This is a genomic window from Agrobacterium sp. SORGH_AS_0440 (assembly GCF_031453135.1).
GTDB lineage: Bacteria > Pseudomonadota > Alphaproteobacteria > Rhizobiales > Rhizobiaceae > Agrobacterium > Agrobacterium pusense.
In genome coordinates this window covers 2693948-2751233 of record NZ_JAVIYR010000002.1, presented here as the reverse complement: position 1 = coordinate 2751233, position 57286 = coordinate 2693948, and the positions used below count along the sequence as shown (strand labels likewise).

Annotated in this window: 52 protein-coding genes, 1 pseudogene and 1 riboswitch (2 of these 54 cut by a window edge); of the genes and pseudogenes, 29 read left to right on the top strand and 24 right to left on the bottom strand. The window is 58.0% G+C overall.

Annotated features, from left to right (window positions below; genetic code table 11):
• The 3 genes from addB to trxA form a co-directional block, all read left to right on the top strand.
• Positions 1-1860, top strand: partial view of a double-strand break repair protein AddB gene (gene addB, locus QE453_RS22595; RefSeq protein ID WP_309778094.1) — the 3' portion only. It extends 1326 nt beyond the left edge of the window; 1860 of the gene's 3186 nt are visible here — the last part of the coding sequence; its start codon lies beyond the left edge, outside the window; it ends in the stop codon at positions 1858-1860.
• Positions 1850-5407 carry a double-strand break repair helicase AddA gene (gene addA, locus QE453_RS22590; RefSeq protein ID WP_309778092.1) on the top strand — a complete coding sequence of 1186 codons (3558 nt, stop codon included), beginning with the start codon at positions 1850-1852 and terminating at the stop codon, positions 5405-5407. The genes addB and addA overlap by 11 nt, the downstream gene beginning before the upstream one ends.
• 77 nt (positions 5408-5484) lie before the next feature.
• Positions 5485-5805, top strand: a complete 321-nt coding sequence (gene trxA / locus QE453_RS22585) for a thioredoxin (protein ID WP_003516334.1) — start codon at positions 5485-5487, stop codon at positions 5803-5805.
• A 47-nt stretch (positions 5806-5852) separates the two neighbouring features.
• Here trxA and QE453_RS22580 read toward each other — a convergent pair whose 3' ends face one another.
• The 8 genes from QE453_RS22580 to QE453_RS22545 all read right to left on the bottom strand — a co-directional run bounded on the left by QE453_RS22580 (position 5853) and on the right by QE453_RS22545 (position 14109).
• Positions 5853-7232 carry a folylpolyglutamate synthase/dihydrofolate synthase family protein gene (locus tag QE453_RS22580; RefSeq protein ID WP_373887380.1) on the bottom strand — a complete coding sequence of 460 codons (1380 nt, stop codon included), beginning with the start codon at positions 7230-7232 and terminating at the stop codon, positions 5853-5855.
• Between the two features lie 86 nt (positions 7233-7318).
• On the bottom strand, positions 7319-8215 hold the full coding sequence (gene accD, locus QE453_RS22575; RefSeq protein ID WP_006700113.1) for an acetyl-CoA carboxylase, carboxyltransferase subunit beta: 897 nt from the start codon (positions 8213-8215) through the stop codon (positions 7319-7321).
• 27 nt (positions 8216-8242) lie between these two features.
• Positions 8243-9082 (bottom strand): tryptophan synthase subunit alpha, encoded by an 840-nt coding sequence (gene trpA / locus QE453_RS22570; RefSeq protein ID WP_184288751.1) that lies wholly within the window; start codon positions 9080-9082, stop codon positions 8243-8245.
• Positions 9083-9086: 4 nt separating this feature from the next.
• Entirely contained in the window at positions 9087-10307 is a 1221-nt protein-coding gene (trpB, locus tag QE453_RS22565) for a tryptophan synthase subunit beta (protein WP_035208049.1), read from the bottom strand.
• 1 nt (position 10308) lies between these two features.
• Positions 10309-10971: a phosphoribosylanthranilate isomerase gene (locus tag QE453_RS22560; protein WP_004444276.1), complete on the bottom strand. Its 663-nt coding sequence runs from the start codon at positions 10969-10971 to the stop codon at positions 10309-10311.
• 102 nt (positions 10972-11073) lie between these two features.
• Positions 11074-11841 carry a M48 family metallopeptidase gene (locus QE453_RS22555; protein ID WP_184288748.1) on the bottom strand — a complete coding sequence of 256 codons (768 nt, stop codon included), beginning with the start codon at positions 11839-11841 and terminating at the stop codon, positions 11074-11076.
• A 69-nt stretch (positions 11842-11910) separates the two neighbouring features.
• Positions 11911-13143 carry a polyhydroxyalkanoate depolymerase gene (locus QE453_RS22550; protein WP_309778089.1) on the bottom strand — a complete coding sequence of 411 codons (1233 nt, stop codon included), beginning with the start codon at positions 13141-13143 and terminating at the stop codon, positions 11911-11913.
• A 123-nt stretch (positions 13144-13266) separates the two neighbouring features.
• Positions 13267-14109: a fumarylacetoacetate hydrolase family protein gene (locus QE453_RS22545; protein ID WP_022555308.1), complete on the bottom strand. Its 843-nt coding sequence runs from the start codon at positions 14107-14109 to the stop codon at positions 13267-13269.
• Positions 14110-14237: 128 nt separating this feature from the next.
• Here QE453_RS22545 and QE453_RS22540 point away from each other — a divergent pair, with 128 nt between their 5' ends.
• Positions 14238-14840 carry a nitroreductase family protein gene (locus tag QE453_RS22540; RefSeq protein WP_309778085.1) on the top strand — a complete coding sequence of 201 codons (603 nt, stop codon included), beginning with the start codon at positions 14238-14240 and terminating at the stop codon, positions 14838-14840.
• A gap of 104 nt (positions 14841-14944) precedes the next feature.
• On the opposite strand, the gene gyrB is transcribed toward QE453_RS22540, so the two are convergent.
• From gyrB to QE453_RS22515, 5 genes are all read right to left on the bottom strand, one after another.
• On the bottom strand, positions 14945-17380 hold the full coding sequence (gyrB, locus tag QE453_RS22535) for a DNA topoisomerase (ATP-hydrolyzing) subunit B (RefSeq protein ID WP_004444267.1): 2436 nt from the start codon (positions 17378-17380) through the stop codon (positions 14945-14947).
• Positions 17381-17536: 156 nt separating this feature from the next.
• Positions 17537-17902 (bottom strand): helix-turn-helix domain-containing protein, encoded by a 366-nt coding sequence (locus tag QE453_RS22530; RefSeq protein ID WP_004444265.1) that lies wholly within the window; start codon positions 17900-17902, stop codon positions 17537-17539.
• Positions 17899-18468: a Smr/MutS family protein gene (locus QE453_RS22525; RefSeq protein ID WP_022555306.1), complete on the bottom strand. Its 570-nt coding sequence runs from the start codon at positions 18466-18468 to the stop codon at positions 17899-17901. The genes QE453_RS22530 and QE453_RS22525 overlap by 4 nt, the downstream gene beginning before the upstream one ends.
• Positions 18465-19577, bottom strand: a complete 1113-nt coding sequence (locus tag QE453_RS22520) for a murein transglycosylase A (protein ID WP_113381974.1) — start codon at positions 19575-19577, stop codon at positions 18465-18467. Before QE453_RS22520 ends, QE453_RS22525 begins: the two co-directional genes overlap by 4 nt.
• On the bottom strand, positions 19574-20272 hold the full coding sequence (locus tag QE453_RS22515) for a Tim44/TimA family putative adaptor protein (protein WP_004444258.1): 699 nt from the start codon (positions 20270-20272) through the stop codon (positions 19574-19576). The genes QE453_RS22520 and QE453_RS22515 overlap by 4 nt, the downstream gene beginning before the upstream one ends.
• Positions 20273-20412: 140 nt before the next feature.
• On the opposite strand from QE453_RS22515, the gene QE453_RS22510 reads away from it, so the two are divergent.
• Positions 20413-20949, top strand: a complete 537-nt coding sequence (locus QE453_RS22510; protein ID WP_113381975.1) for an FxsA family protein — start codon at positions 20413-20415, stop codon at positions 20947-20949.
• A 102-nt stretch (positions 20950-21051) separates the two neighbouring features.
• Positions 21052-21534, top strand: coding sequence for a protein-export chaperone SecB (gene secB / locus QE453_RS22505; RefSeq protein WP_022555303.1), 483 nt, complete (start codon positions 21052-21054; stop codon positions 21532-21534).
• A gap of 95 nt (positions 21535-21629) precedes the next feature.
• Here the strand turns inward: secB and dnaQ are convergent, their stop codons facing one another.
• The 5 genes from dnaQ to QE453_RS22480 are packed head-to-tail and all read right to left on the bottom strand — an operon-like array spanning position 21630 to position 25233.
• On the bottom strand, positions 21630-22328 hold the full coding sequence (gene dnaQ / locus QE453_RS22500; RefSeq protein WP_004444252.1) for a DNA polymerase III subunit epsilon: 699 nt from the start codon (positions 22326-22328) through the stop codon (positions 21630-21632).
• Complete coding sequence (gene coaE, locus QE453_RS22495) at positions 22321-22929, bottom strand: dephospho-CoA kinase (protein WP_044459679.1); 609 nt, start codon at positions 22927-22929, stop codon at positions 22321-22323. The genes dnaQ and coaE overlap by 8 nt, the downstream gene beginning before the upstream one ends.
• Positions 22929-23789 (bottom strand): shikimate dehydrogenase, encoded by an 861-nt coding sequence (locus tag QE453_RS22490; protein ID WP_309778081.1) that lies wholly within the window; start codon positions 23787-23789, stop codon positions 22929-22931. The genes coaE and QE453_RS22490 overlap by 1 nt, the downstream gene beginning before the upstream one ends.
• Positions 23782-24381, bottom strand: coding sequence for a Maf-like protein (locus tag QE453_RS22485; RefSeq protein ID WP_153776871.1), 600 nt, complete (start codon positions 24379-24381; stop codon positions 23782-23784). The genes QE453_RS22490 and QE453_RS22485 overlap by 8 nt, the downstream gene beginning before the upstream one ends.
• Before the next feature lie 30 nt (positions 24382-24411).
• The gene (locus tag QE453_RS22480; protein ID WP_077987159.1) at positions 24412-25233 is read right to left on the bottom strand and encodes a pyruvate, water dikinase regulatory protein; all 822 of its coding nucleotides are present in this window, start codon (positions 25231-25233) and stop codon (positions 24412-24414) included.
• A gap of 409 nt (positions 25234-25642) precedes the next feature.
• Between QE453_RS22480 and hemE the strand changes: the two genes are divergently transcribed.
• The 8 genes and pseudogenes from hemE to QE453_RS22440 all read left to right on the top strand — a co-directional run bounded on the left by hemE (position 25643) and on the right by QE453_RS22440 (position 34382).
• On the top strand, positions 25643-26677 hold the full coding sequence (hemE, locus tag QE453_RS22475) for a uroporphyrinogen decarboxylase (protein ID WP_044459682.1): 1035 nt from the start codon (positions 25643-25645) through the stop codon (positions 26675-26677).
• Positions 26674-27219 carry a protoporphyrinogen oxidase HemJ gene (hemJ, locus tag QE453_RS22470; RefSeq protein WP_004444238.1) on the top strand — a complete coding sequence of 182 codons (546 nt, stop codon included), beginning with the start codon at positions 26674-26676 and terminating at the stop codon, positions 27217-27219. Before hemE ends, hemJ begins: the two co-directional genes overlap by 4 nt.
• Before the next feature lie 185 nt (positions 27220-27404).
• Positions 27405-28670, top strand: coding sequence for a transcription termination factor Rho (gene rho, locus QE453_RS22465; protein ID WP_004444236.1), 1266 nt, complete (start codon positions 27405-27407; stop codon positions 28668-28670).
• A gap of 87 nt (positions 28671-28757) precedes the next feature.
• The gene (mnmE, locus tag QE453_RS22460) at positions 28758-30083 is read left to right on the top strand and encodes a tRNA uridine-5-carboxymethylaminomethyl(34) synthesis GTPase MnmE (RefSeq protein WP_244456088.1); all 1326 of its coding nucleotides are present in this window, start codon (positions 28758-28760) and stop codon (positions 30081-30083) included.
• Between the two features lie 56 nt (positions 30084-30139).
• A pseudogene (gene mnmG / locus QE453_RS22455) lies at positions 30140-32024 on the top strand (tRNA uridine-5-carboxymethylaminomethyl(34) synthesis enzyme MnmG).
• An 11-nt stretch (positions 32025-32035) separates the two neighbouring features.
• Complete coding sequence (gene rsmG, locus QE453_RS22450) at positions 32036-32653, top strand: 16S rRNA (guanine(527)-N(7))-methyltransferase RsmG (RefSeq protein ID WP_244456086.1); 618 nt, start codon at positions 32036-32038, stop codon at positions 32651-32653.
• A 19-nt stretch (positions 32654-32672) separates the two neighbouring features.
• A complete protein-coding gene (locus QE453_RS22445) occupies positions 32673-33467 on the top strand; it encodes a ParA family protein (RefSeq protein ID WP_006700257.1) in 795 nt (264 codons plus the stop codon).
• A gap of 30 nt (positions 33468-33497) precedes the next feature.
• Positions 33498-34382 (top strand): ParB/RepB/Spo0J family partition protein, encoded by an 885-nt coding sequence (locus QE453_RS22440; RefSeq protein WP_244456085.1) that lies wholly within the window; start codon positions 33498-33500, stop codon positions 34380-34382.
• Between the two features lie 59 nt (positions 34383-34441).
• Here QE453_RS22440 and QE453_RS22435 read toward each other — a convergent pair whose 3' ends face one another.
• Entirely contained in the window at positions 34442-34642 is a 201-nt protein-coding gene (locus QE453_RS22435) for a DUF1674 domain-containing protein (RefSeq protein ID WP_004444223.1), read from the bottom strand.
• Positions 34643-34773: 131 nt separating this feature from the next.
• Here QE453_RS22435 and htpX point away from each other — a divergent pair, with 131 nt between their 5' ends.
• The 4 genes from htpX (at position 34774) to purH (ending at position 40680) form a co-directional block, all read left to right on the top strand.
• Positions 34774-35739, top strand: coding sequence for a zinc metalloprotease HtpX (gene htpX / locus QE453_RS22430; protein ID WP_244456084.1), 966 nt, complete (start codon positions 34774-34776; stop codon positions 35737-35739).
• Complete coding sequence (locus QE453_RS22425) at positions 35736-37121, top strand: RsmB/NOP family class I SAM-dependent RNA methyltransferase (RefSeq protein ID WP_244456083.1); 1386 nt, start codon at positions 35736-35738, stop codon at positions 37119-37121. The genes htpX and QE453_RS22425 overlap by 4 nt, the downstream gene beginning before the upstream one ends.
• A gap of 125 nt (positions 37122-37246) precedes the next feature.
• Positions 37247-38914, top strand: coding sequence for a heparinase II/III family protein (locus QE453_RS22420; protein WP_309778191.1), 1668 nt, complete (start codon positions 37247-37249; stop codon positions 38912-38914).
• Positions 38915-39063: 149 nt separating this feature from the next.
• Entirely contained in the window at positions 39064-40680 is a 1617-nt protein-coding gene (gene purH / locus QE453_RS22415; RefSeq protein WP_006700260.1) for a bifunctional phosphoribosylaminoimidazolecarboxamide formyltransferase/IMP cyclohydrolase, read from the top strand.
• An 84-nt stretch (positions 40681-40764) separates the two neighbouring features.
• On the opposite strand, the gene QE453_RS22410 is transcribed toward purH, so the two are convergent.
• Both QE453_RS22410 and QE453_RS22405 read right to left on the bottom strand, forming a co-directional pair.
• Positions 40765-42297, bottom strand: coding sequence for an altronate dehydratase family protein (locus QE453_RS22410; RefSeq protein WP_309778069.1), 1533 nt, complete (start codon positions 42295-42297; stop codon positions 40765-40767).
• A 42-nt stretch (positions 42298-42339) separates the two neighbouring features.
• Positions 42340-43032, bottom strand: a complete 693-nt coding sequence (locus tag QE453_RS22405; protein WP_004444212.1) for a FadR/GntR family transcriptional regulator — start codon at positions 43030-43032, stop codon at positions 42340-42342.
• Positions 43033-43287: 255 nt separating this feature from the next.
• Between QE453_RS22405 and QE453_RS22400 the strand changes: the two genes are divergently transcribed.
• The 9 genes from QE453_RS22400 (at position 43288) to QE453_RS22360 (ending at position 52606) form a co-directional block, all read left to right on the top strand.
• On the top strand, positions 43288-44853 hold the full coding sequence (locus tag QE453_RS22400; protein ID WP_309778067.1) for an ATP-binding cassette domain-containing protein: 1566 nt from the start codon (positions 43288-43290) through the stop codon (positions 44851-44853).
• An 8-nt stretch (positions 44854-44861) separates the two neighbouring features.
• Entirely contained in the window at positions 44862-45884 is a 1023-nt protein-coding gene (locus QE453_RS22395; RefSeq protein ID WP_004444206.1) for an ABC transporter permease, read from the top strand.
• 75 nt (positions 45885-45959) lie between these two features.
• Positions 45960-46901 (top strand): ABC transporter substrate-binding protein, encoded by a 942-nt coding sequence (locus QE453_RS22390; protein WP_004444202.1) that lies wholly within the window; start codon positions 45960-45962, stop codon positions 46899-46901.
• A 66-nt stretch (positions 46902-46967) separates the two neighbouring features.
• Positions 46968-47981, top strand: coding sequence for an aldo/keto reductase (locus tag QE453_RS22385; protein ID WP_006700264.1), 1014 nt, complete (start codon positions 46968-46970; stop codon positions 47979-47981).
• A gap of 4 nt (positions 47982-47985) precedes the next feature.
• Complete coding sequence (locus QE453_RS22380; RefSeq protein WP_309778066.1) at positions 47986-48807, top strand: amidohydrolase; 822 nt, start codon at positions 47986-47988, stop codon at positions 48805-48807.
• 3 nt (positions 48808-48810) lie between these two features.
• Entirely contained in the window at positions 48811-49821 is a 1011-nt protein-coding gene (locus tag QE453_RS22375; RefSeq protein WP_072495207.1) for a zinc-binding alcohol dehydrogenase family protein, read from the top strand.
• On the top strand, positions 49818-50951 hold the full coding sequence (locus tag QE453_RS22370) for a mannitol dehydrogenase family protein (protein WP_309778064.1): 1134 nt from the start codon (positions 49818-49820) through the stop codon (positions 50949-50951). Before QE453_RS22375 ends, QE453_RS22370 begins: the two co-directional genes overlap by 4 nt.
• Before the next feature lie 11 nt (positions 50952-50962).
• Positions 50963-51292 carry an L-rhamnose mutarotase gene (locus tag QE453_RS22365; RefSeq protein WP_006700267.1) on the top strand — a complete coding sequence of 110 codons (330 nt, stop codon included), beginning with the start codon at positions 50963-50965 and terminating at the stop codon, positions 51290-51292.
• Between the two features lie 36 nt (positions 51293-51328).
• Entirely contained in the window at positions 51329-52606 is a 1278-nt protein-coding gene (locus QE453_RS22360; protein WP_309778062.1) for an L-fuconate dehydratase, read from the top strand.
• Here the strand turns inward: QE453_RS22360 and cobD are convergent.
• On the bottom strand, positions 52588-53634 hold the full coding sequence (gene cobD / locus QE453_RS22355) for a threonine-phosphate decarboxylase CobD (protein ID WP_309778059.1): 1047 nt from the start codon (positions 53632-53634) through the stop codon (positions 52588-52590). The two genes, QE453_RS22360 and cobD, sit on opposite strands and share 19 nt — an antisense overlap.
• On the opposite strand from cobD, the gene cbiB reads away from it, so the two are divergent.
• Positions 53633-54598 carry an adenosylcobinamide-phosphate synthase CbiB gene (gene cbiB / locus QE453_RS22350; RefSeq protein WP_072495204.1) on the top strand — a complete coding sequence of 322 codons (966 nt, stop codon included), beginning with the start codon at positions 53633-53635 and terminating at the stop codon, positions 54596-54598. The genes cobD and cbiB overlap by 2 nt on opposite strands.
• On the opposite strand, the gene QE453_RS22345 is transcribed toward cbiB, so the two are convergent.
• Both QE453_RS22345 and cobO read right to left on the bottom strand, forming a co-directional pair.
• Positions 54585-56042, bottom strand: a complete 1458-nt coding sequence (locus QE453_RS22345; protein ID WP_309778057.1) for a cobyric acid synthase — start codon at positions 56040-56042, stop codon at positions 54585-54587. The two genes, cbiB and QE453_RS22345, sit on opposite strands and share 14 nt — an antisense overlap.
• Position 56043: 1 nt before the next feature.
• Positions 56044-56661, bottom strand: a complete 618-nt coding sequence (cobO, locus tag QE453_RS22340) for a cob(I)yrinic acid a,c-diamide adenosyltransferase (protein WP_004444179.1) — start codon at positions 56659-56661, stop codon at positions 56044-56046.
• Positions 56662-56793: 132 nt separating this feature from the next.
• Positions 56794-57011: riboswitch (cobalamin riboswitch) on the top strand.
• Positions 57012-57128: 117 nt separating this feature from the next.
• Here cobO and QE453_RS22335 point away from each other — a divergent pair.
• A protein-coding gene (locus QE453_RS22335) for a DUF1636 family protein (protein ID WP_309778055.1) crosses the window boundary here: on the top strand, positions 57129-57286 show its 5' portion. 268 nt of this gene lie beyond the right edge of the window; the window shows 158 of its 426 coding nt (coding positions 1-158); its start codon is at positions 57129-57131; its stop codon lies off the right edge, out of view.

Genomic DNA, 57286 nt, shown 5'->3' with positions numbered 1-57286 from the left:
AGACCCGGAGACCCGGTGCCGATCATTTCCCTTCTGAAACACCCGCTCGCCCGTTTCGGGCTCTCGAGCGAAGCTTTCACCAGAGCTTCGAAGGCGCTTGAGCTGATTGCGCTGCGAGGCGGCCGCGTCGAAACTGAAGTGGGCAATCTGGAAACGGTTCTTGACACCCAACTCCTTGCGCAACGCGAGGACAGACATCCGCCCGCCTGGCGGCTGGCCCTGCCTGACGGAAGCGTTGACGCCGCGCGCGATCTGGCGCGACGGATTGCAATGGCCACAGAGCCGCTGCGCTCCGCCTTCGTCCGCCGCGACCGATCTGGCCGGGCCTTTACCGACAGGTTGCCTCTTTCCGACTGGGCAGAACGGACCGGCCGCGTGATGGAAGCCATCTGTGGGGATGAAAATACAGATCTTGCCGCTCTCTGGTCCGGCGAGGCCGGAGACAAGCTTTCCAGCCTCTTTGCCGAACTGATGGAAAGCGGAGATATTCTCGACGCGGACGGTCCGCAATGGATCGATATATTCGCGGCGCTTGTGGCAGGGGAATCAATCAAGCCAAGATCGATGCGCCATCCGCGCATCTTCATCTTCGGCGCGCTGGAAGCGCGGCTGCAAAGTGTCGATACGGTCATCATCGGCGGTCTCAATGAAGGCCTCTGGCCGGGCCAAACGGCGAATAATCCGTTTCTTTCCCGCACCATGAAGACTGCGATCGGGCTGGAGCCGCCGGAACGGCGTATCGGCCAGCTCGCGCATGACTTTGAGATGGCCAACGGCACGCGACACATTTTCTACACCCGGGCGCTCAGGCAGGGCTCCACGCCTGCCGTCGCCTCACGCTGGCTGCAAAGGCTGCTGGCCCTGGGCGGCGAGGATTTTGCCAAAGTCCTTAAAAAACGTGGTGAGACATATCGTCATTGGGCGGGTCTGATGGACGAGAGCATCGAGCAGGAGGCGGCAAAGCGCCCTTCCCCGAAACCGCCAGCTGAATTGCAGCCGACGCGTTACTCCTTCAGCGAAGTGGGCCGCCTGCGCCGCGACCCCTATTCGATCTATGCGCGGCGCATCCTGAAGCTGGACCCGCTCGACCCGTTCAACCGCGATCCGAACGCCGCCGATCGCGGCACGCTCTATCACGCGATCATCGAGCGCTATTCCCGTGAGGGACATGTTCCCGGCACACCGGCCTCGCTTTCGGCCATGCAGCGCATTCTCGACGAATTTTTCGATGCGGAAAACCTGCCTCCCCATGTGGATGTGATCTGGCGGCCGCGTTTTGCAGCGGTAGCGCGCGCCTTCATCGACTGGGAAAAAGAACGTCATCCATCCATTCGCCACAGCTTCTACGAGGCTCGCGCCGGACAGGAAATCGTCGAGGCGGGTATAAGGCTGACGGGGATCGCCGACCGCATCGATATCAAGACCAACGGTCAGGCGGATATTATCGACTACAAGACGGGGCTCGCGCCTTCCGTCAACCAGGCGCGGGCGCTGCTTGATCCACAGCTTGCGCTGGAGGCGGCAGCATTGATGCGCGGCGCCTTTCGCGAAGCCGGTTCACCCACGCCGGAAAACCTCATCTATGTTCGCCTGCGGCCGGGCGAGCGTTTTTTCGCCGATCAGGTTAATAACGAACATTCCAGCCGAAGCGGGAAAAGACCGCCAAAATCGGCAATTGAGCTCGCGACGGAATCGATAGAACAGCTCACCAAATTCGTTCATTCGCTACGCAACGGGAAAAACGGCTTCGCCTCGCGCCTGGTGCCGGAAGAACAGCAATCCTATGGCGGGGAATATGATCATCTCGCCCGCGTTTCGGAATGGTCGACGGCAGAACCGGGAGACGGCGATGACGATTGATCCCTTCGATGCCGGCCCTGCCGCCGACACACCTGAAAGCTGGATCGACTGGACCAGCGCCCGGCAGCGGCTTGCTTCCGATCCCGCCAGTTCCGCCTGGGTGTCGGCCAATGCCGGTTCCGGCAAGACCCACGTACTGACCCAGCGCGTCATCCGCCTGCTTCTGGCCGGCTGCCGGCCTTCGGCGATCCTCTGCCTCACCTATACCAAGGCTGCAGCGTCGGAAATGTCGAGCCGCGTCTTCGACCGTCTGGCGGAATGGGCTACTTTGCCGGATTCCGATCTCAAGGACCGCATCGCCGCCATCGAAGGCAAGGCGCCGGATCGCATCAAGCTCGCCGAGGCGCGCAGGCTCTTCGCCAAGGCGCTGGAAACACCGGGCGGTTTGAAAATCCAGACAATCCACGCCTTCTGCGAGGCATTGCTGCACCAGTTTCCGCTGGAAGCCAATGTCGCCGGCCATTTCTCCGTTCTCGACGACCGCGCCGCAACCACGCTGCTGGCTGAGGCCCGCCGTTCGCTCCTGACCGCGGTTTCGACGGAAAGCGATGCGGACCTGGCGCAGGCGCTGGCCTATGTTCTCGATCTCGCAGATGAAAGCGGGTTGGAAGCGCTGCTCTCCGCCATCATCGCCAATCGCAGTGCCCTGCGGGCCTTCCTTCTGGATGCCAAACAGTCAGGCGGCATCGATGCCCGGTTGCGGCAGGCGATGCAGATTGCAGATGGAGAGACCGAAGAAACTGCCGCAGCCGCCTTCTGGCCCCTGCCCGCCCTCTCCGGCCTCGCGCTCGATACGTACCTCACCCTTGCCGACGAGGTGGGTGGATCACGCGTCATCGATGTCGCCTATGCACTCAGGGAAGCAAAACGACAACCAGACCCCGTGCGGCGGATGGCATTCATCGAAGCCGCCCTGCTGACGGCCAAGGGCGAAAAGAAATCCGATGCCTATGTCATCAACAAGGGCATGCAGAAATCCGCCCCCGAACTTCTCGACGCGCTGACGCTGGCGCGGGACCATGTCGTTGCCTGCCGCAACCGTTATCGTCTGGTGCGGATGCTGGCGGCGACCAAATGCGCCCTTGTTCTGGCGGAAAGGCTGATCGGTGATTTCGAAGACCTGAAGAAACAGCGAAGCCAGCTCGATTTCGAAGACCTGATCGAGCGCGCGGCCAACCTCCTCAACCGCGATACGGCGGGTGCGTGGGTGCATTACAAGCTGGATCAGGGCATCGACCATATTCTGGTCGATGAGGCGCAGGACACGAGCCCGGTGCAATGGTCGATCATCCAGTCGCTTGCGGCGGATTTCTTCACCGGCGAGAGCGCCCGCATGGGGCGGCGTACGCTGTTTGCCGTGGGCGATGAAAAACAGTCGATCTATTCATTCCAGGGCGCGCGGCCGGAACGGTTTTCGCAGGAGCGCGAAGAGACCAAGAGACGGGTCGATTCGGTCGAACAGGCCTTTCACCGCATTCGCCTGCCGCTATCCTTCCGATCCACGGAGGATGTGCTGGCGGCTGTCGACCAGGTGTTTTCGGACCCGAATAACGCAAGCGGCCTCAGTGCCGATAACGAGCCGGTGGAGCACCGGTCCAACCGCGCTGGCCATCCCGGCACCGTGGAAGTGTGGGATATGGTGGCACCGGAAACCACCGAGGACGAAGAGGATTGGACAGCCCCCTTCGATGCGCTGCGGGAAAGCGCGCCGGCCACCATAATTGCCCGCCGGATCGCCGCGCGCATCGCCGATATGATCGGACGCGAGACCATCATCGAAAAAGGCGTGGAGCGCGCCATCGAACCGGGCGACATTCTGGTGCTTGTCAGAAAACGTCATGCCTTCGTCAATGCACTGACCCGGGAGCTGAAACGGCGCAAGAACATACCCGTTGCCGGCGCTGACCGCCTTCGTTTGACCGACCACATTGCCGTGCAGGACCTTCTGGCGCTCGGTCATTTCGTTGTCCTGCCCGAAGACGACCTTTCCCTTGCCGCACTTTTGAAAAGTCCACTCTTCAACCTGACGGAAGACGACGTTTTCGACATTGCCGCCATGCGATCGGAAACGGAGAGCGTCTGGAAACGGCTGCAAATCCTTGCGCAGGAAGATAATAGCCATCTTTCCAGCGTTACCGCCAAGCTGGAAGGTTTTATCGCGCTTTCTAAAACGGCCACCGTACATGATTTCTTCGCAGCGGTGCTTACACTGCATGACGGACGCAAAAAATTTCTCGGCAGGCTTGGCAACGAGGCAAGCGACGTTCTGGATGAATTCCTGTCCTTCGCGCTGGATCACGAAAGGACCGGCCTGCCCGGCCTGCAGGCCTTTCTCTCCGTCCTGGAAACTGACTCACCGGAGGTGAAGCGGGAGCAGGACAAGGATCGCGGCGAAGTTCGCATCATGACCGTGCACGCCTCCAAGGGGTTGGAAGCACCCGTCGTTTTTGTCGTCGATGGCGGTTCGAAGGCCTTCAATCACAGCCATGTGCCTAAACTGCGTTTTGTCGAAGCAGGTGAAGACGCCTTCCCGGTCTGGTTGCCCGGCAGCGGATTTTCAAACCACCTTATCCGATCGGACGAAGAGCGGCTGAAGACCGCCGCCGAAGATGAATATCGGCGGCTGCTTTATGTGGCCATGACGCGCGCCGCCGATCACCTCGTCGTCTGCGGTTATCGCGGCCAGAAGGAAAATCCCGAATGCTGGCATGCCATCGTCAAAAAGGCGCTTGCCAACAACGAAGACCATTGCAAGCCCCAGCTTTTCACGGCGGATGGTGAGGAATGGCAGGGGCTTGTCTGGCGCAAATCCGAACCGCGCTCGACACCTGCCCCACTAAGGCCACCGGAAACGCCGCAGCAGGAAGACTATGCCCTTCCGGCGGGACTTCTTACCCCTTTGCCGGCCCTGCCCTCTCTACCGAGACCGCTCAGCCCTTCCGGCGCGGGCACCATCATCGATGACGGTGCGGATGATCTCGCCGTGCGCTCACCACTGTTCGGGGGGAAAGCCGAGGTCTCTTCATTGGCGCTGCAGCGCGGACGGTTGGTGCATCGCATGCTTCAGGCGCTGCCCGATTTTCCGGCGGTCGAACGGGAAGAGGCGGCGCGCCGTTATGCTGAACGCGCGGCGCGGTTCTGGCCTGTTACCGAGCGCGAGCAATTGGTACGGGCCGTTTTGCGTGTCATGTCCGAACCCGCGGTTCAGCCGGCCTTCTCTGCCAACAGTCGCGCGGAAGTGTCGATCATGGGCACGATGGCCCTCGGCCGGCAGCAATATGCCGTCTCCGGCCGCATCGACCGGCTGGCGGTCGAGGGAGATCGCGTCATCCTGATCGATTACAAGACCAACCGAGTGCCGCCCCGCGAAGCGCGTGAAATACCCTTCTCCCATACGGCGCAGCTTGCCATTTATCGGGAAATTCTGGCACCGCTTTATCCCGGCAAGGAATTTGTCTGTGCGCTGATTTATACGGAAAATGCTGCCTTTATAACGGTTGGCGACGATGCGATGAGAGAGGCCCTTGCCGCAATAAAGACAAAGTGAGATACCGGGGCATTGAAATTTCGACGCGCCCGCATCACATCGATAGTGGAAAAGATTTACTGAAAGGAGAGCCAGATATGGCTACCGTAAAAGTCGATGCCGCCAACTTCCAGTCCGAAGTCCTTGAATCCTCCGAACCCGTCGTGGTGGATTTCTGGGCCGAATGGTGCGGCCCGTGCAAGATGATCGCGCCGAGCCTTGAGGAAATTTCCTCCGAGCTGGCCGGCAAGGTCAAGGTCGCAAAGCTGAATATCGACGAAAACCCGGAACTGGCCGCTCAGTTCGGCGTTCGCTCCATCCCGACGCTCGCCATTTTCAAAAGCGGTGAAGTGGCTGACATCAAGGTTGGCGCTGCTCCCAAGACAGCGCTTTCGGCCTGGATTTCCGGCGCCGCATAAGCATTATCAATGGAATGAAAGAAGCCCGGCAGCGATGCCGGGCTTTTTTATTGCGGCACTGTGCCGTTCAGGGCAAGTGCATTGCCCGCAAGGTAAAGCGAACCGCCGATCAGGATGCGCGGTGCCGGTCCTTCAGGGTCGAAGCGGCGCGACAACTCTTCCAGAGCATGTGTCAGAGACGATGTTGGCGCTGCAACGAGGCCAGCATCGAAGGCGGCATGGGCGAGTACCACAGGGTCGATCGCTGCATCCGTGCCGCCGATCGGCACGGTAAAGACATATTCGGCGATATCGGCAAAGGCCTTGAAATAGCCCACCGGATCCTTGGTGTTGATGAGGCCAGCGATGATGAAGAGCGGCCGCGGCGTCTTTTCCTCAAAACCCGCCATTGCCTCTGCAATCACTTCACCCGCACCGGGGTTATGGCCACCGTCGATCCAGATTTCCGCATCTTTCGGCGCCATTTCAGCGATTTTTCCAGTCAGGATGCGCTGAAGACGACCGGGCCATTCCACTGTGGTCATGGCCTTTTCGATCATCCGCTCCGTCACCTCAAAACCGGCAGCCTTGACGGCGCGGATCGCGGCGGCGGCATTGGCAAGCTGGTGACGGCCCGGGAGCCGTGGCAGCGGCGCATCCGTCAGTCCGAACTCGTCCTGATAGACCATGCGGCCGAATTCTTCATGGGCGGAAAAATCCTGGCCATAGACGGACGCCGGGCAACCGAGACGCTCCGCCGTGGCGACAAGTGTTTCGAGCGCCGCATCATATTCCTGATGGCCAATGACGACGGGTGAGCCCTTTTTCATGATTCCCGCCTTTTCGGCGGCAATCAGTTCCACGCGATCGCCGAGATAAGCCTGGTGATCAAGCGAAATCGGCATGATGACGGAAACCGCCGGGTTATTGATGACATTGGTCGCATCGAAACGGCCGCCCAAGCCAACCTCAACGATCGCGGCATCGGCGGGCTGTTCCGCAAAAAGCACGAACATAGCCGCAGTCAGGATTTCGAAAACCGTGATTGTCTGACCTGCGTTGGCAGTTTCAATGCGGCGCAGCGCGTCCGCAAATATCTCGTCTTTGACGTAACGGCCTTTATCGCCCGCCACGCCTATACGGTATCGTTCGTGCCAATTTACCAGATGCGGTGAGGTGTGAACGTGGACGGAGAGTCCTGCAGCCTCGAGGAGGGCACGGCAAAAGGCAGTAACCGAACCCTTGCCATTGGTGCCGGCTACATGGATCACCGGTGGCATTCTGTTTTGTGGATTGCCGAGTTTTTCGAGAAGACGGGAAATTCTGTCGAGTGAAAGATCAAAGCCCTTGGGGTGGAGCTGCATCAGCTCTTCAATGATCTTTTCTGCCTCACCGATCGCGGGCTTCGTCATGTCTTCCGTTCGCCTTTCAGGCGTTTTGCTTGTCATTTGTCCGCCGCCCCAAAAATGAAATCAGGCAACGTATAACATCATCCCGGAGGCAATTTATGCCTCCGGGCGACATATTTTTTTTCTCAGGCCGAAACGGCCAGGGGGACGACGGCGTTTGCGTTGTCAGCGGGCGCCTTGGTCATGATTTTGAGCAGATTAGCCAGCGTGTCCGGGATTTCGCGACGATCAATGACCATATCCACCATGCCGTGCTCCAGCAGGTATTCCGAGGTCTGGAAGCCTTCCGGCAGCTTTTCGCGAATGGTCTGCTCGATGACGCGCTTGCCGGCGAAGCAGATTTCAGCGCCCGGTTCGGCAATATGCACGTCGCCGAGCATGGCGTAGGAGGCCGTGACACCGCCCGTGGTCGGGTTGGTCAGAACCACGATGTAAGGCATGCCAGCTTCCTTCAGCATGTTTACCGCAACCGTGGTGCGGGGCAGCTGCATCAGAGAAAGAATGCCTTCCTGCATGCGGGCGCCACCGGAGGCCGGGAACATGACAAGCGGGCAGCGCTCGGAAATGGCGCGCTCAAAGGCCTTGACGATGGCTTCACCGGCGGCGATTCCGAGCGAACCGCCCATGAACTGGAATTCATGCACGACGGCCACGATCTTCAGGCCCTTCAGCAGGCCAACGCCGGCGAGGATCGTATCTTCCTGCTCGGTCTTCGCGCGGCTATCACGCAGGCGATCGGTGTATTTCTTGGAATCGCGGAACTTCAGTGGGTCCTGCGCCACCTTCGGCTGCGGCAGAGCCTCATAAACGCCGCCATCGAAAAGATCCGCAAGACGCGCCTTGGCCGGCATCTTCATATGATAGCCGGACGCCGGAATGACCCACTTGTTGTCTTCCAGATCCTTGTGGAAGACCATTTCGCCCGTTTCCGGGCACTTGATCCACAGGTTTTCCGGAACCTCCGGGCGGCGGCCGAGCATGGAATTGATCCGCGGCCGAACGTAATTGGTGATCCAGTTCAACTGTCTACTCCTGACTGGGCCGCGCGCTTATTCTGCAGCGGCGAGGCGCGATGCACGTACGCCCGTTGAAAGTCCTTTTACCAGCGTCGTAACCGCCGGCACGGTATCTGCGGTCGCCTGCCCGTCCTTGGTCAGGCTGCCGGCAATCTGGTTGACAATGGCGGAACCCACCACCACACCATCCGCCACGGCACCGATTGCCTTGGCATGATCAGCCGTCTTGACACCGAAACCGACACAGACCGGCAGTTCCGTATGCGCCTTGATACGACCGACAGCGCCCGATATCAACGACGGATCGGGAAGCGCTGAACCGGTGATACCGTTCATCGAGACGTAATACACGAAACCTGAGGTATTTTTAAGGACGGTTGGCAGGCGTTTGCCATCGGTGGTCGGCGTTGCAAGACGGATGAAGTTGACGCCGCGCGCAAGCGCCGGAATGCAGAGCTCATCGTCCATTTCCGGCGGCAGGTCGACGACGATCAGGCCATCGATACCGGCCGCCAGCGCATCGTCCAGAAATGTTTCGACGCCATAGATATAGATCGGGTTATAATAACCCATCAGCACGATCGGCGTTGTATCATCTTCCTTGCGGAACTCCCGAGCAAGATCGAGCGTGGTTTTCAGCGTCTGTCCGCCCTTCAGCGCGCGCTGGCCAGCGAGCTGAATGGCCGGGCCGTCCGCCATGGGGTCGGAAAACGGCATACCGAGTTCGATAACGTCGGCACCGGCTTCCGGCAGCGCCTTCATGATGCCAAGCGAGGTCTGGAAATCCGGGTCGCCGCCCATGAAATAGGTAATCAGGGCCGGGCGATTTTCCGCGCGCAGATCGGCGAAGCGCTTGTCCATACGTGCAGTCATGATCTTATACATCCATTCCAAGGAACTTGCTGACGGTGTGGACATCCTTGTCGCCGCGGCCGGAGAGATTCATCAGGATGATCTCGTCCTTGCCCATTTTCGGCGCACGCTTGATGACCTCGGCCAATGCATGGCTCGGCTCCAGAGCCGGAATGATGCCTTCAAGGCGGGTCAGCATCTGGAAGGCATCCAGCGCCTCATGGTCCATGATCGGCACATATTCGACGCGGCCGATGTCGTTCAGCCAGGAATGTTCAGGGCCGATACCGGGATAATCGAGGCCTGCGGAGATAGAATGGCCTTCCTTGATCTGACCATCCGCATCCTGCAGCAGATAGGTGCGGTTGCCATGCAGCACGCCCGGCGACCCGGCAGTGATAGAAGCGCAATGCTCTTCGCCCGAAAGGCCCTTTCCACCCGCCTCGACGCCAACGATGCGGACGCTCTTGTCATCAAGGAAAGGATGGAAGATGCCGATGGCGTTAGAGCCGCCGCCAACTGCCGCAATGACCATATCCGGCAGACGGCCTTCCGCTTCCAGCATCTGCGCCTTGGCTTCCTCGCCTATAACGGCCTGGAAATCGCGGACCATTTCCGGATAGGGGTGCGGGCCCGCGGCAGTACCAATCAGGTAATAAGTGTCGTCGACATTGGTGACCCAGTCACGCAGTGCCTCGTTCATGGCATCCTTCAGCGTGCCGTGGCCGGCCGTGACCGGCTTTACCTCGGCGCCGAGAAGCTTCATACGGAACACGTTCGGGGCCTGACGCGCGACGTCCGTCGCGCCCATGTAAACGACGCAGGGCAGACCGAAACGTGCCGCCACCGTGGCCGAAGCAACGCCGTGCTGGCCGGCACCGGTCTCCGCGATGATGCGGGTCTTGCCCATGCGCTTGGCAAGCAGGATCTGGCCGAGGCAATTGTTGATCTTGTGTGAACCCGTGTGGTTCAGTTCTTCGCGCTTGAAGTAAATCTTCGCGCCGCCAAGTTCCGCCGTCAGCCGCTCCGCAAAATAAAGCGGGCTCGGACGACCGGTATAGTGCGCGCCGAGATGCTTGAGTTCCGCCTGGAACGCGGGATCGGTTTTGGCCTTGTCCCATTCCGCCTGCAAATCCAGAATGAGTGGCATCAGCGTTTCAGCAACGAAGCGACCTCCGTAAATGCCGAAACGTCCGTCCTCATCAGGACCAGCGCGAAAAGAATTGGGTGTTGGCGCGTCGTTCACTTCAAGCTCCCTTTGGGCCTTTCGACCAATCATTCACCACATCGAAAAAAGCGTCGATCATGGACAGATCCTTGACGCCCGGCGCGCTTTCGACGCCAGATGACAAATCTAGTCCGCTCGCCCGGGTTTCTGCCAGAGCCTCGGCGACATTGTCCTTGTTCAGTCCCCCGGAAAGCATGTAATCGATGCTTCCGTCAAGGGAGCGCAGGATGGTCCAGTCGAAGGAAACACCGTTGCCGCCCGGAAGCTCCGAACCAGCGGGCGCCTTGGCATCCAGCAGAAAACGATCGGCTATCCCGTTATAAGGACCAATTTTAGCAAGATCAGCGGCATCGCGAATGGAAATCGCCTTCATGACCGGCAGGCCGTAAAGCGCCTTGATGGTCAACAGCCGCTCCGGGCTTTCACTGCCGTGCAGCTGCAGAATGTCAGGTTTTACGAGATCGACGATTTCATCGAGATAATCATTATCGGCATTGACGGTGACGGCGACCACCTTGGCTGCGCCACGGGCGGCTTCGGCAAGCTTACCGGCTAAATCGGGCTCGATGTTGCGTGGACTTTTTTCAAAGAAAATAAAACCGACATGCGACGCGCCGCGCCTGATGGCGCGCTCCAGCGCTTCCGGTGTCTTCAATCCGCAAATCTTGATATCCGGTTTCATATCCGCGACCTGACACGAAATGCGACGAGAGTCGAGCCAAATCGCATCCGTTATTGATGGAATGTTTCACGTGAATCCAGATGGCGATTGACGCCCTAAGTTTCAATCGAAATCGATGGCGTGGAGTTTGGAGCCATTACGTTTCAGCCAGTCCTTGGCTTCATCGGTGTGCGGGCAGAGTTTTTCGCACAAAGCCCAGAATTTCGGTCCGTGGTTCATTTCCCTCAAATGCGCGACCTCGTGGGCGGCGAGATAATCGATGACCTTTTCCGGAGCCATGACTATGCGCCAGGAAAAGCTCAGATTACCATCATGGGAACAGGAACCCCAGCGGCTGCGTGTATCCTTCATGCTGATCGATCGCACCGGCCGGCCGGCCGCTCTGGCATGAACGGCCACAAGCCGCTCGAGGTCGGCCTTCGCCTCCTTTTTCAGGAAGGCCGCTATCCGCCGTCTCAGATGCTCGGGCGCGCCGCTGACTTTGAGAACGGGCGCGCCATCGGCGTCTTTCACGACGTGCGTCAGGCCGCGCAGGCTGCCCGTATGGTCAATACGGTGGGCTATGCCCCTGATATCGATGGTCGTGCCGGAACGCAGACCGTCATCAGGACTGAACTTCGGAAGTTTGCCTTCCAGCCAGCCCTGATGTCTCTCGAGAAAATCATCCACCTGGCGATGATGCAGACCCATCGGGATCGTCAGCTTCAGCGCCCGGCCGCCCGGCTCGATGCGCAAGGTAATGCGCGTCGCCCGCGGGTTCTCCCTGACCGTGATCGGCACCTGCCGGCCTGCCACCGAGACGGTGCGCTGGCTCGGCACGACCTTCTTTGGCGCCGGGGACTTCAGGGATTTTCTGAGGAGCGAAAACATGAAGCCTTCATAACCGATTCGTCCATCCCTTGGCCACGCAAATGCGCGGCGTCACCTACCGTTCTGCCGTTAGGTCGTCTTGTGTTTGGCAATGAAATCCAGCATACGCGGCACGATTTCCTTGCGGAAGCGCGAACCGTTGAAGACACCGTAATGCCCTACATCCGGCTGCATGTAGTGCGCGCGTTTATCTTCAGGGATGTTGCGGCAGAGATCGTGCGCTGCCCTTGTCTGGCCGACGCCGGAAATATCGTCATTCTCCCCTTCGACAGTGAATAATGCGACCTTGCGGATGGCCGCGGGATCGACCGCCCAGCCCCGATGCAGCATGTTTCCCTTCGGAAGCGCATGGTCGATGAAGACGGTTTCCACCGTCTGCAGATAAAATTCCGCCGTCAGGTCCATGACGGCCAGATATTCATCGTAAAATTCGCGGTGTTTTTCGGCGGAGTCGCCGTCATTCTTGACCAGGTTGAGGTAAAAATCCTTGTGCGCCGTCATGTGCCTGTCGAGGTTCATGGACATGAAACCCGACAGCTGCAGGAAGCCCGGATAGACGTTTCGGCCGAAGGCTGGCTGCGGCCACGGCACCTGCATGACGACATTGTCGCGGAACCATTCGATCGGCTTGGCCTTGGCGAGACCGTTGACGGCGGTGGGGTTGATGCGCGTATCGATCGGCCCGCCCATCAGCGTCATGGAAGCGGGTGCAAACGCGTCACCATCCGCCTCCATCAGGGAAACGGCAGCCAAAACAGGCACGGACGGCTGGCAGACAGCAACCACATGTGCGCCCGGCCCGATCTCGCGCAGCATCTCGATGATATAGCTGATATAATCGTCGAGATCGAAAGTTCCTTCGCTCACCGGCACCGTACGGGCATCGGCCCAATCGGTGATATAGATATCCGCAGATGGCAGCAGGGCCTCCACTGTCCCCCGCAACAGGGTGGCGTAGTGACCGGACATCGGAGCCACCAGCAGTATCTTCGGATCGGACTGACGGGGCGCATCGAACTTTCTTTCGAAATGAAGAAGATTGCAAAACGGACGAGACCAGACGACCTCTTGAGCAACATTTATGCTCTGGCCATCGACAATCGTGTTGCCGAGACCGAATTCCGGCTTCGCATAACGGCGCGTCAGCCGTTCGAAAACCTCGAAACTGGCATCGAGGCTTCTGCCGAAGGCCGTACTGGACAGCGGATTAAGAGGATTGTTGCAGGCCTGGCGCATCATATCGGCACCGGCACGCAGCGGCGCCATGGCCGCATGGTTCATTTCATAGAGATGGTAGAACACTGATGACGCCTCCCTCGCGATCACGCTCTTTTTTTCAACCATAGCAGCTTTTCGCAGGTGCACAAAATTTAAGGCGCCGGCGGTTTCCCGCCAGCGCCTCACTTTCCGTTGAACGCCGTATAATCAGATGTCGGCGACGAAGGTCTGCTTCTGGGAACCGAGACCCTCGATACCGAGTTCCACGACATCGCCAGCCTTCAGGTAACGCGGCGGCTTCAGGCCCATGCCGACGCCGGGAGGCGTGCCGGTGGAAATGACATCGCCGGGGTGCAGCGACATGAACTGGCTGAGATAGGAGACAACGTGGGCCACGCCGTAAACCATCGTCTTGCTGGAACCGTCCTGCATGGTCTGGCCGTTGACCTTCAGCCACATTCCGAGGTTCTGCGGATCGGTGATTTCGTCCTTCGTCACCAGCCACGGGCCGATGGGGCCGAAAGTGTCGCAGGACTTGCCCTTGGTCCACTGACCGGCGCGCTCCGTCTGGAAGGCGCGCTCGGAAACATCGTGCGAAACGCAATAACCGGCGACATAATCGAGAGCATCCGCTTCGGAGACATATTTGGCGGTCTTGCCGATGACGACGCCAAGCTCGACTTCCCAGTCGGTCTTTTCCGAACCGCGCGGGATGACGACATTGTCATTCGGACCAACGATGGCCGAGGTGGCCTTCATGAAAATGACCGGTTCCGGCGGTACGGTGGCACCCGTTTCAGCGGCATGGTCGGAGAAGTTAAGGCCGATGCAGATGAATTTGCCCGTTCCCGCAACGCAGGCGCCGATGCGCTCTTCGTTCAGCACCGGAAGTGTGCCGACATCGATCGCGGCGATCTTCTTGAGGCCCTCGGGAGAAATGGCTTCGCCGCCGATATCTTTGACATGGGCGGACAGATCGCGGACTTTTCCTTCCGCGTCGAGGATTGCAGGTTTTTCCTGGCCGGGCTGGCCGACACGCATCAATTTCATGGAACTCTCTCCCGGTTGTCAGACAAGGTGATGCATATATGAACGATGCATTCATAGTTGTCACCCCTTGACTGCGCCGAGTTTCGAAAAATACCTTTTCCTTCCCGTCAATCAAAAGGACATGGCCCGTGACGAACAGCAATAACCGGCAATCAGAATACCCCGTTGATCCCCTCTTCCTCGATCGCTGGTCTCCGCGCGCCTTCGATGGTCGCGCCATGCCGGCGCAGCATCTGATGACCATTCTGGATGCGGCGCACTGGGCGCCCTCCGCCTCCAATCATCAGCCGTGGCGGTTTGTCTATGCACACAAGGATAGTAAAGACTGGCCGCTCTTCGTGGAACTGCTGATGGAGGGAAACCAGCGCTGGGCAAAAAACGCCTCAGTACTGCTTTTCGTCATTTCCCGGGACCACAATATCTCGCATGACGGCGAGAAGAAACCGTCAGCAACCCATTCCTTCGATGCCGGCGCCGCCTGGTTTTCACTTGCCATGCAGGCGCACCTGCTCGGTTACCACGCGCACGGCATGGCCGGCATATTCAAGGACAAGATCGTCGAAAAACTGAATATACCGGAAGGCTACAAGGTGGAGGCAGGGGTCGCCATCGGCACGCTCACCGACAAGTCCGTTCTTCCTGATGATCTGGCGGAACGGGAGGTGCCAAGCAAACGCCTGCCCCTTTCCGATGTTGCCTTTGAAGGTCGCTTCACCGGCAAGGCTGACTGATCTCCATTATCCGCACAAAATCAAAAGGCCCGGCGGAGATTACCGCCGGGCCTTTTGTTAAAGTTTCGTTTCACGTGAATCGTTACGCGAAACATTCCCAAAATTTAAATATCCAGGTTAGCGACGCTGAGTGCATTTTCCTGGATGAAGTCGCGGCGTGGTTCGACTTCGTCACCCATGAGGCGGGCAAACAGGCCGTCAGCATCAGTCGCGTCACTTACTCTTACCTGCAGCAGCGAGCGAACGTTGGCATCGAGTGTGGTTTCCCAAAGCTGCTCGGCATTCATTTCGCCAAGACCCTTGTAGCGCTGCATGGAGAGACCCTTGCGTCCGGCAGCGAAAATCGCATCCAGAAGCGCGCGCGGGCCGGCCAGCTCCATCGTGCCATCCTTGCGTTGCAGAACCGGCGGCGTGGCGTAGATATCACGCGTGCGGGCTGCAAGCTGATCAATATGCCGGGCATCGGCCGAACCAAGCAGGCCCATATCCAGCGTCGAGACTTCCTTGACGCCGCGCACCATGCGTTCGAAGCGCAAACCGCCGTCTTGCAGCACAGTGCCGGACCAGCCGCGTTCGGTCTCTTCAGCAATCATGTCGAGACGCCGGGCCACTTCGGCAACAGTTTCCTCCGCACGCGCTGCGTCGGCGGAAAGCTCGGGGTTGAGTGCGCCGGCAATGGCCGCCTGCTCCACGATGGAGCGGCTGTAACGGGAATGCAGCCCGTCGATCAGCGAGCGCATGCGCAGCGCATCCAGAATGACTTCGCGAAGATCGGCGCCAACACGCACTTCGCCAGAGCCGAGCGTCAAAGATGCTTCCTCGATACCCATGGAAATCAGGTACTCTTCCAGAGCTTTCTCGTCCTTCAGGTACTGAACGGATTTACCGCGCGTCACCTTATAAAGCGGCGGCTGGGCGATATAGAGATGGCCGCGTTCGATCAGTTCCGGCATCTGGCGGAAGAAGAAGGTCAATAGCAGTGTACGGATGTGGGCGCCATCGACGTCAGCATCCGTCATGATGATGATCTTATGGTAACGCAGCTTATCGGCGTTGAACTCGTCCTTGCCGATGGAGGTGCCGAGCGCCGTAATCAGCGTGCCGATTTCCTGGCTGGACAACATCTTGTCGAAACGGGCGCGTTCGACATTGAGGATCTTGCCGCGTAGCGGCAGGATCGCCTGGGTTTCGCGCGAGCGGCCCTGCTTGGCCGAACCGCCGGCGGAGTCACCCTCGACGAGGAACAGTTCTGATTTTGCCGGATCGCGCTCGGAGCAGTCGGCGAGCTTGCCGGGCAGAGAGGCAATATCGAGCGCTCCTTTGCGGCGTGTCAATTCGCGCGCCTTGCGGGCGGCTTCTCGGGCGACAGCGGCTTCAACCACCTTGCCAACGAGGATTCTCGCGTCGGATGGATGTTCTTCGAGCCAAGTGGAGAGTGCTTCGTTGACGAGGCTTTCGACAACCGGACGCACTTCAGACGACACAAGCTTGTCTTTCGTCTGCGAGGAAAACTTGGGGTCTGGCACCTTGACGGAAAGGATGGCCGTCAGACCTTCACGGCAGTCCTCGCCCTGAAGGCTTACCTTTTCCTTTTTCAGGATGCCGGAGGTTTCGGCATAGGAGGTGACCTGGCGGGTCAGAGCCGCGCGGAAACCTGCCATATGGGTGCCACCATCGCGCTGCGGAATGTTGTTGGTGAAGCAAAGCACGTTCTCGTGGTAGCTATCGTTCCACCAGAGTGCGACCTCGACCGTAATGCCATCCTTTTCACCCTTGATGGCGACCGGCTTATCAACCAGCGGCTTCTTGGCGCGGTCGAGATAACGGACGAAGGCCTCGAGGCCACCATCATACAGCAGTTCTTCCTGCTTGACGTCGGAATGGCGCTTGTCGGTAAGCAGGATGCGCACGCCGGAGTTAAGGAATGCGAGTTCGCGCAGGCGATGCTCCAGCGTTCCATAATCATAGTCGGTCATGGTGAAGGTTTCAGGGCTTGCCAGGAAGGTGACTTCCGTGCCCGAACGGCCTTCATATTCGCCGATAACGGAAAGCGGCGCGTCGGCGACACCATGGGTAAAGCCAATCTCGTGCACCTTGCCATTGCGGCGAATGCGGAGCTTCAGCCAGACGGAGAGCGCGTTGACCACCGAAACGCCGACACCGTGCAGACCGCCCGACACCTTGTAAGAATTCTGGTCGAACTTCCCGCCCGCATGCAGCTGGGTCATGATGACCTCGGCGGCAGAAACGCCCTCGGAGGAATGGATGTCAGTCGGAATGCCGCGTCCGTTATCGGTCACCGTCACGGAGCCGTCGGCATTCAGGGTCACCGTCACCAGGTCGGCGTGGCCCGCAAGCGCCTCATCGATGGCGTTGTCGACGACTTCGTAGACCATGTGATGCAGGCCGGAACCGTCATCGGTATCGCCGATATACATGCCGGGCCGTTTGCGCACGGCATCAAGGCCCTTGAGGACCTTGATCGAATCGGCTCCATATTCCGCGTTCGCGCCGACTTCGCTTGACGATGTTTCGGTCATAAGTACTCTTTCCAAAGTTTTCCTGGCCAGGTTTCCAGTGAGAGGGCCTGAAGCCAGCGAATCACTCAAATCCGACATGCGACTATAGAAATTCTATACCCAATCCCAAAGGCCGCATGCTTCAGGATGCTGCATAAAGCAGGGGATAGAGGGGTTTCAATCGCAAGAACGGCTTTTTTGCAGCACGGCTGACAGTTCCTCTACCACACTCGGCGGCAGCTTGCGAATATCCCGTGCCAGCCGGTTGGCGAAAGCCGTATATTGCGGCGGCAGGCCGACTGTGTCGATCACCACCTTCGGGTCGGATGAGCCGGCAAGGAAGAACAGTTCCTCGGCCTCGTCCCAGATGATGTTGAAATATCCGGCAATGCGCTGGAGGAGATCGAAGCTCGGCTTGCCGCGCTTGCCATGCTCAAGCGCTGAAAGGTATGCCGGCGAGACGCCGATGGCGGCGGCCATTTGCTTCTGCGTCACACCCTTGCGCTCACGAAGCTGCCGCACGGCCAGCGCAAAGGGCGTCATGACTTTTCGCCTCGCCGGCGCGAAAGCCGCACATAAAGCGCGCCATCGCCGCCGTGATTGGCCGACGCATCCTCATAGGAGGAAATCAGGTGGCGATATTCGGGTTTGGAAAACCACATGGGCACCGCCCTTTTCAAAGCCCCGTCACTGCCAATCGATCGACCTTTGCCGGTAATGACCAGCACATGTCTTAGACCCCGCTCATGTGCGCGCAACAGAAAATCGAGCAGTACGGCGTGGGCCTCACTCTGGAACATGCCGTGCAGATCGATCCGTCCTTCCAATGGCAGGCGGCCGCGGGTCAGCTTACGCTTGACCGGTTTTTCCATCGGCTGGTGGATTTTCGGCTTTTTATCCGGAGCTGGAGGGGGCGGCTCAGCCGGCTCCGCAAGCATGCGCGGAAAGGTGCTTTTACCGGTCAGAGAAACATCTGGTTCCCCCGCAGGGTCCTCCACGTCATCGAAAGCCAGCAAGTCTTCGAGCCTGCCGGAGATCGGCCGTGTGGTTTTTGCGACCTTTCCCCACAGAACGCGTTCTTCCTTGCCGAGCTTGCGACTGTTCTTCATCGCCGATACCTCTGCGCAGCAACCCGCGGTACCAGTATATAAAAATCTGCCTCATTGCGCACCGTGCCGGCAAGTTCTCCGGCTTCGAAACCCGAACCGGTAAAGATATCGCCGCGGGCGGGGCCAATGATGGCCGACCCGGTATCGAGCGCCAGCATCAGCCGCGCAAAAGGCTTTCCATCATCGAGATGGGTAAGCGACGGCGAATGGATGAAGAAGGGAAGCCCGAACGTGTGGATGAGCCTGTCCACAGCAAGCGAGCGCCCAGCGACGAGCGGTACTTTTGCGGCGGCGACCGGTCCCATATCCTCGTCGGCAACATCCGCCTCCCGGAAAAAAATGTAGGAGCGGTTATGCCATAGTACTCCATCCACCTGATCGGGATGGTCAGCGAGCCACTTGCGGATCGTCTGCATCGACACGGTTTTCGGATCGAGTTCTCCGCGATCGAGAAGCAGACGTCCGATCGGTGAAAAAGCATGGCCTGCCTTGGCCGCATAGGTAATGCGCTTTATCGCACCATCGGGAAAAACCAGACGTGCCGCGCCCTGCACATGGGCAAAAAACAGATCGACCTTCGATTTCGCCCAGGCGATCTCAAGCCCCCTGCCCTCCAGATAGCCTTCATCGATCGCGCGGCGATCGGGGAAACAGGAAATCCCGTCTTCATCCTGCCTGCCGAAAGCATAGGATGTATCGAAGCCGACGGGCCGATTGGTATCGTCGATATCCACCAATTCGGGTGGTCGGCGGTAAATGGGATAACGCCAGATGTCGTCAGGTTCAGACGAGACTTCCAGTTCAGGCTCGTAGAAGGCGGTCACAAAACCGCTTTTTCCCTGCGACGGAAAAATCCTGAAAGGAACACAGTTGGTTTCAAAGAACCGGCGTGCCTGTTCGGGACTGTCTGTCTCGCATTTCTCAGCGACCTCCAGCAGCGAAACCAGTTCCGCCGCCGTGACGCCGAGTGCGCCGGTGCGATAGGGTTTTGCGCTCCGAAGATGCGACAGAATTGCGGTCATCGCCGGAAAAAGGCTAGCGGGATCGTCTTGCCGCCACCCGGGCAGGTCGCTGAAAGAAACTTCTTCGATCGAAAAGGGCGCGGTCATTGCTCGGATTCGGTGGCGATCAGCTTCCAGTTCGGATCGCGTGAGCGGATATCGCGCGAGAAGGTCCAGATGTCATCCACCTCCGCAACCGCATCCGGATCACCATCGACCAGCTTGCCATCCTTGTCATAGGTCGCCGAGATGAGCTGGCTGACGATCCGGAGCGTTATCTGCACCTCGGAATCGCGAATACCCGCCTGGGTGATATCGGCTTTCTCTATGCCAACAAAAGTCGATTTCACGACCTCGCCGCGGCCTTCCCTTTCGGAAATCGCTGCGTCGAAACCTTCAAACACCTCTTTGGATAGCAGGTTCTTGAGCGTCTTGCGGTCGCCATCGGCAAAACCCATCACGATCATCTCGTAGGCCATGCGGGCGCCGTTCAGGAATTCCTTCGGGCGGAAGGACGGATCCTTCGTCATCACCTCACGCAGGGAGGCATTGAGTGCGCTGTCTGCAGGCGCCAGTGCATCCACCTCGGCGAAGCGGTTTTCATCTTCCGCCTCGGCGCGCTTCGGCAGTGTCACGACCTTGTTATCATCCGTGACGGGACCCTTCGCGACATCGCGCGGGCTATAAGGATCAAAAGGCGGCTTTTCATTGCCCGTGCGACGGCCAAGGACGCTGCGCAGCTGAAAGAAGATCAGCACCGCTGCAACGAGAAAAAACAATGTGATAAAGTCGCTGAAGCCCATCTTTTACCAAAACCGCCATTTAAATTCGAAAACCACACCATCATATAGTCTGCATCTTACCATCATTCAAATATGCAGATTCAATCATCGGTGTCCCGGGAACCGGCAATCTGCCAGAGATGCACACGCAAGGCTAGAAGATGCGTTTTTCCTTTCTCCCCATCATCGTGCTGATGATGCCCATCCTTGAAATTGCCGGTTTCATTATTGTCGGCAAGGCAATAGGCCTGTGGCTGACACTGGCTCTCGTCCTGTTCACGTCTTTCCTGGGATTGCTCATATTGCGCCTGGGCGGTCTCGGCATGGTGAGAAATCTTCAGGATGCGGGCCGCACGGGCGCACAGCCTGCGGACGAACTCGTCAATGGCGCGATGCGCGTCGTGGCGGGCATCCTGTTGTTCATTCCGGGTTTCATCACCGACATTCTCGGCCTCCTGCTTCTGTCGCCGGCCATTCGCCGGTTTTTCTGGAAAGCCTTCGGACCGCGCGTCGTCGTGACTGGTTCATTCAGACAGCCCGGCGCCCGGCCGGGCGATTATTCCGGTTTCAGCAATGGCCCGGGATCTCATGGCAATTCGAAGGTGGTGGATCTGGATGAAGAGGAGTTTCACCGCGACGGGCCGAAAGACTCTCCCTGGTCGAACAGGCCCGATGATCGCGACCTGCCCAAGCCCTGACGCCGCGTCGAACGCATGTCGACGACCCGATTACGAAGGGTTGTAAGCCCGGAGTCGAAATGATAGACCGCCTTCCACGAATTCACGCCGCGAGGAACCGTAATGACCGCTGAAAATGGCGCACAGGGCGCAGCTAGCCCTTCTCTCAACATTCTTGCCCAGTACATCAAGGACCTTTCCTTTGAAAATCCGGGTGCTCCTCGTTCGCTGCAGGCCCGTGAGAATGCGCCGTCGATCAACATCAATGTCAACGTCAATGCTAATCCGATTTCCGGTTCGGATTTTGATGTCGTGCTGACACTGAATGCCGAAGCCAAGGATGGCGATAAGGTTCTGTTTGCGGCCGAGCTGGTCTATGGCGGTGTCTTCCGCATCGCCGGCTTCCCGCAGGAACACATGCTGCCGGTGCTCTTCATCGAGTGCCCGCGCCTGCTCTTCCCCTTCGCCCGCCAGATCATTGCCGACGTTACCCGCAACGGCGGTTTCCCGCCGCTCATGATCGATCCGATCGATTTTGCGCAGATGTTTGCGCAGCGCGTTGCCGAGGAACAGGCAAAAGCTCAGGTTCAGGCTGTCCCGAACTAAGCAGCGGCCATCTTCCATTACAGACAAACAAAACCCGGGTTCTTGGCCCGGGTTTTTCTTTACGCAGATTTGCGATTTAAGTATCTGAGCAGGCTTCAGTTCTGGTACCGGTTCCAGATCGCCTTGTCCCCCATGCCGAGAACGAGTTTGCCGTGGGCGGCGACCGTCTCCGCATCCAGCCGCGACGGCAGGGGGCGGGGCCGTCGCAGGGGCTCCAGCGGAATGTCTTCCTCAATGACAATGGTTTCCTGCCTGGCGGCAGAGCCGAAGCCGAGCGCGGTCTGGCGGCCGCCGATCATTTCGATATAGACTTCGGCCAGAAGCTCGGAGTCAAGAAGCGCGCCATGCTTGGTGCGATGGGAATTGTCTATTCCATAACGGCGGCAAAGCGCGTCCAGCGAATTCGGTCCCATCGGGTGCTTGCGGCGGGCAAGCGACAGCGTATCCGTCACCAGATCAGCGGCGACCGGTTCGATCCCGAGACGGGCGAATTCCGCGTTGATGAACCCCATATCGAATGTTGCATTGTGCGCCACCCAGCGCGCACCTTCGAAGAAATCCCGAATCTGGTCGACAACTTCAGCGAATTTGGGCTTATCCTGCAGGAACTCGTCGGTAATGCCGTGAACGGCAAGCGCATCGGGATGAACCTTGCGATCTTCGGGATTGATATAAAGATGCAGGGTGCGGCCAGTCGGGAAGTGGTTGATCAGTTCCACGCCGCCGATTTCGATGATCCGGTCCAGCTTCGACTCCAGACCTGTGGTTTCCGTATCGAAAATGATCTCACGCATGCATCTCTCCACGGCGCGACTCAACGGTCAGCTTCTGCAAAATGTCTCTTACCTGATCCCGGGCCGCTTCGACACCATTTCCGGAATCGATGATAAAATCGGCACGTCTACGCTTCTCCGCATCGGGCATCTGCCGGGCAAGGATCATTTCCAATTTTTCTTCGGTCATTCCTGGTCGTGACAGGACTCTCTCGCGCTGGATCTCTGGTGCACAACTCACCACCACGACTTTGTCGACACGGCTTTCCGCACCCGTTTCGAACAGCAGCGGAATATCCAGAAGCGCAAATTTCCGGCTGTTTTTCCTTGCTTCGGACAGAAAGGTTTCCTGTTTTTTCCGAACCAGTGGATGGACGATTTCTTCAAGCCTTCTGAAATTAGCCGGATTCTTTCTCAAGATGTCACCGAGTTTTTCCCGGTCCACGACACCGGAAACCGTAGTGCCCGGAAAAGCTGCCTCGATCTGGCCTACGGCCTCCGCCCGATAAAGACCGTGAACGACCTCGTCCGAATCCAGAACCGGAACGCCTTCTTCGGCAAACAATTTCGCGGTTGTCGTTTTTCCCATTCCAATCGAGCCGGTGAGACCGATGACAATCATCAATGTTTCTCCATGTCCGCGATGATCAGAGCACGCAGGGTCTCATCCACCTCCGGCATTTTGCCGAACCATCGCCTGAACCCTGGTTTTGCCTGATGAAGCAACATGCCGAGACCATCGACGGTCGTGATACCCTGCTCTTCCGCCATCTGAAGGATCGGTGTTCGTAATGGCACGTAGACGATATCGGTCACCACCGCCTTGGCAGCGAGCTGCGAAAAATCGAGATGCGGTGCCTCAGCGCCATCCATACCGAGCGATGTCGTATTCACGAACAGCCCGGCGCCCTGCATGACCTCCTGCAGCGCTGCCTGGGGATGGGAAAAGACGCGTGGGCCAAAACGATCAGCGAGTTCGCGAGCACGTTCGAGGGTCCTATTCAGGACGTGAATTTCCGCGATGCCCCGGTCGCGCAGCGACTGAATGACGGCACGGCTTGCGCCGCCGGCACCAAAAACGACCGCCCGGTCCGTTTTGTCCCAACCGGGATGCCGCTCATCCAGGTTAGACACGAACCCGTAACCATCGGTATTGGTGGCATGGAGTTTACCCTCCTCCATCCAGATGGTGTTGGCGGCACCCAGTTCTTCCGCCAGAGCATCAGGACGATCCGCCAACCGGTAAGCGGCCTCTTTGTGAGGGATGGTGACGTTGCCGCCCACGGCCGTACCGGGCTTACCTTCCTTCACGGTTGCAATGAAATTCGCAAAATCGTCCGATGCGACCTCGACTGCCTCGTAGTTACCGGTGATACCGAATTTCTTGAGCCAGTAAGAATGAATGATCGGCGACCGGGAATGCTTGATCGGGTAACCAACAACGAAAGCTTTTATGGTTAATGTTTCACGTGAATCAGCCATCGATGACATCCAGGTCGCGCAGTTTCGATAAAAGCGGCAGAAGCGGCAGGCCGAGGATCGTGAAATAATCGCCTTCAATCGAAGTGAATAGCTGGATTCCCTCTCCCTCGAGCTGATAGGCACCCACGCTGCTTAGAGCTTTTTCACCCACTCTCTGGAGGTGACGGGAGACAAATTCGGGGCTCAATGTTCGCACGGCAAGTTCAGCACTGGAAACCACCTTCCATATCACCTCCCCGCCGCGAACGAGGACAGCCGCGCTGTTCAAGCGGTGAACCTTACCGGACAATGACAGCAGATGTGCTTCTGCCTCGGCCATGGTCTTCGGCTTGTGATAGACCCGCGCACCGAGTGCCATGGTCTGATCGCAGCCCAGAACCAGTGCGTCCGGATGAAGCGAACCGACGGCAAGAGCCTTGGCAGTCGCGAGTTGTTGTGCGACTTCCTCCGGGCTGGCGCCCGTACGTTCCAGCCGCTCATCGAGCGCGCGCTCATCAATATCCGCTGGTATCGCCGAAAATGTCAGCCCCGCATTGCGCATCAGCATCTGGCGGGATGCGCTGGACGAGGCGAGGATCAACTCTTGTTTCATCGGCTGTCTGCTCCTGATGGTGCGATCGGATTATCGCGTCCTCGGGCGAAGGGCAAGGATGGCAGCAGCCGTTTCCTCAATGGAACGGCGTGTGACGTCAATCAGAGGCCAATTGTTGCGGGCGCAGAGCGCACGCGCATATTTCAGCTCTTCCATGATCGTGGCGCGATCCGTGTAACGGCGGCTGTCAAATCCGCCGGTTGCGCCCAGTTCGCGGTTCTCGCGAACCTGCGATATGCGATCCGACGTCGCCACGAGACCGACAATCAGAGGCCGGGTGGCGGCATAGAGACTTTCGGGCAAAGGCACGTTGGGCACAACCGGAATGTTTGCGGCCTTTATACCCCTGTTGGCGAGATAGATGCTGGTCGGAGTTTTCGACGTGCGGCTGATGCCAATGATAACGACATCCGCCTCGTCATAGGTCTCCGGCATCTGTCCGTCATCGTGATCCATTGCAAAATTGAGCGCTTCGATCCGCGCGAAATAATCCGCATTGAGGGCGTGTTGCGCACCGACCCGCCGTCTTGATGGCGCGCCTAGATAAGTCTGAAAGATGCCGATAATGGGTTCAAGCACGTTGACACAGGGCACGCCGATCGCGTGACAGCGCAAATCCAGGAATTCTGCCAGTTGCTGATCGACGATGGTGTAGAGGACAATGCCCGGTTCCTTGTCGATGAGGTCAATGACCTGCGCAAGCTGCTTCTGGTTGCGGATCATCGGATAGACGTGTTCCACCGGCATGGATGCGTGAAACTGTGCCGAGACCGCGCGGCCGGCAGACATGAGAGTCTCACCTGTTGAGTCCGAAATCAGGTGCAGATGGAAGAAGCTTTTTTTGTTCTCCACGCTGTTTTTCTCCCGCTGTTGATAACCCGGGACAAATGTCCGAACGAGCCTGCGGGTCGAACCGCGCCGTGAATAAAGTGGTGTTTTTCCACAATCCGCAAGTGGCTTTCACCATGCCCCGGGCAGCCTGTGAATTGCTGGAAGAGTTGACACTTGTCCAACCCGATTCACAGCCTGTCCACAGGTCAAGAACTTTCCAATAAGAATATAATCCATTGAAAATTCGAGATAAATTACGATTTTTTCAGGTTTTTCAAGATCGCTGCCGAAATTTATCCTACCACCGTGCTGAAAAGATGCGGCTGCGGCATTTCGACTGGAATGATTTTAATCCTTGCTACCCACAGACTCTAAGAAATAGAAAATCTTTTAAATCTCTTTGATTTTATTTTTTTAGAAGTTGGGTGTGATGAGCGAACGCAAGGTTATGACTGTTTTGAACGGGAAGACGGTCACGCCGCCGCCCATATGGCTGATGCGTCAGGCTGGACGCTATCTTCCGGAGTACCGGGAAACGCGGAAGAGCGCCGGAAGTTTCCTGGATCTCTGTTATAATCCCGAGTTGGCAACCGAGGTGACGCTTCAGCCTATTCGCAGGTTCGGGCTGGATGCAGCGATTCTTTTTTCCGACATTCTGGTGATACCCGACGCGCTTCACCGCAATGTGTCCTTCACCGAAGGCAGGGGCCCCGCCATGGACCCGATCGATGTCAGCGGTATTGAAGAACTCGATGCGTCTGATGTCATGGCGCATCTTTCGCCTGTCTTCGAAACGGTGTCGCGCCTACGCAGTTCATTGCCGGATGAAACGACGCTTCTTGGCTTTTGTGGCGCACCGTGGACGGTCGCGACCTATATGATTGCCGGTCACGGAACGCCCGACCAGGCGCCGGCGCGGCTATTCGGTTATCGGGAGCCCGCCGCGATGGAAAAGCTTTTGGCTTTTCTCGCTGAGGTTTCCGCGGATTATCTCGTGGCGCAGATCGATGCGGGGGCCGATGCCGTGCAGATCTTCGATTCCTGGGCGGGCGTGCTCGGCGAAAAGGAGTTCGAGAATTACGCAGTAAAACCGGTTGCCCGTATTATTGCTTCGGTGCGCGCGCGGCGTCCCTCCGCCAAAATAATCGCTTTCGCGAAGGGGGCGGGTTATCTTCTCAAGGACTATCGTCGTAAGACCGGTGCCGACGCGATCGGGCTGGATTGGTCCGTGCCGCTCAGCTTCGCCACGGATTTGCAGAAGGAAGGGCCCGTGCAGGGCAATCTCGACCCAATGCTGATGGTGGCGGGCGGGAGGGCTCTGCAGGATGGTATCGACGCCGTGCTGCAGGCCCTTGGGCAGGGTCCGTTGATCTTCAATCTCGGTCACGGCATCACGCCGCAGGCTGATCCGGACAATGTCACCCGGCTGGTCGAGCGGGTGCGTGCGGGTGGGACCGTGCCATGAATGACGAAAAACAGACTTCTGCGCGATCAGGAAACAGGGCCGCCCTGCGGGCTGGCGTCGGGCTGGGCGTGTTCCTCGCAGTCGTCGCCCTGTTCTTTTACGTGGATCCTGCCGATCTCTATCTCTGGATCAAGGCGTTTCACATTATTGCTGTGATCTCATGGATGGCGGCGATCTTTTATCTGCCAAGGCTCTTCATCTATCATACCGATGCGCCGGCAGGTTCGCAGCAATCCGAAACTTTCAAGGTGATGGAGCAGCGGCTGATCAAGGTCATCATGAACCCGGCGATGATGATAAGCTGGGCGCTCGGACTTTATCTCGCCTGGTCGGCCTACGGTTTTTCTGGTGGCTGGCTGCACGCAAAAATCGCTATGGTCGTGCTTTTGACTGCGACCCATGTTTATTTCACGCGTAGTGCGAAACGGTTCGCGCGAGATGAAAATACCAGGCCTGCCCGTCACTGGCGGTTGATGAATGAGGTTCCAACGTTGCTGATGATCCTCATCGTCATACTTGTGGTTGTGAAACCCTTCGGTTAGAGCGGTGTAACGATAAATTTCGCGGAATTCGTGCTTTCCTCTTGCAGCAGCGATGTTCAATCGCTATTTTCGGGCCACTCATCTTCGTGGCATGTGAATTATTCAGTCATCTGCGGTCTTCCCACAGCATCTGATTCGCGAACACGCCCTCCCCCGACATTACATTATAAAACGGTCTTCTCTTCATGGCTGAAATGAAGCTTCAGGAACTTAAGAGCAAATCGCCTACCGACTTGCTGACTTTTGCCGAATCCCTGGAAGTTGAAAATGCGAGCACCATGCGCAAGCAGGAGCTCATGTTCGCAATCCTCAAGGTTCTCGCGAGCCAGGACATCGAAATCATCGGCGAAGGCGTCGTTGAAGTCCTGCAGGACGGTTTCGGGTTCCTGCGATCCGCAAACGCAAACTATCTGCCGGGTCCGGACGATATTTACATCTCTCCCTCGCAGATCCGTCGGTTTTCGCTGAAGACCGGCGATACGGTTGAAGGACCGATCCGCGGTCCCAAGGAAGGTGAGCGCTACTTCGCCCTTCTGAAGGTCAACACGATCAATTTCGACGATCCCGAAAAGATCCGCCACAAGGTCCATTTCGATAATCTGACGCCGCTCTATCCGAACGAGCGGTTCAAGATGGAGCTTGATGTTCCGACATCCAAGGATCTGTCGTCGCGGGTTATCGATCTCGTCGCACCGCTCGGCAAGGGCCAGCGTGGCTTGATCGTTGCACCGCCACGGACCGGTAAAACGGTTCTGCTGCAGAACATTGCCCATTCGATCACGGCAAATCACCCGGAATGTTACCTCATCGTTCTTTTGATCGACGAGCGTCCGGAAGAAGTCACCGACATGCAGCGTTCGGTCAAGGGAGAGGTGGTATCCTCCACCTTCGATGAACCAGCGGTACGCCACGTACAGGTCGCTGAAATGGTCATCGAAAAGGCGAAGCGCCTCGTTGAACATGGCCGCGACGTCGTCATTCTGCTTGATTCCATAACCCGTCTTGGTCGCGCCTATAACACCGTCGTTCCCTCTTCCGGCAAGGTTCTGACCGGTGGTGTGGACGCCAACGCCCTGCAGCGGCCGAAGCGCTTCTTTGGCGCCGCCCGTAATATCGAAGAAGGCGGCTCGCTGACGATCATTGCGACCGCGCTGATCGACACCGGCAGCCGTATGGATGAAGTCATCTTCGAAGAGTTCAAGGGTACGGGTAACTCGGAAATCGTGCTTGACCGGAAGGTAGCAGACAAGCGTATCTTCCCGGCGCTGGATATTCTGAAATCTGGTACCCGTAAGGAAGACCTTCTGGTGCCGCGCCAGGATTTGCAGAAGATTTTTGTCCTTCGCCGTATTCTCGCGCCGATGGGAACGATGGACGCCATCGAGTTCCTCATCGATAAGCTGAAGCAGACTAAAAACAATTCGGATTTCTTCGAATCGATGAACACCTGAACCGGAAATTAGCCGGATTCATCTGAGGTCGTTAAAGCCGCATTCGTTTATTCGAATGCGGCTTGACTGTTTTGATCGAGGTGCGCCATGCCTTCCCCTGATACGATATATGCACTTTCGAGCGGTGCCCTCCCGGCGGGGGTGGCCGTCGTGAGGATCAGCGGACCCATGTCTTTCGCCATGCTGACAGAATTGACCGGACGAGAGCTTCCGGCACCACGAAAAGCCAGGCTGAGTTTGATTCGGAATCGAAACAATGAGACCATCGACCAGGCGCTCGTAATGTCTTTCCCGGCACCACATTCCTTCACAGGTGAGGACTGCGTTGAAATCCAATGCCATGGAAGCCGCGCAGTCATTGCCTCGATTTTTGCTGAGTTCGAGCGGTTCCCGGATGTGCGTCCTGCGGAGGCCGGGGAGTTTTCGCGCAGGGCCTTCGAGAATGGCAAGATGGACCTGCTTGAAATCGAAGGTTTGGCTGACCTGCTCCAGGCTGAAACAGAGATGCAGCGTCGCTTGGCTGTCGAACAGAGTACAGGCAATCTCTCGGCTCTTTATGATGGCTGGGCTCAGCGCCTGACCCGTGCGCGTGCGTTGATCGAGGCGGAGCTCGACTTCGCCGACGAGGAGGACGTCCCAGATTCCGTATCTGGACAGGTATGGGAGGCGATGAGACAGCTGAGAGCGGAAATTGCCTCCCATCTAGAGGCCGGCGGAAACGGCGAGATTATTCGGGATGGTTTCAAGGTGGCGCTCATCGGAGAACCCAATGCCGGGAAATCCACCCTGCTGAATTCGTTAGCTGGCCGGGATATCGCCATCGTCACCGACATTGCCGGTACGACCAGGGACGTATTGAGCGTGGACATTAACCTTGAGGGCTATCTGGTACGAGTATTCGATACGGCGGGCCTGAGGGAAACGTATGATGTGGTGGAACAGGAGGGTGTGCGGCGCGCTGTTTTGACAGCGGAGACTGCGGATCTCATTCTGGTGCTGCAGGATAACGATTCGTTTCCGAAACAAACCATCGCATCACTGTCTGCAAAGACGCATCTGCGCGTCAGGACCAAGGCGGCGTTGTCGTCGTCGACGCCTAGAGCTGAGTTCGATCTGTCGATCTCGGCGAAAGAAGGGATTGGTCTCGATGAATTGCGGTTCTTGATAAAGCGGGAGATTGAATCGCGATTGCAAGGGGTCCATACTTTGATGCCCGCCCGGGCGCGCCATAAAAAACGACTTGAAGAGACGCTTAACTATGTTAGTTGTGCGCTCGATTCTGAAGCCATGGACCTTGCTATAAGGTCGGAATATTTGCGGCTCGCAGCGACATCGCTTGGTCGTATTACAGGACGCGTCGATGTTGAAGATTTGCTGGGCGTCATCTTTTCAGAATTCTGCATAGGAAAATGATTCACGTGAAACATGGGCCGCGGACGCGCGGCTAGATCAGAACAGGGCGCAGATAGATGCACCAGTCATTTGATGTCGTTATTATAGGTGGTGGACATGCCGGCAGTGAAGCGGCCGCGGCTGCGGCTCGCCATGGTGCAAAAACCGCGCTCGTGACCCATAAACGCGACACCATCGGTGTCATGTCCTGCAATCCAGCAATCGGCGGGCTTGGAAAGGGTCATCTCGTTCGCGAGATCGACGCCCTGGATGGTTTGATGGGGCGGGTAGCTGACGCTGCCGGTATTCAGTTTCGCATGCTCAATCGCAAAAAGGGTCCGGCAGTGCGCGGTCCCCGCACCCAGGCGGATCGCCGTCTTTACCGCGAAGCGATGCAGGGTGAAATTGCAAATATCGAGAATCTTACCATTATTGAGGGCGACGCTTTTGATATTGAGATGACGAATGAGCGAGTGGCTGCTGTCGTCATGGCGAATGGTAGCCGGATTCCCTGCGGTGCCGTGGTACTGACAAGTGGTACTTTCTTGCGTGGCCTTATTCATATCGGCTCCGAAAAGGTACCGGCAGGCCGTGTGGGTGAAGAACCGTCAATCGGCCTTTCCAATACTCTGTCGCGGCTTGGCCTTCGCATGGGCAGACTTAAGACCGGCACGCCTGCCCGTCTGGACGGGCGAACAATTGACTGGAGCGGTGTTGATCGACAAGGCGCAGACGAAGATCCTGTGCCTTTCTCCTTCATGACCGACAATATCGTGAATCCGCAAATCGAATGTGGAGTTACCAGAACCACATCAGCCGGACACAGGGTCATTCAAGAGAATATCCATCTTTCAGCAATGTATTCGGGTCAGATCGAAGGCGTCGGTCCGCGTTATTGTCCGTCGATTGAAGACAAGATCACCCGGTTTGGCGAGCGTGATGGTCATCAGATATTTCTGGAGCCCGAGGGACTGGATGATCATACAATCTACCCTAACGGAATTTCCACGTCACTTCCGGCGTCTGTCCAGGAACAGTTCATCCACACCATACCGGGTCTCGAGCGGGTTGCGATCTTGCAGCCGGGTTACGCGATCGAATATGACTATGTCGACCCGCGAGAACTCAAGCCCTCCCTCGAGTGTCGCAAGATTACGGGACTATTCCTCGCGGGGCAGATCAACGGCACAACCGGATATGAAGAAGCAGCTGCTCAGGGGCTCGTCGCCGGCCTCAATGCCTCTCTTTATGCAAGCAACAGCAATCCGCATTATTTCAGCCGGACGGAATCCTACATCGGCGTCATGATCGATGATCTGACATCCAAGGGTGTCAGCGAACCCTACCGAATGTTTACGTCAAGAGCGGAATACAGGCTGTCGTTACGGGTCGATAATGCCGATCTGCGGCTAACTCCAGTCGGTCAGCGGGCGGGAATCATCGGTTGTCACCGTCAAAAGCGATTCGATAATTTTATAGAAGAACTCGGTCGGGGTCGTGACTTGCTGAAGACCCTCACGATCAGCCCTTCGCAGGCAGCAAAACAGGGATTAAAGCTCAATCAGGACGGACAACGCCGCTCCGTTTATGAATTGCTTGCCTATCCTGATATGTCGCTTGATGTCCTCAAACAGCACTGGCCCGAGTTGGGTGGGCTTCCCGAGGAAAATTGCGGATGTGCTGCAAATCGAGGCTGGTTACGCTGTGTATATGCAGCGCCAGAGCGCCGACATCGTGGACATCAAACGCGACGAAGACCGAAAGATTCCTGACGATTTCGATTTTCAAAGCCTGTCCGGCCTTTCCAATGAGTTGAAACAAAAGTTGGAAAAGGCCCGTCCAGAAAACATTGCCCAGGCCGCACGTGTTGACGGTATGACGCCGGCTGCGATATCGCTGCTTCTCGCCCTTCTGCGGAAAAACTCTTCTACGCAGAATGAAAAATTGCGTCTGCACCAATAGCGAGTCGGATTATGAAGATAAACGGCCAGAGTGTTTCACGTGAAACACAGGAGAAGCTCGAGCATTTTGTCGATCTCTTCAAGAAGTGGAATAAGACCACCAATCTGGTGGCCCCCTCCACTCTTACAGAACTCTGGAGCCGCCACATTGCCGACAGTGCCCAGATATTTCATCTCTCTCCTCATCCGCAAAGATGGGTGGATCTGGGCAGCGGTGGGGGTTTTCCCGGTGTCGTCACTGCCATATTCCTCTCTGAAATTGGCGGCGGCTGGGTCGATCTGGTGGAAAGTAACAATAAGAAGGCCGCATTTCTCCGGATAGCGCTAAAGGAAACCGGCGCGCGTGGAGCGGTTCATCCCGTGCGAATTGAGAAAGCACCTGCCATTCTCGAGACGTGCGATTCTGTGTCGGCCCGCGCACTGGCGGAGCTGGATTTGCTTTTCGACTATATTCATCCTTGGGCCACAAAAAATCCGGATCTCAAGGCATATTTCAATAAAGGCCGGGATTATGAATCCGAAGTGCAGAAAGCACATGGTCGCTGGCAATTTGATCTGGTAAAACATCGGAGTGCCATTGAGGCAGATTCTGTTGTTCTTGAAATCAGCAACCTCGCTCTGAGGCGCTGACAAGCTGGCCAGGTGCGGCATGACTTTGGAAAAAAACCGGATTATCGCAGTAGCAAACCAGAAGGGTGGTGTCGGTAAAACAACGACTGCTATCAATCTGGCCACAGCGCTGGCAGCCATTGGTGAGCGGGTATTGATAGTTGATCTGGACCCGCAGGGTAACGCCAGTACCGGGCTGGGGATTGACCGGCGAGAGCGGAAGCTCTCCTCTTATGATCTCCTGGTCGGTGATCACAATATTGCGGAAGTCGCTGTCCCAACCGCCGTTCCAAATCTCGATATCGTGCCGTCGACGATGGATCTGCTTGGTTTCGAGATGCAGGTTGCTACCGTTGCCAATCGAGTCTTTCTTCTGCGTGAAGCGATGGAGACGACAGAGGCTAGAGGCTATTCTTATATTCTTGTCGACTGCCCCCCGTCCTTCAACCTCCTGACGATGAACGCAATGACGGCCGCGCACTCCGTGCTGGTGCCATTGCAATGCGAGTTTTTTGCGCTGGAAGGCCTTAGCCAGTTGCTCGATACGGTCAGCCAGATAAGAGGGTCGGTCAATCCGCAGCTCGATATCCAAGGGATTGTTCTGACGATGTTCGATGCGCGCAATAATCTGGCGCAACAGGTTGTCTCGGATGTCAGGACGCATCTCGGAGAAAAGGTTTACCATACGCTCATTCCGCGCAATGTTCGCGTTTCCGAGGCCCCATCTTATGGTAAGCCGGCAATTCTTTATGATTTGAAATGTGCTGGTAGTCAGGCCTATCTGCAACTCGCATCGGAAGTGATCCAGAGAGAGCGTTTGCGTAAAGCCGCCTGACGTCTGCCGCAATCTACGGAGTGATATCTTATGAGTGATGATCTTTCCAAGCGCCGGCTGGGACGTGGTCTCGCGGCCTTGATCGGTGAAATGGACCAGCCTGTGCCCGTGGGTGAACCCCAGCGTACTGTCAGCGCTGATCGCACCATTCCGATAGAGTTCATTGCTCGTAGCCAACGGAACCCACGTCGTCACTTCGATGAAAATGAGCTGCAGGATCTGGCCGCGTCCATCCGGCAGCATGGCATTGTTCAGCCTGTGGTAGTGCGGACGGTCGGGGTGAATCGATACGAGATTATTGCCGGTGAAAGGCGCTGGCGCGCTGCGCAGCTGGCCGGTTTTACCGACGTGCCTGTTATCGTTCGTGATGTGGATGATCGAACGGCGCTCGAGTTGGCCATCGTTGAGAACGTCCAGCGCTCAGACCTCAATCCGCTGGAAGAGGCGATGGGTTATGAGCAGCTGATCGCGGAACACGGTTACACTCAGAACGATCTCGGTGAGATTATCGGCAAGAGCCGAAGCCACGTCGCCAACAGCCTTCGGCTATTGAAGCTTCCGGACCCGGTACGCGACATGCTCGCGGATGGGTCGCTTTCCGCAGGTCATGCGCGGGCGCTTGTTTCCACTTCCGATCCGGCGAATCTCGCACGCATGATTGTTTCCAAGGGCTTGTCGGTCCGTGATGCCGAGAGGTTGGCTCAGAACGACATCAAATCGCAGGGCGAAGCTACGGAAAAGCGCCCTGCCGCGGAAAAAGATTCAGATACAGTCGCACTGGAGCGCAGTATTTCTGATGCCCTCGGTCTCGACGTAAAGATTAACCACAAGGGGGGATCCGGGCAAATCCGTATCGCTTACCGCACGCTCGAGCAACTTGAGGCAGTGTGTCGCTTGTTGGAAAATAAACAATAAGTACTTGTTTTAGTTGAAAAATACCCGCCTTTGGCGGGTATTATCGTTATGGCGACCGCCTAAAAATCTATTGCGCGGCCCTTTATTTCGTAGTCGCCGAAACGAACCGGTTCGGCGCCGCCGCGGCCACCGGTTTCCGGCGGTAACTGTAGATCTGCCTGTTGTTTGCGCCGTTCTTCTGCTTCTTTCAGGGCCCGCTCAGCCGCGGGCGATAGCCGCCTCCGCTGCTCCGCGCCGTTGTCGTTATCCGCATCCTGCATGAGAAACCCTCCCTATAACGGGATATTGAAATATGTTTGCCGTTTCCCAGATTATATACCCATAGGGATTTTTTAAACCCCGGAATAATCCGGCGATGAGAATTCCGGCCACGACAGGGAGATTTCAGCGGATGAACATGATGCGCACGGCAATGCTTCTGGCCTTCATGACGGCATTGTTCATAGGCGTCGGTTTTCTGATCGGGGGCAAGGGCGGCATGATGATTGCTCTCGTCATGGCTGCCGGCATGAATCTTTTTTCCTACTGGAATTCAGATAAGATGGTTCTCTCGGCCTATCATGCCCGGGAAATCGATGAGGCGAATGCGCCTGAGTTCTTCCACATGATCCGCGATCTCTCACATAATGCCGGCCTGCCCATGCCGAAGGTCTATATTTATGACAGCCCGCAGCCAAACGCCTTTGCGACGGGAAGGAACCCGCAAAACGCCGCTGTTGCTGCTTCAACGGGTCTGCTGGAGCGTTTGACGCCCGAGGAAGTGGCCGGTGTGATGGCGCATGAACTGGCGCATGTGCAAAACCGGGATACGCTGACAATGACAATTACCGCTACGCTGGCCGGTGCGATTTCCATGCTCGGCAACTTCGCGTTCTTCTTTGGCGGCAATCGAGAAAACAATAATAACCCTCTCGGATTCATCGGCGTCCTGGTTGCGATGATCGTCGCACCGCTTGCCGCAATGCTGGTCCAGATGGCGATCAGCCGAACTCGCGAATATTCCGCCGACCGGCGTGGCGCTGAAATCTGTGGCAATCCTCTCTGGCTTGCATCGGCGTTGCAAAAGATTTCCGGCATGGCGCAGCGCATCCACAATGACGACGCGGAGCGCAATCCCGCAACAGCGCATATGTTCATCATCAACCCGCTCTCGGGTGAACGTATGGACAATCTCTTTTCCACGCACCCGAATACGGAAAACCGGGTGGCGGCGTTGCATGCGATGGCACAGGAGTTTTCCCCGCGAGGATCGACGCCGCCGCCATCGGGTGATAGACCTCAGCGCAAATCGGGTTCGGTTCCCAAGACAGGCTGGGGACGGGGCAATGAAAATGAGCGCAAGGGACCTTGGTCTTGACATCAGATATTCAAAATAGGCCGTCACGGTCCAAAAAACCGAGGTTGGCGCAAGGCAGGGGCCGTGAAGACGGCCCTTCGTCTTTCCAGGACAAACCCGGACTTCCTGCACGCATAGCTGCCGCCCGCATATTGGCCGCCGTTCTGGAAAAGAAAACCTCGCTGGACGGTATGCTGGACAGCGAAAATGGCAATCCTGTTTATCGCGCGCTGTCGCCCGCGGACAGAGCGCTGGTGAGAGCCATCGTCAATAGCGCGCTTCGTCACCTCCCTCGGATCGAAACGGCGCTGTCAATGCTGCTGGATGGCCCGTTGCCACAGGGTGCGCGGTCATTGCACCACATTCTCGTCGTTGGCGCGGCGCAGATGCTCTACCTTGATGTCCCTGATCACTCGGCCGTCGATCTCGCTGTCGAGCAGGCGCATCGTGATCCACGCAACAGGCGCTTCGTAAAGCTGGTCAACGCGGTTCTGCGACGGCTGGGTCGTGAGAAGGCCGAAATCGAAATGGCCGTCGCCAGTGTGTCGGTCCTGCCGGACTGGTTCTACGCAAGGCTGGTTTCGGCCTATGGGCATGAGGTGGCGCAACGCATCTCTGCCGCGCAGCTCACACCCTCTTCCATCGACCTCACCGTCAAGGCCGATCCTGCCCTCTGGGCTGAGAAGCTGGGCGGAACCGTCATGCCGAATGGCAGCGTGCGCCTGGGTGAATTTGAAGGCCAGATACCTTCTCTCGAAGGTTTTGCGGAAGGCGCCTGGTGGGTGCAGGATCTTGCGGCCAGCATGCCCGTGCGATTACTCGGAGATATCTCAGGCAAGCGTGTTGCCGATCTCTGCGCCGCTCCGGGCGGCAAGACGGCCCAGCTTGCACTTGCGGGTGCGAAAGTGACGGCGCTGGATCAGTCTGGCAATCGTCTTCGTCGCCTGAGGGAAAATCTCGACCGGCTTGGCCTTCAGGCTGAAACGGTTGAGGTCAATATGTTGAAGTATCAGCCGGAGCAGCTTTTTGACGCTGTTCTTCTCGACGCACCCTGCTCTTCAACCGGGACATTACGCAAACATCCCGATGTTTGCTGGACGAAGGACGAGGCCGATATTGCCAAGCTGGCTGCTCTGCAGGGCCAGATGTTGCGGCACGCGCTGACGCTGGTTGCATCAGGCGGTATCGTGGTGTTTTCCAATTGCTCGCTCGATCCTTCCGAAGGTGAGGCGATGATTGCCGAAGTCCTGGCGGAAAATCCCGATGTAGAACGTGTCGCCGTCCACAGTGAGGATTGGCCGGGAATGGAAGCGGCGATCAACGCCGAGGGTGACCTTCGCACCACGCCCGACATGTTCGGGGGTGTCGATGGGTTTTTTAGCAGTGTCTTGCGTAAGAAGTAGAAAAAAGCCAAGCTTTCGCGAATCATTGGATAATTGTCGATAACGTTCCGGTCATCACGGTTCACTGATAAAAACAAAACATGTGAAACGGGAAACACAGCTTGTTAGGGTCCTTTGCAGGCAGCATGAATGCCGCCGGTCTTCTTTCGCGGATGGCGTATCGCCATCTGTGTGTCGGCCTCACGCCGTTACGTCTGCATGTTTCACGTTTTGCCAAGCGTGCGCCGGAGGGGCTGGTTGCGGCACCGACGGATCTTCGGGCAATCGATCCCTATTTTGCCGAGGAGTTGCTGCGCGGCCGTATCGCGCTTGCCGGCCGTGTCATGGAAACCGGTGGCCACTCGCCTTTTCAGGTGGAATATCCTTCGCTTGTTTTTGAAGAGCGGCTGCATGCGTTTAGCTGGCTGCGCCACATCCGTTCCGACAGATCGAGCGAGGCATGCAGGAAGGCCCGCCGTATCGTCGCCGAATGGATGGCCATCCATGGCAAAAAGCTTGCGGGGGTTGCGTGGGCTCCGGAAATCGTTGCGCAGAGATTGATCGCCTGGCTTTCCCACTCGCCGGTGGTCCTGTACGAAGCAGATGCGGGGTTTTATCGCCGGTTTCTGAAAAGCCTGGTCTTTCACGTACGCTACCTTGAGAAAATCGTCAGGCACGCGCCGGATGGGGAGGTGAGACTGCGGATCAGGATCGCGCTTGCCATGGCTTCTATCGCCATGCCCACCCGGATGTCGCGGATCGCGCGGCACGGAATGAAGCTGGCTCAGGAAATGGAGCGGCAGATCCTGCCCGATGGCGGGCATGTCTCCCGCAATCCGCGCGTGATGCTGGATCTGCTGCTCGACCTTCTGCCCCTTCGACAAAGCTATATCAATCTCGGCCATGACCTGCCGTCCGGGCTGGTTCCTGCGATAGACCGCATGTTTCCAGCGATACGGTTTTTTCGGCACCAGGGCGGCGATCTCGCCTTGTTCAACGGCGCGACGGCCACGCTCGCCAATGAGCTTGTTTCGGTGCTCCGTTATGATGAGACAGCGGGCCGGCCTTCCAAGGTGTTGCCGGATGTGAATTATCACCGCCTTGCCGCGGGCGAGACGGTGGTTATCGTGGATACGGGCTATCCTGGCTCGGCCGAGCTTTCACGTAACGCGCATTCGGGCTGCCTCTCTTTCGAGATGTCATGCGGAAAAAACCGCTTCATCGTCAATTCCGGGTTTCCGCGAAATGCGGCGCCTGAATATCAACGGGCTAGCCGGTCGACCGCTGCTCATTCCACCGTCACGCTCGCCGACACGTCTTCATGCAGACTGTCGCAGTCCAGATTGCTCGGACCGATCATGGTTTCCGGTGTCAGCCAGGTCGATAGTCGGCGTGAAACGGGCGCAAACGGCAATGATGTCCTGTGGGCGGCGCATGACGGATATCTTCACAACTTCGGCTGTTATCACGAACGGGAGATAGAGCTGAATGCCGCTGGCACCAAGATAAAGGGTCGTGACCTGCTAAGGGCCGATCATAATGCCGCAAACGCGCAGACCCAGTCGGTCTCGGCGGTTTCGCGTTTCCACATCCACCCCCATATCCAGCTGCACCAGCGGGATGATGAGTCAATTTATCTTGAGGCCGCGGACGGAACCACCTGGCTGTTGACGGCACCGGGGTTGGAGCTTTTCGTGACCGAGGACGTGTTCATGGCCGATGCGTCCGGCATGCGGCCATCGCAGCAGATCGAGCTACCGTTCAATCTCGCCAACACGCGGGAGATTCGTTGGCTTATCGAGCGTCAGGCCTGAGCCTTTCCCCCTGGAATTCGGCAAAAATACCCTAGTTTTTATCCTTCGACGTCCCCGCTGTTTATTCTTGCGGTAAGCTGTGTTAACGCGGCGGCAATTGCTGGAAAACCCGTTCCAGCCTGTCCTCCCCGTTTAACGGAGTATTTTCGATGGCCGTCGTATCCAAAAAAATTCCCGCTCCCGACAAGGTCAAAATTCGCACGGCGCTTCTCTCCGTGTCCGACAAGACCGACATTATCGAGCTGGCGACAGTTCTATCCAAACTCGGCGTTAAGCTGCTCTCGACGGGCGGAACGGCAAAGGCAATTGCCGATGCAGGTCTGCCGGTGACGGATGTCTCCGAGGTCACCAATTTTCCCGAGATCATGGATGGCCGCGTCAAGACCCTGCATCCCAACGTGCATGGTGGGCTTCTGGCAATCCGGGATGATGCCGAACATGTGGATGCGATGAAAGCTCACGGTATTGAGGCGATTGATCTTTCTGTCATCAATCTTTATCCGTTCGAGGACGTTCGCGCCAAGGGCGGCGATTATCCGACCACGGTGGAAAACATTGATATTGGTGGTCCGGCCATGATCCGGGCATCGGCGAAGAATCATGCCTATGTGACCGTGGTGACCGATCCGTCCGATTATCCTGATCTGGTTGAAGCCCTGCAGGCCGATGACGGACAGACAAGCTATGCGCTGCGCCAGCGCTTCGCCGCCAAGGCCTATGCCCGCACGGCTGCTTATGACGCAATGATTTCCAACTGGTTTGCCGAGGCGCTCGCTATCGAAACCCCTGACTACCGCGCCATTGGCGGCGTGCTGAAGGAAAAGATGCGTTATGGCGAAAACCCGCACCAGAGCGCCGGTTTTTATCTGACCGGAGAAAAGCGGCCTGGCGTGGCAACAGCGACGCTTCTTCAGGGCAAGCAACTGTCCTACAATAATATCAACGACACCGACGCCGCCTACGAACTGGTTGCGGAGTTCCTGCCGGAAAATGCGCCGGCCGTTGCAATCATCAAGCACGCCAATCCCTGTGGCGTCGCGACCGGTCCGACGCTTGCAGAAGCCTACCGGCGAGCGCTGGCATGCGATTCCGTCTCGGCCTTCGGTGGCGTCATCGCTCTCAACCGCACGCTTGATGCGGAAACGGCGGAGGAGATCGTCAAGCTTTTCACTGAAGTCATCATCGCACCTGATGTTACAGAAGAAGCAAAATCGATCATTGCCCGCAAACCTAACCTGCGACTTCTGGCAGCCGGCGGCCTGCCTGACCCGCGCGCGGCCGGCATTACCGCAAAGACGGTTTCGGGCGGCCTTCTGGTCCAAAGTCGCGATAATGGCATGGTCGAAGATCTGGATCTCAAGGTCGTCACCAAGCGCGCGCCGACGGCGCAGGAACTTGAAGACATGAAGTTTGCCTTCAAGATCGCCAAGCACGTGAAATCCAACGCCGTCATCTACGCCAAGGACGGCCAGACAGCGGGTATCGGCGCCGGCCAGATGAGCCGTGTCGACTCAGCCCGTATCGCGGCTCAGAAGGCCGAAGATGCCGCCAGGGCTCTCGGTCTGGCTGAACCGCTGACCCGTGGCTCTGCCGTCGCTTCGGAAGCCTTTTATCCCTTTGCCGATGGCCTGCTTGCGGCGATTGCCGCTGGCGCGACTGCCGTTATTCAGCCCGGCGGTTCCATGCGCGATCAGGAAGTGATCGACGCTGCCAATGAGCACGATGTTGCGATGGTCTTTACTGGCATGCGTCACTTCCGCCATTAAGCGCAATATGATCAGAAATGAACAAGGCCCGAAGAATCGCTCTTCGGGCCTTTTTTGTTTCACGTGGGACAGTGGCGTGAGGGCTCAGGTCACTGCGCCGACCTGCCAGGGCACGAATTCATTATCGCCATAGTCGTAGATCTCGCTGACAGTCTTGTTGCCGGAGGCCACCGCTATGATGTGTTCGAAAATTCTTTCGCCGGATTCTTCGATTGTTTCGTTCCCGGTAACGATCTCGCCGCAGTTCAAATCCATATCTTCCTTCATGTGTTCATACATTTCGGAATTTGTGGCGATCTTGATGCATGGTGCAGGCTTGAAGCCGGAAACCGAGCCGCGGCCGGTGGTGAAACAGATGACGTTACAGCCGCCGGCAACCTGCCCTGTCACGGCAACAGGGTCGTAACCGGGTGTGTCCATGAAGACGAAACCCTGCTCCGTTACTGTCTCCGCGAATTCATAGACCGCCTTCAACGGCATGGATCCGCCCTTGGCGACCGCGCCCAGCGATTTTTCCAGAATGGTTGTCAGGCCGCCAAGCTTGTTGCCGTGAGAGGGGTTGTTGTTGAGTTCATCGCCGTTACGAGCCGTGTAATCCCGCCACCAATCGATACGCTGCAAAAGCTTTTCGGCGACGGCAGGGGTGATGGCGCGCTTGGTCAAAAGATGTTCGGCGCCGTAAATCTCCGGCGTTTCGGAGAGAACTGTGGTGCCGCCATTGCGGACGATGAGGTCGGAGGCATATCCGAGGGCCGGGTTGGCGGAAATGCCGGAGTATCCGTCGGAACCGCCGCATTCCAGCGCCACTTTCAGCTTTGAAAGCGGCTGTTCCGTGCGGCGTGCGGCATTGACCATCGGCAGCATGGCCTTAATCTCGGCAATTGCCGCGTCGATCGTTTTGCGGGTGCCGCCATGCTGCTGGATTGTCATGGTGCGCAGCCGGTCGCCCTCCTCCATTTTGTAATGTTCGAGGATAGGCGCGATCTGGTTGGTCTCACAGCCCAAGCCGATCAACAGGATGCCACCAAAATTAGGATGGCGGGCATAGCCCTGGATGGTGCGGATCAGCAGACGGTAGCCTTCCGATTTGGTGTTCAGCGCGCAGCCGCCGCCGTGGGTCAGCGCCACGACCCCATCGACGTTGTCGAAACCCTCAAGGCCGCCCTGCTTGTTGAAATAATCGGCGATATAGCGCGACACCGTGGCGGAACAGTTCACAGAAGCGATGACGCCGATATAGTTTCTCGTTCCGACACCGCCGACGCCACGGTCATATCCCATGAAGGTACGGCGCTCGGCCTCCGGCACCATGCCCTTCTCCTCAATGTCGACGCTGAACTGATGCGCGTGTTCGGAAGGCACCATGGCAAGATTGTGCAGGTGCACGTGCCGGCCAGGTTCGATGTCCTGCGTGGCGATGCCAATCACCTGCCCGTATTTCATCACCTCATCTCCGGATCTGATGAATTTAAGGGCCACCTTGTGCCCGCGCCCAATCAACTCCAGCGCCGCCAGATCGCCCCTGCCCGTCGCGCCGCCCGCCGGGATGGACCGACGCGCCACCGCAACGTTGTCGTTGGCGTTCAGCAAAATGGTTGCCTCGGAATTCTCACTCACGGATGTTCCTCCTCCCGGTATATTGTCTGCTATGTTCCTGGGTCAGTTTTCGACCCAGCGTCTCTTAGAACCTTCCAGATGGGTATGCATGGCGGCCTGCGCCAACAGCGGGTCTTTCAGTTCAAGCGCGGCGAGAATGGCCTCGTGTTCCTGAAGAGCATGGGTCCAGGTATCGCGGTCTTCAAACTTCACGCGGAGCTGGGCCGAAATGGGGCTATGGCGCTCGTCGAAAAGGTTGGCCACCATTCGGGCTAAAACGCTGTTACCGGATTGCTCGGCTATTGTGACGTGAAACAGCCGGTCCTGATCCAGCGGCTTGCGACCGGCCTCTATTTCCCTCTGCATGGTATTGAGTATCTGGCGCAGGGTCGCGATCGCTTCATCGGTCATCCGGCTTGCCGCCAGCACGATGGTGGCACCCTCCAATGCGGCGCGCGCCTGCATCAGTTCGGAGGGGCTATCGCCAAGCGATTTGGTATGGTGGGTCGTCTGCAGCGCTTCCGCCGAAACATAGACGCCGGAACCCATACGAATTTCCACTGTGTTGTCGATCTCAAGCGCAATCAGGGCCTCGCGCAACGAAGGCCTCGATACACCGAGCTTCTGAGCCAGTTCCCGCTCAGCGGGAAGCCGCGTACCGGGCAGGAATTCACCCAGATCGATGAGTTCGCGTATCTGGTCCGCAATCTGCTGATAAAGCCTGCGCGGCTCCGCTATTTTGGCCTGACCACTCATGAGTTTTACGACAAGTCCTGTCTGAAGTTCATATTTGGCCTTACCGTAGCGCCAAGCGTATCAATACGCAAGAAATTACTTAAATACGTGAAATTACACGTTTTTTACCGAAGCAATTTAGATATGAAATTTTCGCTCTGAGTCCGGATTCGCAAATTGTCAGCTAATTGGCTTGACCATTTAAAAAAACCGGCCTAACCATTTGACCTGTTCATGACCCCCGGTGGAGCGGGGATACGGGTGGGAGGTTTCCAGATGTCGCAGGGCGCATCGACAATTCGGGGCGAGTACTCGCCTGAGGAGATGGGGCGCGCGGAGCGTTCGGCCCTTCTGCGTCTCGAAAATATCAGCAAGGAATTCCCGGGCGTCAAAGCCTTGTCGAATGTGCATTTCGATCTGCGTAGCGGCGAGGTGCATGCTGTCTGTGGTGAGAACGGGGCGGGAAAATCGACGCTGATGAAAATCATCAGCGGTGTGTACCAGCCAAGTGATGGCACCATCCTGCACAAGGGCGTGAAGGTGCAATACGCCTCCCCGCTCGAGTCCGAAGCTGCCGGCATCGCCATCATCCACCAGGAACTCAATCTCGTTCCGCATCTTTCCGTCGCCGAAAACATCTATCTTGCGCGCGAACCGCGTCGCGGTTTCCTGGTTGACCGCAAGAAGCTGCGCCTCGATGCCAAGCGCTGTCTCGACCGGCTGGGTGTCGATATCGATCCGGATCAGATCGTCCGCGGCCTCTCCGTCGCCCAATGCCAGATGGTGGAAATCGCCAAGGCGCTCTCTCTTGATGCTGAAGTGCTCATCATGGATGAGCCGACCTCTTCTCTGACGGAGCAGGAAACCCGCCTTCTCTTCAAGGTCATCAGAGACCTCAAGGCTTCCGGCGTCGGTATCGTCTATATTTCTCACCGTCTCGACGAAATGGCCGAGATCGTCGATCGTGTGACGGTCTTGCGCGACGGACGTTATATTTCGACCGACGACTTCGCCTCCATCACCGTTGATGACATCGTCACGCGTATGGTCGGGCGTTCGCTGGAGGATAAATTCCCCGAGCGCACGTCGCGCCCGACGGACGATATCATCTTCTCCGTCGATGGGCTGACCCGCAACGGCGTGTTCAGCGATGTCAGTTTTTCGCTTCGGCGTGGCGAAATCCTTGGTTTTGCCGGCCTTATGGGCGCAGGTCGAACGGAAGTCGCGCGGGCGATTTTTGGGGCGGACCCGCTCGATGCCGGCAAGATCACCTTCAATGGGCGCGAGCTTTCGATCAGCTCACCGCAGGATGCGATTGAAGAAGGCATCGCCTATCTCTCGGAAGACCGGAAAAGCGACGGCCTCGCCATCAAGATGTCGGTGGCGGCCAATACGACGCTCGCCAATCTCGGCGAACTTTCCAACCGTTTTGGGCTGATCGACTTCAGGAAACACGACGAGGTCACCAAGCGATACGTCGACCTCTTGAATATCCGCACGCCTTCCATCGAGCAGACCGTGCGCCTCCTATCGGGGGGGAATCAGCAAAAGATCATCATCGGCAAGTGGTTGTTCCGCCAATCCCGTATCCTGTTCTTCGATGAGCCTACACGTGGCATCGATGTCGGTGCGAAATTCGCGATCTACAAGATCATGGATGAGCTGGCCGCTCAGGGCATCGGCGTCATTCTCATCAGTTCGGAACTGCCGGAAATTCTGGGGCTGACGGACCGCATCGCGGTTTTCCACCAGGGCCGGATCACGGGCGTGCTCGAAACCGCCAAGACCAATCAGGAAGAAATCATGCGGTATGCGTCCGGTTACGGCCGGGCCGCGCAGTGAGGAACGACATGGCCAATATTGCAGAACCCAAAAAGGGCTTCGCTGTCAGCGATCGCCAGAAGGACATCATCCAGAAATTTGCCGCGCTCGGCAGCCTGTTCGCCCTTGTCGCGGTGTTCTCCGCCACCAGCAGCGCCTTTTTTACCGTCAATAACGGCATGACGATCGCGTTGCAGGTCACGTCCATCGCTCTGCTCGGCATTGGTGCCACCTGTGTCATCATCACCGGCGGCATCGACCTTTCCGTCGGTTCGGTGCTGGCTCTTGCAGGGGTTGTTGCCGCTCTTGCGGTGAAGGAACTCGGCATGCCGGTGCCGGTCGGCATGTTGCTCGGCATTCTGACGGGTTCGCTCTGCGGGCTGATCAACGGGCTGCTGGTCACGCGCTTCAAGCTGCCGCCCTTCATCGCCACGCTCGGCATGATGCTGATTGCCCGCGGTGTGGCGTTGCAGATCACCGGTGCGCGCGCCGTGTCCGGCCTCGGCGAATCCTTCGGCGAACTTGGCAACGGCGCCCTTTTCCGCATCGTCAATATCGGTGATGACGGCTTTCCGAATGTCGTATTTCCAGGCATCCCCTACCCTGTCATCCTGATGGTGGTGATTGCGCTTGCGGTGTCCTTCATGCTCAACCGCTCGATCCTCGGCCGCCACATCTATGCCGTGGGTTCCAATGCAGATGCCGCACGTCTTTCCGGCGTCAACGTCGCCCGCGTCACCAACTTCACATACATCCTCTCCGGTACGCTTGCCGGGTTGACGGGCTGCGTTTTGATGTCGCGCCTCGTTACCGCCCAGCCTAACGAAGGTGTGATGTATGAGCTGGATGCCATTGCCAGCGCGGTTATCGGCGGCACATCGCTGATCGGCGGCGTGGGCACGATTTCAGGCACGGCCATCGGCGCCTTCGTCATCGGCATCCTGCGCAACGGTCTTAATATGAATGGCGTCTCTGCCTTCACGCAACAGATCATCATCGGCCTCGTCATTCTGGTCACCGTCTGGATAGACCAGTTGCGCAACCGCCGCTGATCAAAGGGCTGCGGACCCTTTCCGCAAAAAAGATCGGCAGGGGAGGCCCGGTATGCCGACATCACGGAGGAAGAAATGAAGAAAATTGCGACTGCCCTTCTGACATCCGCAATCGCGCTGTGGAGCGTTTCCACCGTGCAGGCCGGTGAAATCGCCGTCATCGTCAAGACCGTCAATTCGACTTTCTGGCAGAACGTCCAGAAGGGCGCCGATGCGGCCATGAAGAATTCTTCAGGCAACACCATGACCTTCCAGGGTCCGGCTGCGGAATCGGCCATTGCCGACCAGGTTAACATGGTTGAGAACGCCATCAACCGTAAGGTCGCCGGCATCGTGCTTGCACCTTCCGATCCGGACGCGCTGGTGCCTGCCGTCAAGAAGGCCTGGGAAGCCCGTATCCCCGTCGTTCTCATCGACTCGCAGCTCGCCAAGGGCTCTGAGCAATATTACCAGTCGTTCCTCGCGACCGATAACAAGAAAGCCGGCGAACTGGCAGCGCAGGCGCTGATCGACAAGGTGGGCAAGGAAGGCAAGATCGCCGTCATGTCCTATGTCGCCGGGGCTGGTTCTGAAATCGGCCGCGTCGGCGGTTTCACCGATTACATCCAGATGAACTCAAACCTGAAGATCGTCGGCCCGTTCTACTCGCAGTCGCAGATGGCGACCGCGCTGAACCAGACGACCGACGTTCTGGCCGCCAATTCGGACCTGAAGGGCATTTTCGGCGCCAATGAGCCGACGGCCATCGGCGTTGGCCGTGCGCTCGCCCAGTCCGGCAAGGCCGGCAAGGTCGTCGCCATCGGCTTCGACGGCAACCAGGATCTGCAGAACTTCGTGAAGGACGGCACGCTCGCCGGAATCGTGGTTCAGGGCTCCTATCAGATGGGTGAAAAGGGCGTCGAAACCGTCACCAAGCTCATCAACAAGGAAAAGGTCGAGAAGTTCGTCGACACCGGCGTCGTTGTTGTCACCAAGGACAATATCGAAAAGCCGGAAGCAAAGAACGTTCTTTACTGATCAAGCGATGACGCGCCGCTTCACCGGCGGCGCGTCTTTCCAAAGGCAAGCTGGAAAGTCTCCGCAATGAAAGTCTCCGATACACGTAAATTGCCGCGCCGCGCCGTCGACGTTACCGTCATGGGTCTCGGTTGCGCCCAGATGGGCAATCTCTACCGCGTTACGCCCTATGAAGAGTCCAAGGGTGCGTTTGACAAGGCATGGGAAAGCGGCATGCGTTATTTCGATACCGCGCCGTTTTATGGATATACGCGGTCGGAGCGTCGCCTGGGGACCATGGTGACGGAGCATGACCGGAGCGAATATACGCTGAGCACCAAGGTCGGTCGCGTCATGGTTCCCGATGAGACCGTCGGCCCGGAAGAGGATGCCTATATTGCGCCGCTACCCTTCCGCCCGTTCTATGATTATTCCTATGATGGCATTCTACGCTCTTTCGAGGCCAGCCAGCAGAGGCTCGGCGTTCTGAAGCCGGATATTCTTTATGTGCACGATATCGGCTCCTACACCCATGGCGAAAAGCACCAGCATTACTGGGAGCAGCTGACCGCTGGCGGCGGCTTCCGGGCGCTTGGCAAGCTGCGTGAGGAAGGTTCAACTGGCGCTATCGGCCTTGGCGTCAACGAGTGGGAAATTGTCAACGACGCCATGGATGTCTTTGACATCGACGTCGCCATGCTTGCCGGCCGCTATACGCTGCTGGAGCAGCAGAGCCTTGCTTTCATGAACCGCTGCGCCGAAAGCGGTGTCGGCATCGTTGTCGCCGGTGCTTTCAATTCCGGCATTCTCGCGGGCAACCGCAAATTCAATTATGCCGATGCGCCTGCCGATATCCTTACGCGGGTTGATGCGCTGCAGGGTGTCTGCGAAGAAGTCGGTGTGTCGCTGCAGGCGGCTGCATTGCAATTTCCGCTGGCCCATCCGGCTTCGGTTACCGTTGTCTCGGGCGCGCGGAATGCGCAGCAGCTAGCTTCCAATATCGAATGGTTCGAACAATCTATTCCGGATGAGTTCTGGGCGGAACTGCACAGACGCGGTCTGATCGCCGAAGGTGCGCCGGTGCCGGGCGGAAAGGCCTGAGGCAATGCTTATCGACGCCCACCAGCATTTCTGGTTAATGAAGGACCGTGCCGGCCAATGGCCGCCGCCGTCGCTCGCCGCCATCTACCGGGATTTTCTTCCAGCGGATCTATCGCCATTGCTGGCCGCGGCCGGAATTTCCGGCACCGTGCTGGTTCAGACGATGGAGACGGCTGCTGATACGGATTTCATGCTGGCGCTGGCGGAAGAAACAGATTTCATCAAAGGTGTGGTCGGCTGGGTGGACATGAAGTCTCCCGATGCTGCAACGGAAATCGCCCGCCGGGCAAAACGTCGGGCGTTCAAAGCCGTGCGCCCGATGCTGCAGGGCATGGAAGACGTGGCATGGATCGATGATCCGCTGCTCGATCCCGCCGTGGCGACGTTGGTGAACCACGGCCTGGCGTTCGATGCGCTGGTCCTGCCGCCCAATCTGCCGCATCTCCTCGCGTTTGCCCGGCGTCACCCGCAATTGCCTGTTGTCATCGACCATGGTGCCAAGCCGCTGATTGCGACCGGCCACTACAGCGCCTGGCGCAAGGATATGGGCGCTTTGGCGGCTCTTCCCAATGTCCATTGCAAGCTCTCCGGCCTCCTGACCGAGCGCGGCGATCAGCGACCGGAAGCAGTGCGGCCCTATGCCGAAACCATTCTGGAGCTGTTCGGCGCAGACCGGGTGATTTTCGGCAGCGACTGGCCGGTTTTGCGACTGGCGGGCGATTATCAGGAATGGCTGGACTTCTGTCGCGATATCGTGCCGGCAGCGGACCATGCGGCAGTCTTCGGCGGTAACGCCATTCGTTTTTACTCCCTTTCCCACAGGTGATGCATGCTGGCGATTTTCTGCGACACTCCCGGTCAACTCAGCGCCAAGGATCTGCCTAAACCTGTGCGTGGCGAAGGTGAGGTGCTGGTGCGCGTCCGTCGCATCGGGGTTTGCGGTACGGATCTCCACATCTTCACCGGCAATCAGCCTTACCTCTCTTATCCGCGGATCATGGGCCATGAGCTCTCCGGTACGGTTGAAGAGGCGCCGCAAGGCAGCCATCTGTCGGCCGGCGACGTTGTTACCATCATTCCGTATATTTCTTGCGGGAAATGCAGCGCCTGCCTGAAGGGCAAAAGCAATTGCTGCCGCAATATCGGCGTGCTCGGCGTTCATCGTGATGGCGGCATGGTGGAATACCTGAACGTGCCGCAGCAATTCGTGTTGAAGGCTGAAGGGCTGAGCCTCGACCAGGCGGCGATGACCGAATTTCTGGCTATCGGCGCGCATGCGGTGCGCCGTGGCAACGTTGAAAAAGGACAGAAGGTTCTGATCGTCGGCGCCGGACCGATCGGCATGGCGGTAGCGGTTTTCGCGGTTCTCGATGGCGGCGAAGTCACGATGATCGATGGCCGCACCGACCGGCTGGATTTTTGCAAGGAGCATCTCGGCGTCGCCCATACAGTGACGCTTGGGGACGGTGACAAAGATCGTCTTTCCGAGATTACCAACGGTGATTTCTTCGATGCGGTCTTCGATGCGACCGGTAATCCTAAAGCCATGGAGCGCGGCTTTTCCTTCGTCGGCCATGGCGGTTCGTATGTGCTTGTTTCCATCGTCGCGAGCGATATCAGCTTCAACGATCCGGAGTTCCACAAACGTGAAACGACACTGCTTGGCAGCCGCAATGCGACGCCGGCGGATTTCGAACGCGTGTTGCAGGCATTGCGGGAAGGGAAAGTACCTGAGGCGCTGATTACGCACCGTATGACGCTTGCCGACGTGCCATCGCAGTTCGCAGGGCTGACCGATCCGAAAGCCGGAGTCATCAAAGGCATGGTGGAGGTCGCATGACGCCTGAGACGCCCATCCTGCAATTCGGTACCAGCCGCTTTCTTCTGGCGCATGCGGACCTCTTTGTCTCGCAAGCGCTGGAAAAGGACGAGGCTATCGGTCGCATCGCGATTGTCCAGACGACCGGCAATGCGGAAAGCCTGAAGCGTGTCGCGGCGCTGAATAGTGGCGCGCCCTACCCCGTGCGCATTCGCGGCATCCGTGACGGGCGGAACGTGGATGAGGAAATTGAGGGCAAGGCTGTCGCGCGCGCCCTGACCTCGGCAACTGAATGGGCCGAAGTACGCCGCCTCGCCTGCGAAGCTGCTGTCATCTTGTCCAATACCGGAGACCGCGGTTATGAGCTTGATTCTGCGGATGGCGCAGATCTCGCGGCGGATTTTACGGCCGTCCCGAGGAGCTTTCCGGCGAAACTCTGCATTTTGCTGCTCGAACGTTTTCAGCGCAATCCGGAAGCGCCCTTGTCCATCTTTCCTTGTGAACTTGTGCCGCGTAATGGCGAAAAGCTGAAAGAGGTCATTCGCCGGCTTGCCGATGAATGGCAATTGCCGGCGGGTTTTGCCTTTTACCTGAACGAAAAGTGCCGTTTCGCCAATAGCCTGGTCGATCGCATCGTTTCCGAGCCTATCGATCCGGTAGGTGCAGTGGCGGAGCCTTACGCGCTCTGGGCGATCGAAAAGCAGGAAGGGCTTGTCCTGCCCTGCACTCACCCTGCCGTGGTGCTGACGGACGATCTCGATCACTATGAAAAGCTGAAGCTTTTCCTGCTCAATCTCGGCCATTCCTATCTGGCGGAACGCTGGCTGCAGGATGCGCGGGCGAAGGACGAGACGGTGCGTCAGGCAATGGACGACAATGCGCTGGTCGCGGATTTGGAAACGTTATGGCGCGACGAGGTTCTGCCGGTCTTTATTGCTGAAGGCATGGGAAATGATGCGCAGGCCTATATCGGCGTGCTGCGGGAGCGTTTGCGCAATCCCTTCCTTGCCCATCGACTGGCCGATATCGCCGGTAATCACGATGAGAAGAAGCGCCGACGCTTTGCTCCGGTCATTGCCGCAGCGGACCGGCTGGGATTGAGCCTGCCGCAATCAAAGCTGCGCGCGGCGCTTGCCACCATCAGAAAGTAACGGAGTTTTTCATGCAGCGTATGGGAATGGTCATAGGCGTCAAGCCGGAGATGATCGCGGAGTATAAAAGGCTGCATGCCGCCGTCTGGCCGGAAGTTCTGGCGCTGATCAGCGATTGCAATATCCGTAACTACACGATTTTCCTGCGGGAGCCGGAAAACCTGCTGTTTGGCTATTGGGAATATCATGGCACCGATTTCAGCGCCGATATGGCGAAGATGGCGGCCAGCCCCAAGAACCAGGAATGGTGGTCCTTTACGATTCCCTGCCAGAAACCGCTCGAAACCCGCAGGGACGGCGAGTGGTGGGCTATGATGGAAGAGACCTTCCACCACGACTGAACGATTTCCATAGGCACTGACCGCGAGTAAACGGCCATGACAAAAATTACTGATCTGCGTGTTTTCGACCTGCGTTTCCCCACATCCCAGAGCCTGGACGGCTCCGATGCGATGAACCCCGATCCGGATTATTCGGCGGCTTATGTCATTCTCGACACGGATGAGCCGGGTCTTAAAGGCCACGGGCTGACCTTCACCATCGGCCGGGGTAACGATATTTGCTGCATGGCCATCGAAGCGATGCGTCACCTCGTCGTCGGCACCGATCTTGCCACGGTCACCGAGAACCCCGGCAAATATTGGCGGCATCTGACCAGCGACAGCCAGCTGCGCTGGATCGGCCCCGACAAGGGTGCGATGCATCTCGCCACCGGCGCCGTTGTCAACGCGGTGTGGGATTTGCTGGCCAAGAAAGCCGGCAAGCCTGTGTGGCAACTGGTGGCTGATATGAGCGCTGACGAAATCGCCGATATCGTTGATTACCGTTATCTCACTGACGTGCTGACCCGGGACGAGGCGCTCGCAATTCTCAAGAAAGCCGAAAGCGGCAAAAAGGAACGCATCGAGACGCTGAAGAGCGAAGGTTACGCCTGCTATACGACTTCCGCAGGCTGGCTCGGTTATGACGACGCCAAGCTGCGCCGTCTTTGCCAGGAAGCCATCGATGCCGGTTTCAACCATGTGAAGATGAAGGTTGGACGTGATCTGGAAGATGACATTCGCCGTCTCACCATTGCCCGCGAGGTGATCGGCCCCGACCGTTATCTGATGATCGATGCCAATCAGGTGTGGGAAGTGGACCAGGCAATCGAATGGGTGAATAAGCTCGCCTTTTCCAAGCCCTTCTTCATCGAAGAACCGACCAGCCCGGATGATGTCGCCGGCCATCGCAAGATTCGCGCAGCCATTGGTTCCGTGAAGGTGGCGACGGGCGAAATGTGCCAGAACCGCATCATGTTCAAGCAGTTCATCGCTGAAGGCGCGATCGATGTGGTGCAGATCGACAGCTGCCGTATGGGTGGCCTCAACGAAGTGCTGGCGGTGCTGCTGATTGCCGCCAAATACAATCTGCCGGTCTGGCCGCATGCTGGCGGCGTCGGGCTTTGCGAATATGTGCAGCACCTGTCGATGATCGACTATCTGGTGGTTTCAGGCACCAAGGAAGGTCGCGTCATCGAATATGTGGATCACCTACACGAGCATTTCATCGAGCCCTGCGATATCAGAAACGCCGCTTATATGCCGCCGAAACTGCCGGGTTTCTCCATCGAAATGAAGCCGGAGTCGATTGAAACCTACACTTTCGAGGGATGATCGAAAGAGAGCAGCGCCGCTTGAAGGCGCTGCCACTGAGCGTCGTTACCCGGAAGGCCGAAACGGATGTCGTGCGGCCTTTCATCGAAAATGCGCACGAGTATTCCGAGACGGCCGAGATGATCGAACAGGGCCTTGGAACGCTCGTCCCGCACCAGTGTGAACAGAGGCGTGCCGCCAACCCCGTTCAGCCCCGCTTTTTCCAAAAGACGATTCATGCGCCGTGCTTCATCCGCGAGACGCAGCCGCATCGCAGATTGCCACGTTCCATCCGCCAGGGCTTCCGTTGCAATGTGCAGCGCCGGGCCGGAAACCGCCCATGGGCCGAGCCTCGCCTCCAACCCCGCAGCGATATCTGGGTGCGCAATTGCAAAACCAAGCCGGATTCCCGCCAGGCCATAAAATTTGCCGAAGGAACGAAGGACGACTAGAGCATGCCGATCAACGCTATCCGCAAGGCTCTCGGCGCCTCCTGTTTCGATGAAGGCTTCATCCACCACCAGCAGGCCGCCGTTTCGATGCATTGAATCGGCGAGCCGCAAAAGAGTTTCGCGATCGATGATACGTCCGTCGGGGTTGTTGGGATTGACCACCACCACGTAGTCGTGAGCGATCAGGTCGCTGATATGCTCCACTTCCATCATGGTCAGCCCGGCCATGCGTGCGGTGCGGGCATGTTCCGCGTAGGCAGGTGACAGCACCGCGCCGCTCTTGGCGCCCCGGGCAAGTGCGGTTTGAGCCAGCAGCGGCATGAGCATCTGGGTGCCGGGCGATAGCGTGACATGTCGGGCGGAGGGTGCGCCGAAATGGAGTGCGGCCAGCCGTTTCAGATAGTCGGCCGTCTCGGGCTCCGGCAGGCGAGCGAATGCGCTGGCGGGAATGGCAGAATACGGATAGGGATGCGGGTTGATTCCGGTCGAAAGGTCGATCCACGGTTCAGACGCGTCTGGAAACATCAGGCGCGCTCTGCCGAGATTGCCGCCGTGGCGGATCGCAGCCTGTGCCATTTCTGATATTGTCTCGCCCATGTTCCTCGCTCTCGCTTTCCTGTCGCTCGTGATCGAACGCCTGACCGGTTATCCGGACTGGCTGTTCAAACATATCGGCCATCCTGTCACCTGGGTCGGTTCGCTTATCGCGCTGCTGGACCAAAAATGGAACCGGGGCAGCGCGTCATTTTCACGGCGCAAGGCCGCGGGTGTTGTGGCGCTGGTTGTTTTTGTCGGGCTGACGGTGATCCTTGCATGGTTTGCGCAATCTGTTCTGCTTTTCCTGCCCTTCGGACTTCTGGCGGTCGCCATCCTCGGTGCTTCGCTTCCGGCACAGAAAAGTCTGGAGCAGCATGTGGAGGCGGTTGCGACTGCGCTGGAGCGTGAAGGAGTTGAGGGTGGCCGCAAGGCTGTCTCGATGATCGTCGGCCGCGACCCGCAAAAGCTGGATGAGGCGGCGATCTGCCGGGCGGCGATCGAAAGTCTCGCCGAGAACTTTTCCGATGGCATCGTCGCCCCTGCCGTCTGGATGGGGCTTCTGGGCCTGCCAGGTGGCGCGGCTTATAAGGCGGTCAATACGGCCGACAGCATGATCGGTCATCGTTCGCCTCGCCATGAAGCGTTCGGCTGGGCTTCGGCCCGGCTTGACGATCTCATCAATCTGCCCGCTTCGAGATTGAGCGGCAGCCTGTTTGTGGTCGCCGCATTTTTTGTCGAGGGCGCGTCGCCAAAAGCGGCCATTGCCGCGATCCGTCGCGATGCGCGCCACCACCGCTCTCCCAATGCAGGCTGGCCGGAGGCGGCGCTGGCCGGCGCGCTGGGTTTTGCGCTTGCCGGACCGCGTTCTTACGGCGGACAGATGATCGAAGCGCGTTTCATGGGGGACGGCGGAAGGTCTGCGCTGGTCGCCGGCGATATTCGCACGGCGTTGCGGCTGGCACGGATTGCGGACCTGTTGCTGATCGGCCTATTCGGGCTTCTGGCGATCCTTATCGCGCTATAGCCAGCAGCCCGTCGAGATCGAGGTGCTGTTCCATATGCGCAGCCAGACGGTCGAGAATCGCATCCACCTGCGCATCATAGTTCAGGTCGGTGCCGCACCCGCCGAGACGCTCCAACCATGCGCCGCGCTGGCTATCATGAGCAAAGAGGCCGTGAATATAGGTGCCGAAGACACGGCCGTCGGGTGAGATGCTTCCATCGTAATGCCTGTCGATCGTCGAAAACACCAGATTGCCTGTTGCTCCCGTGGTCTCCCCGACATGCATTTCGTAGCCGGATAAACCAACACCATCAAAGCTCACGCCTTGAACGGAAACGAGTCGCTTGTCACCCGTCAAAACCGTCTCGACATCAAGCAGGCCGAGCCCGTCCACAGTCGCAGGTGATCCCTCGATACCGTCAGGATCCGCAACGGTTTTTCCGAGCATCTGGTAGCCACCGCAAAGGCCGAGAACGTAGCCGCCGCGGCGCACATGCGCCTTTATGTCGATGTCCAGACCCGCATCTTTCAGCACGGCGAGATCGGCAATGGTGGATTTTGAACCGCACAGCAAAACCAGCCGGCAATCGGCGGGAATGGTCTCGCCCGGCCGCACGCGGATCAGTTCCACGTCCGGCTCCATGTCCAGAGGGTCGAGATCATCGAAATTGGAAATGTGCGGCAGGATCGGCACGGCGATGCGGATCTTTGCGCCGGGTTTTCGCTCAGCCGGGCCGGAAAGACCGAGCGCGTCCTCAGCCGGCAGTTTCGTGGCATCGGAGAAATGCGGCAGAAGGCCTATCGAGGCCCAGCCTGTCCTTTTCTGAATTATCCGCATGCCGTCCGAAAACAACGCGGGATCACCGCGAAATCGGTTGACGATGAAACCTTCGATCATCGTCGCATCGTCAGGTTCGAGGACGACTTTGGTACCGACAAGGCTGGCGATGACGCCGCCGCGGTCAATATCGCCGATGAGGATCACAGGCGCGTCAGCCGCTCTCGCAAACCCCATATTGGCGATATCATTGGCACGCAGATTGATTTCGGATGCGCTGCCCGCCCCCTCCACCAGCACCAGATCGGCCTGTTGTTTCAGGCGGTTGAAGCTATCCAGCACGCGCGGCATCAACCCGGCTTTCAGGTGCTGGTAATCGGCTGCCCTGGCATTGCCGGCGATTTTGCCCTGAACCACCACCTGTGCCCCGGTCTCGCTCTGCGGTTTCAGAAGAACCGGATTCATGTGGACAGAGAGGGGTACGCCAGCGGCCCGCGCCTGCAGCGCCTGTGCTCGGCCGATCTCGCCGCCGTCGGCGGTAACGGCCGCATTATTCGACATGTTCTGTGGTTTGAACGGCATGACGGACAGGCCGCGCCTGACGAAGGCGCGGGCTAGACCGGCCACCATCAGCGATTTGCCGACATCCGAGCCGGTTCCCTGAAACATCAGAACCCGTGCGGCCATGTCAGAATTCTATCCCTGGCTGTGCTTTCACGCCCGCCTTGAAATGATGTTTTACCAGCGTCATCTCCGTCACCATGTCGGCGGCGTCGATCAGCGGTTGCTTGGCATTGCGGCCGGTGACGATGATGTGCAGATCGGGCCGACGGCTGGCCAGCGTCGTCACGACCTCGTCAAGCGGCAGGTAATCATAACGCAATGCGATATTCAGTTCGTCGAGTATCAGCAGGCCGATCGTCTGGTCAGCCATCAGTGTCACGGCTTCTTCCCACGCCTTCGCGGCAGCGGCAACATCGCGCTTCAGATCCTGCGTATCCCAGGTGAAGCCTTCACCCATGGTACGCCACACCACCTTGTCACCGAACAGAGCCAGCGCCTGCTGTTCGCCGGTCGACCATGCACCCTTGATGAATTGCACGACGCCGACCCTGCGCCCGATGCCGAGCATACGCAACGCAAGGCCGAAGGCGGCCGTGGACTTGCCCTTGCCGGGGCCGGTATTGATCATCAGCAGACCTTTTTCGATGGTCTTTGCCGCGACTTCGGCATCCTGCACCGTCTTGCGGTTGACCATTTTCTGCCGATGGCGCTCGGCTTCGTTGTCGCTGATGTCGCGTGTCATCGCATATTCCTTCTTCACTCCAGCAGCCGGGAACTTATCCCTGCCCTTCGGAGCGGCGACTATACCCAATTTGCCGCACCCGGCAATGCGCGAGCCACGGGGGGCGGCATTGACCCCAAAGCCCGTTCGGCCTAAGGGTAAGGAACTGACGGTCTTTCCCCGGCAACGGGAAAAGCTAAGAGGGAACACGGTTCCACCCTGAAACGGGTCATTCCGTGGCTGCCCCCGCAACTGTAAGCGGCAAGCCCGCACCGTAAAGCCACTGGACCAGAGAGATGGTTCGGGAAGGCGGTGTCCGGGCGCTCATCGAGCCGCAAGCCAGGAGACCTGCCGCTTCAGGAAAAACGTCTACCGGGCGGGGTGCTCCGGTCAGTCGATGACGTCGAACAGCCGGTCTGTGCCTGTGCGCATACCGTTTTCGATATCCGCACCCCAAAGAATTTGACTTGGCGCGGGAACGATACGGTTTGGATATTTCAGCGACATCTTCATTTGCTGGTGGAAACGCGCAGGATGAAACGGCGTCCGGTGTGGTCGTTTTCGTTTGCCGAAGCTGTCGCGACGAAGCTGATCCCAGCGCCGAGCCACGTGCCGGCTCATGTCTTGCCGAGGCCGTCACCGCAGA

What these genes read in the sequence shown, in the direction of transcription:
- QE453_RS22485 (WP_153776871.1), bottom strand. Translation starts at nt 24,381, where the DNA reads ATGAAACAAGAGTTGATCCTCGCCTCGTCCAGCGCATCCCGCCAGATG.
- QE453_RS22440 (WP_244456085.1), top strand. Translation starts at nt 33,498, where the DNA reads ATGAGTGATGATCTTTCCAAGCGCCGGCTGGGACGTGGTCTCGCGGCC.
- QE453_RS22490 (WP_309778081.1), bottom strand. Translation starts at nt 23,789, where the DNA reads ATGGCTGATTCACGTGAAACATTAACCATAAAAGCTTTCGTTGTTGGT.
- coaE (WP_044459679.1), bottom strand. Translation starts at nt 22,929, where the DNA reads ATGATTGTCATCGGTCTCACCGGCTCGATTGGAATGGGAAAAACGACA.
- gyrB (WP_004444267.1), bottom strand. Translation starts at nt 17,380, where the DNA reads ATGACCGAAACATCGTCAAGCGAAGTCGGCGCGAACGCGGAATATGGA.
- QE453_RS22560 (WP_004444276.1), bottom strand. Translation starts at nt 10,971, where the DNA reads ATGAAACCGGATATCAAGATTTGCGGATTGAAGACACCGGAAGCGCTG.
- mnmE (WP_244456088.1), top strand. Translation starts at nt 28,758, where the DNA reads ATGCCTTCCCCTGATACGATATATGCACTTTCGAGCGGTGCCCTCCCG.
- QE453_RS22530 (WP_004444265.1), bottom strand. Translation starts at nt 17,902, where the DNA reads ATGACGCCCTTTGCGCTGGCCGTGCGGCAGCTTCGTGAGCGCAAGGGT.
- QE453_RS22520 (WP_113381974.1), bottom strand. Translation starts at nt 19,577, where the DNA reads ATGACCGCGCCCTTTTCGATCGAAGAAGTTTCTTTCAGCGACCTGCCC.
- QE453_RS22360 (WP_309778062.1), top strand. Translation starts at nt 51,329, where the DNA reads ATGACAAAAATTACTGATCTGCGTGTTTTCGACCTGCGTTTCCCCACA.
- QE453_RS22580 (WP_373887380.1), bottom strand. Translation starts at nt 7,232, where the DNA reads ATGACAAGCAAAACGCCTGAAAGGCGAACGGAAGACATGACGAAGCCC.
- QE453_RS22420 (WP_309778191.1), top strand. Translation starts at nt 37,247, where the DNA reads ATGAATGCCGCCGGTCTTCTTTCGCGGATGGCGTATCGCCATCTGTGT.
- QE453_RS22525 (WP_022555306.1), bottom strand. Translation starts at nt 18,468, where the DNA reads ATGAAGAACAGTCGCAAGCTCGGCAAGGAAGAACGCGTTCTGTGGGGA.
- QE453_RS22345 (WP_309778057.1), bottom strand. Translation starts at nt 56,042, where the DNA reads ATGGCCGCACGGGTTCTGATGTTTCAGGGAACCGGCTCGGATGTCGGC.
- QE453_RS22545 (WP_022555308.1), bottom strand. Translation starts at nt 14,109, where the DNA reads ATGAAATTGATGCGTGTCGGCCAGCCCGGCCAGGAAAAACCTGCAATC.
- QE453_RS22435 (WP_004444223.1), bottom strand. Translation starts at nt 34,642, where the DNA reads ATGCAGGATGCGGATAACGACAACGGCGCGGAGCAGCGGAGGCGGCTA.
- QE453_RS22380 (WP_309778066.1), top strand. Translation starts at nt 47,986, where the DNA reads ATGCTTATCGACGCCCACCAGCATTTCTGGTTAATGAAGGACCGTGCC.
- dnaQ (WP_004444252.1), bottom strand. Translation starts at nt 22,328, where the DNA reads ATGCGTGAGATCATTTTCGATACGGAAACCACAGGTCTGGAGTCGAAG.
- QE453_RS22375 (WP_072495207.1), top strand. Translation starts at nt 48,811, where the DNA reads ATGCTGGCGATTTTCTGCGACACTCCCGGTCAACTCAGCGCCAAGGAT.
- QE453_RS22385 (WP_006700264.1), top strand. Translation starts at nt 46,968, where the DNA reads ATGAAAGTCTCCGATACACGTAAATTGCCGCGCCGCGCCGTCGACGTT.
- trxA (WP_003516334.1), top strand. Translation starts at nt 5,485, where the DNA reads ATGGCTACCGTAAAAGTCGATGCCGCCAACTTCCAGTCCGAAGTCCTT.
- QE453_RS22395 (WP_004444206.1), top strand. Translation starts at nt 44,862, where the DNA reads ATGGCCAATATTGCAGAACCCAAAAAGGGCTTCGCTGTCAGCGATCGC.
- hemE (WP_044459682.1), top strand. Translation starts at nt 25,643, where the DNA reads ATGAGCGAACGCAAGGTTATGACTGTTTTGAACGGGAAGACGGTCACG.
- QE453_RS22405 (WP_004444212.1), bottom strand. Translation starts at nt 43,032, where the DNA reads ATGAGTGGTCAGGCCAAAATAGCGGAGCCGCGCAGGCTTTATCAGCAG.
- rho (WP_004444236.1), top strand. Translation starts at nt 27,405, where the DNA reads ATGGCTGAAATGAAGCTTCAGGAACTTAAGAGCAAATCGCCTACCGAC.
- purH (WP_006700260.1), top strand. Translation starts at nt 39,064, where the DNA reads ATGGCCGTCGTATCCAAAAAAATTCCCGCTCCCGACAAGGTCAAAATT.
- QE453_RS22445 (WP_006700257.1), top strand. Translation starts at nt 32,673, where the DNA reads ATGACTTTGGAAAAAAACCGGATTATCGCAGTAGCAAACCAGAAGGGT.
- QE453_RS22370 (WP_309778064.1), top strand. Translation starts at nt 49,818, where the DNA reads ATGACGCCTGAGACGCCCATCCTGCAATTCGGTACCAGCCGCTTTCTT.
- cobO (WP_004444179.1), bottom strand. Translation starts at nt 56,661, where the DNA reads ATGACACGCGACATCAGCGACAACGAAGCCGAGCGCCATCGGCAGAAA.
- cobD (WP_309778059.1), bottom strand. Translation starts at nt 53,634, where the DNA reads ATGGGCGAGACAATATCAGAAATGGCACAGGCTGCGATCCGCCACGGC.
- hemJ (WP_004444238.1), top strand. Translation starts at nt 26,674, where the DNA reads ATGAATGACGAAAAACAGACTTCTGCGCGATCAGGAAACAGGGCCGCC.
- QE453_RS22555 (WP_184288748.1), bottom strand. Translation starts at nt 11,841, where the DNA reads ATGTTTTCGCTCCTCAGAAAATCCCTGAAGTCCCCGGCGCCAAAGAAG.
- addA (WP_309778092.1), top strand. Translation starts at nt 1,850, where the DNA reads ATGACGATTGATCCCTTCGATGCCGGCCCTGCCGCCGACACACCTGAA.
- QE453_RS22390 (WP_004444202.1), top strand. Translation starts at nt 45,960, where the DNA reads ATGAAGAAAATTGCGACTGCCCTTCTGACATCCGCAATCGCGCTGTGG.
- rsmG (WP_244456086.1), top strand. Translation starts at nt 32,036, where the DNA reads ATGAAGATAAACGGCCAGAGTGTTTCACGTGAAACACAGGAGAAGCTC.
- trpA (WP_184288751.1), bottom strand. Translation starts at nt 9,082, where the DNA reads ATGACTGCACGTATGGACAAGCGCTTCGCCGATCTGCGCGCGGAAAAT.
- QE453_RS22510 (WP_113381975.1), top strand. Translation starts at nt 20,413, where the DNA reads ATGCGTTTTTCCTTTCTCCCCATCATCGTGCTGATGATGCCCATCCTT.
- QE453_RS22365 (WP_006700267.1), top strand. Translation starts at nt 50,963, where the DNA reads ATGCAGCGTATGGGAATGGTCATAGGCGTCAAGCCGGAGATGATCGCG.
- cbiB (WP_072495204.1), top strand. Translation starts at nt 53,633, where the DNA reads ATGTTCCTCGCTCTCGCTTTCCTGTCGCTCGTGATCGAACGCCTGACC.
- secB (WP_022555303.1), top strand. Translation starts at nt 21,052, where the DNA reads ATGACCGCTGAAAATGGCGCACAGGGCGCAGCTAGCCCTTCTCTCAAC.
- QE453_RS22515 (WP_004444258.1), bottom strand. Translation starts at nt 20,272, where the DNA reads ATGGGCTTCAGCGACTTTATCACATTGTTTTTTCTCGTTGCAGCGGTG.
- QE453_RS22400 (WP_309778067.1), top strand. Translation starts at nt 43,288, where the DNA reads ATGTCGCAGGGCGCATCGACAATTCGGGGCGAGTACTCGCCTGAGGAG.
- htpX (WP_244456084.1), top strand. Translation starts at nt 34,774, where the DNA reads ATGAACATGATGCGCACGGCAATGCTTCTGGCCTTCATGACGGCATTG.